Annotated in this window: 55 protein-coding genes and 1 pseudogene (1 of these 56 only partly in view); 28 read left to right on the forward strand and 28 right to left on the reverse strand. The window is 43.1% G+C overall.

Features of this window, described 5'->3' with window-relative positions; translation table 11 throughout:
* Window positions 1–3: 3 nt before the first annotated feature.
* On the forward strand, window positions 4–303 hold the full coding sequence (locus tag WJM94_RS07545; protein WP_444493634.1) for a YfcZ/YiiS family protein: 300 nt from the start codon (window positions 4–6) through the stop codon (window positions 301–303).
* 31 nt (window positions 304–334) lie between these two features.
* Here the strand turns inward: WJM94_RS07545 and WJM94_RS07550 are convergent, their stop codons facing one another.
* Window positions 335–604, reverse strand: a complete 270-nt coding sequence (locus tag WJM94_RS07550; RefSeq protein WP_444493635.1) for a YnjH family protein — start codon at window positions 602–604, stop codon at window positions 335–337.
* A 211-nt stretch (window positions 605–815) separates the two neighbouring features.
* Here WJM94_RS07550 and WJM94_RS07555 point away from each other — a divergent pair, with 211 nt between their 5' ends.
* Window positions 816–1,415 carry a hypothetical protein gene (locus WJM94_RS07555; RefSeq protein ID WP_444493909.1) on the forward strand — a complete coding sequence of 200 codons (600 nt, stop codon included), beginning with the start codon at window positions 816–818 and terminating at the stop codon, window positions 1,413–1,415.
* 91 nt (window positions 1,416–1,506) lie between these two features.
* Here WJM94_RS07555 and WJM94_RS07560 read toward each other — a convergent pair whose 3' ends face one another.
* Window positions 1,507–2,613, reverse strand: a complete 1,107-nt coding sequence (locus WJM94_RS07560; protein ID WP_444493636.1) for a 1-acyl-sn-glycerol-3-phosphate acyltransferase — start codon at window positions 2,611–2,613, stop codon at window positions 1,507–1,509.
* 192 nt (window positions 2,614–2,805) lie between these two features.
* On the opposite strand from WJM94_RS07560, the gene WJM94_RS07565 reads away from it, so the two are divergent.
* On the forward strand, window positions 2,806–3,414 hold the full coding sequence (locus tag WJM94_RS07565) for an AraC family transcriptional regulator (protein WP_444493637.1): 609 nt from the start codon (window positions 2,806–2,808) through the stop codon (window positions 3,412–3,414).
* A 52-nt stretch (window positions 3,415–3,466) separates the two neighbouring features.
* Here the strand turns inward: WJM94_RS07565 and WJM94_RS07570 are convergent, their stop codons facing one another.
* Together WJM94_RS07570 and WJM94_RS07575 are read right to left on the reverse strand one after the other, a co-directional pair.
* Complete coding sequence (locus WJM94_RS07570; RefSeq protein WP_444493638.1) at window positions 3,467–3,949, reverse strand: hypothetical protein; 483 nt, start codon at window positions 3,947–3,949, stop codon at window positions 3,467–3,469.
* A 14-nt stretch (window positions 3,950–3,963) separates the two neighbouring features.
* Window positions 3,964–4,497 (reverse strand): nicotinate-nicotinamide nucleotide adenylyltransferase, encoded by a 534-nt coding sequence (locus WJM94_RS07575; protein ID WP_444493639.1) that lies wholly within the window; start codon window positions 4,495–4,497, stop codon window positions 3,964–3,966.
* A 217-nt stretch (window positions 4,498–4,714) separates the two neighbouring features.
* Between WJM94_RS07575 and nadE the strand changes: the two genes are divergently transcribed.
* Window positions 4,715–5,545 (forward strand): ammonia-dependent NAD(+) synthetase, encoded by an 831-nt coding sequence (nadE, locus tag WJM94_RS07580; protein WP_444493640.1) that lies wholly within the window; start codon window positions 4,715–4,717, stop codon window positions 5,543–5,545.
* A gap of 108 nt (window positions 5,546–5,653) precedes the next feature.
* On the opposite strand, the gene WJM94_RS07585 is transcribed toward nadE, so the two are convergent.
* Window positions 5,654–7,471, reverse strand: a complete 1,818-nt coding sequence (locus tag WJM94_RS07585) for an MOSC N-terminal beta barrel domain-containing protein (protein WP_444493641.1) — start codon at window positions 7,469–7,471, stop codon at window positions 5,654–5,656.
* Window positions 7,472–7,670: 199 nt separating this feature from the next.
* Here WJM94_RS07585 and WJM94_RS07590 point away from each other — a divergent pair, with 199 nt between their 5' ends.
* Window positions 7,671–7,835: a YqaE/Pmp3 family membrane protein gene (locus WJM94_RS07590; RefSeq protein WP_444493642.1), complete on the forward strand. Its 165-nt coding sequence runs from the start codon at window positions 7,671–7,673 to the stop codon at window positions 7,833–7,835.
* Between the two features lie 157 nt (window positions 7,836–7,992).
* Window positions 7,993–9,021: a dihydroorotase gene (gene pyrC / locus WJM94_RS07595; protein ID WP_444493643.1), complete on the forward strand. Its 1,029-nt coding sequence runs from the start codon at window positions 7,993–7,995 to the stop codon at window positions 9,019–9,021.
* Between the two features lie 89 nt (window positions 9,022–9,110).
* Here the strand turns inward: pyrC and WJM94_RS07600 are convergent, their stop codons facing one another.
* Window positions 9,111–10,016, reverse strand: coding sequence for a DUF808 domain-containing protein (locus tag WJM94_RS07600; RefSeq protein ID WP_444493644.1), 906 nt, complete (start codon window positions 10,014–10,016; stop codon window positions 9,111–9,113).
* Window positions 10,017–10,201: 185 nt separating this feature from the next.
* On the opposite strand from WJM94_RS07600, the gene WJM94_RS07605 reads away from it, so the two are divergent.
* Window positions 10,202–11,128, forward strand: a complete 927-nt coding sequence (locus tag WJM94_RS07605; RefSeq protein ID WP_444493645.1) for a M14 family metallopeptidase — start codon at window positions 10,202–10,204, stop codon at window positions 11,126–11,128.
* Here WJM94_RS07605 and WJM94_RS07610 read toward each other — a convergent pair.
* Window positions 11,123–11,911 (reverse strand): AraC family transcriptional regulator, encoded by a 789-nt coding sequence (locus tag WJM94_RS07610; protein WP_444493646.1) that lies wholly within the window; start codon window positions 11,909–11,911, stop codon window positions 11,123–11,125. The genes WJM94_RS07605 and WJM94_RS07610 overlap by 6 nt on opposite strands.
* A 98-nt stretch (window positions 11,912–12,009) precedes the next feature.
* On the opposite strand from WJM94_RS07610, the gene WJM94_RS07615 reads away from it, so the two are divergent.
* The 5 genes from WJM94_RS07615 to WJM94_RS07635 all read left to right on the forward strand — a co-directional run bounded on the left by WJM94_RS07615 (window position 12,010) and on the right by WJM94_RS07635 (window position 16,442).
* A complete protein-coding gene (locus WJM94_RS07615) occupies window positions 12,010–12,915 on the forward strand; it encodes a DMT family transporter (RefSeq protein WP_444493647.1) in 906 nt (301 codons plus the stop codon).
* A gap of 361 nt (window positions 12,916–13,276) precedes the next feature.
* Window positions 13,277–14,185 carry a hypothetical protein gene (locus WJM94_RS07620; RefSeq protein ID WP_444493648.1) on the forward strand — a complete coding sequence of 303 codons (909 nt, stop codon included), beginning with the start codon at window positions 13,277–13,279 and terminating at the stop codon, window positions 14,183–14,185.
* A gap of 200 nt (window positions 14,186–14,385) precedes the next feature.
* A complete protein-coding gene (locus tag WJM94_RS07625) occupies window positions 14,386–14,988 on the forward strand; it encodes an HD domain-containing protein (protein ID WP_444493649.1) in 603 nt (200 codons plus the stop codon).
* A gap of 12 nt (window positions 14,989–15,000) precedes the next feature.
* Window positions 15,001–15,750: a class II aldolase/adducin family protein gene (locus tag WJM94_RS07630; RefSeq protein WP_444493650.1), complete on the forward strand. Its 750-nt coding sequence runs from the start codon at window positions 15,001–15,003 to the stop codon at window positions 15,748–15,750.
* 269 nt (window positions 15,751–16,019) lie between these two features.
* Window positions 16,020–16,442, forward strand: coding sequence for an Hsp20/alpha crystallin family protein (locus tag WJM94_RS07635; protein ID WP_444493651.1), 423 nt, complete (start codon window positions 16,020–16,022; stop codon window positions 16,440–16,442).
* Between the two features lie 80 nt (window positions 16,443–16,522).
* Here the strand turns inward: WJM94_RS07635 and WJM94_RS07640 are convergent, their stop codons facing one another.
* Window positions 16,523–17,326, reverse strand: coding sequence for an alpha/beta hydrolase (locus WJM94_RS07640; protein WP_444493652.1), 804 nt, complete (start codon window positions 17,324–17,326; stop codon window positions 16,523–16,525).
* Window positions 17,327–17,356: 30 nt separating this feature from the next.
* Window positions 17,357–18,859, reverse strand: a complete 1,503-nt coding sequence (locus tag WJM94_RS07645; protein ID WP_444493653.1) for a flavin-containing monooxygenase — start codon at window positions 18,857–18,859, stop codon at window positions 17,357–17,359.
* Window positions 18,860–18,932: 73 nt separating this feature from the next.
* Here WJM94_RS07645 and WJM94_RS07650 point away from each other — a divergent pair, with 73 nt between their 5' ends.
* Window positions 18,933–20,075: an AraC family transcriptional regulator gene (locus WJM94_RS07650; RefSeq protein WP_444493654.1), complete on the forward strand. Its 1,143-nt coding sequence runs from the start codon at window positions 18,933–18,935 to the stop codon at window positions 20,073–20,075.
* 72 nt (window positions 20,076–20,147) lie between these two features.
* On the opposite strand, the gene WJM94_RS07655 is transcribed toward WJM94_RS07650, so the two are convergent.
* From WJM94_RS07655 to WJM94_RS07675, 5 genes and pseudogenes are all read right to left on the reverse strand, one after another.
* Window positions 20,148–21,284, reverse strand: a complete 1,137-nt coding sequence (locus WJM94_RS07655; protein WP_444493655.1) for a hypothetical protein — start codon at window positions 21,282–21,284, stop codon at window positions 20,148–20,150.
* 542 nt (window positions 21,285–21,826) lie between these two features.
* Window positions 21,827–21,934: pseudogene (locus WJM94_RS07660) on the reverse strand (phytase); the annotation flags it as partial.
* Window positions 21,935–22,050: 116 nt separating this feature from the next.
* Window positions 22,051–23,244 carry an amino acid aminotransferase gene (locus WJM94_RS07665; RefSeq protein ID WP_444493656.1) on the reverse strand — a complete coding sequence of 398 codons (1,194 nt, stop codon included), beginning with the start codon at window positions 23,242–23,244 and terminating at the stop codon, window positions 22,051–22,053.
* Between the two features lie 14 nt (window positions 23,245–23,258).
* Window positions 23,259–23,876: a YitT family protein gene (locus WJM94_RS07670; RefSeq protein ID WP_444493657.1), complete on the reverse strand. Its 618-nt coding sequence runs from the start codon at window positions 23,874–23,876 to the stop codon at window positions 23,259–23,261.
* Between the two features lie 212 nt (window positions 23,877–24,088).
* Window positions 24,089–24,553: an Lrp/AsnC family transcriptional regulator gene (locus WJM94_RS07675; protein WP_444493658.1), complete on the reverse strand. Its 465-nt coding sequence runs from the start codon at window positions 24,551–24,553 to the stop codon at window positions 24,089–24,091.
* 191 nt (window positions 24,554–24,744) lie between these two features.
* Between WJM94_RS07675 and WJM94_RS07680 the strand changes: the two genes are divergently transcribed.
* Window positions 24,745–26,139 carry an amino acid permease gene (locus WJM94_RS07680; protein WP_444493659.1) on the forward strand — a complete coding sequence of 465 codons (1,395 nt, stop codon included), beginning with the start codon at window positions 24,745–24,747 and terminating at the stop codon, window positions 26,137–26,139.
* A gap of 174 nt (window positions 26,140–26,313) precedes the next feature.
* On the opposite strand, the gene WJM94_RS07685 is transcribed toward WJM94_RS07680, so the two are convergent.
* Both WJM94_RS07685 and WJM94_RS07690 read right to left on the reverse strand, forming a co-directional pair.
* On the reverse strand, window positions 26,314–26,532 hold the full coding sequence (locus WJM94_RS07685) for a hypothetical protein (protein WP_444493660.1): 219 nt from the start codon (window positions 26,530–26,532) through the stop codon (window positions 26,314–26,316).
* A gap of 534 nt (window positions 26,533–27,066) precedes the next feature.
* Window positions 27,067–27,810: a 5'-nucleotidase, lipoprotein e(P4) family gene (locus WJM94_RS07690; protein ID WP_444493661.1), complete on the reverse strand. Its 744-nt coding sequence runs from the start codon at window positions 27,808–27,810 to the stop codon at window positions 27,067–27,069.
* Between the two features lie 724 nt (window positions 27,811–28,534).
* Here WJM94_RS07690 and WJM94_RS07695 point away from each other — a divergent pair.
* Together WJM94_RS07695 and WJM94_RS07700 are read left to right on the forward strand one after the other, a co-directional pair.
* On the forward strand, window positions 28,535–29,020 hold the full coding sequence (locus tag WJM94_RS07695) for an acyl-CoA thioesterase (protein ID WP_444493662.1): 486 nt from the start codon (window positions 28,535–28,537) through the stop codon (window positions 29,018–29,020).
* 157 nt (window positions 29,021–29,177) lie between these two features.
* Window positions 29,178–29,423, forward strand: coding sequence for a hypothetical protein (locus tag WJM94_RS07700; RefSeq protein ID WP_444493663.1), 246 nt, complete (start codon window positions 29,178–29,180; stop codon window positions 29,421–29,423).
* 447 nt (window positions 29,424–29,870) lie between these two features.
* Here WJM94_RS07700 and malG read toward each other — a convergent pair whose 3' ends face one another.
* From malG to malE, 3 genes are all read right to left on the reverse strand, one after another.
* Window positions 29,871–30,761 carry a maltose ABC transporter permease MalG gene (gene malG / locus WJM94_RS07705; RefSeq protein ID WP_444493664.1) on the reverse strand — a complete coding sequence of 297 codons (891 nt, stop codon included), beginning with the start codon at window positions 30,759–30,761 and terminating at the stop codon, window positions 29,871–29,873.
* A 12-nt stretch (window positions 30,762–30,773) separates the two neighbouring features.
* Window positions 30,774–32,348 carry a maltose ABC transporter permease MalF gene (gene malF / locus WJM94_RS07710; protein ID WP_444493665.1) on the reverse strand — a complete coding sequence of 525 codons (1,575 nt, stop codon included), beginning with the start codon at window positions 32,346–32,348 and terminating at the stop codon, window positions 30,774–30,776.
* A gap of 78 nt (window positions 32,349–32,426) precedes the next feature.
* Window positions 32,427–33,605, reverse strand: a complete 1,179-nt coding sequence (malE, locus tag WJM94_RS07715; RefSeq protein WP_444493666.1) for a maltose/maltodextrin ABC transporter substrate-binding protein MalE — start codon at window positions 33,603–33,605, stop codon at window positions 32,427–32,429.
* 672 nt (window positions 33,606–34,277) lie between these two features.
* Here malE and malK point away from each other — a divergent pair.
* From malK to WJM94_RS07775, 12 genes are all read left to right on the forward strand, one after another.
* Window positions 34,278–35,396 carry a maltose/maltodextrin ABC transporter ATP-binding protein MalK gene (gene malK, locus WJM94_RS07720; protein WP_444493667.1) on the forward strand — a complete coding sequence of 373 codons (1,119 nt, stop codon included), beginning with the start codon at window positions 34,278–34,280 and terminating at the stop codon, window positions 35,394–35,396.
* Window positions 35,397–35,862: 466 nt separating this feature from the next.
* Complete coding sequence (locus tag WJM94_RS07725) at window positions 35,863–37,263, forward strand: undecaprenyl-phosphate glucose phosphotransferase (RefSeq protein ID WP_444493668.1); 1,401 nt, start codon at window positions 35,863–35,865, stop codon at window positions 37,261–37,263.
* A gap of 10 nt (window positions 37,264–37,273) precedes the next feature.
* Window positions 37,274–38,488 (forward strand): outer membrane beta-barrel protein, encoded by a 1,215-nt coding sequence (locus WJM94_RS07730; RefSeq protein WP_444493669.1) that lies wholly within the window; start codon window positions 37,274–37,276, stop codon window positions 38,486–38,488.
* 12 nt (window positions 38,489–38,500) lie between these two features.
* Window positions 38,501–39,034, forward strand: coding sequence for a polysaccharide biosynthesis/export family protein (locus WJM94_RS07735; RefSeq protein WP_444493670.1), 534 nt, complete (start codon window positions 38,501–38,503; stop codon window positions 39,032–39,034).
* A gap of 15 nt (window positions 39,035–39,049) precedes the next feature.
* Window positions 39,050–41,230, forward strand: coding sequence for a GumC family protein (locus WJM94_RS07740; protein WP_444493671.1), 2,181 nt, complete (start codon window positions 39,050–39,052; stop codon window positions 41,228–41,230).
* The gene (locus WJM94_RS07745; RefSeq protein WP_444493672.1) at window positions 41,208–42,014 is read left to right on the forward strand and encodes a putative capsular polysaccharide synthesis family protein; all 807 of its coding nucleotides are present in this window, start codon (window positions 41,208–41,210) and stop codon (window positions 42,012–42,014) included. The genes WJM94_RS07740 and WJM94_RS07745 overlap by 23 nt, the downstream gene beginning before the upstream one ends.
* Before the next feature lie 15 nt (window positions 42,015–42,029).
* Complete coding sequence (locus WJM94_RS07750; RefSeq protein ID WP_444493673.1) at window positions 42,030–43,076, forward strand: glycosyltransferase; 1,047 nt, start codon at window positions 42,030–42,032, stop codon at window positions 43,074–43,076.
* Window positions 43,054–44,265 (forward strand): O-antigen ligase family protein, encoded by a 1,212-nt coding sequence (locus tag WJM94_RS07755; RefSeq protein ID WP_444493910.1) that lies wholly within the window; start codon window positions 43,054–43,056, stop codon window positions 44,263–44,265. The genes WJM94_RS07750 and WJM94_RS07755 overlap by 23 nt, the downstream gene beginning before the upstream one ends.
* Window positions 44,266–44,297: 32 nt before the next feature.
* Entirely contained in the window at window positions 44,298–45,131 is an 834-nt protein-coding gene (locus tag WJM94_RS07760; protein ID WP_444493674.1) for a putative capsular polysaccharide synthesis family protein, read from the forward strand.
* The gene (locus WJM94_RS07765) at window positions 45,128–46,159 is read left to right on the forward strand and encodes a glycosyltransferase (RefSeq protein ID WP_444493675.1); all 1,032 of its coding nucleotides are present in this window, start codon (window positions 45,128–45,130) and stop codon (window positions 46,157–46,159) included. Before WJM94_RS07760 ends, WJM94_RS07765 begins: the two co-directional genes overlap by 4 nt.
* A 9-nt stretch (window positions 46,160–46,168) precedes the next feature.
* Window positions 46,169–47,476 (forward strand): oligosaccharide flippase family protein, encoded by a 1,308-nt coding sequence (locus tag WJM94_RS07770; RefSeq protein ID WP_444493676.1) that lies wholly within the window; start codon window positions 46,169–46,171, stop codon window positions 47,474–47,476.
* A 2-nt stretch (window positions 47,477–47,478) separates the two neighbouring features.
* Window positions 47,479–47,895, forward strand: coding sequence for a VanZ family protein (locus tag WJM94_RS07775; protein WP_444493677.1), 417 nt, complete (start codon window positions 47,479–47,481; stop codon window positions 47,893–47,895).
* A 178-nt stretch (window positions 47,896–48,073) separates the two neighbouring features.
* Here the strand turns inward: WJM94_RS07775 and WJM94_RS07780 are convergent, their stop codons facing one another.
* The 9 genes from WJM94_RS07780 to WJM94_RS07820 all read right to left on the reverse strand — a co-directional run.
* Window positions 48,074–48,760 (reverse strand): response regulator, encoded by a 687-nt coding sequence (locus WJM94_RS07780; RefSeq protein WP_444493678.1) that lies wholly within the window; start codon window positions 48,758–48,760, stop codon window positions 48,074–48,076.
* Complete coding sequence (locus WJM94_RS07785; RefSeq protein WP_444493679.1) at window positions 48,753–50,357, reverse strand: ATP-binding protein; 1,605 nt, start codon at window positions 50,355–50,357, stop codon at window positions 48,753–48,755. The genes WJM94_RS07780 and WJM94_RS07785 overlap by 8 nt, the downstream gene beginning before the upstream one ends.
* A gap of 89 nt (window positions 50,358–50,446) precedes the next feature.
* Window positions 50,447–51,673, reverse strand: a complete 1,227-nt coding sequence (nqrF, locus tag WJM94_RS07790) for an NADH:ubiquinone reductase (Na(+)-transporting) subunit F (RefSeq protein ID WP_444493680.1) — start codon at window positions 51,671–51,673, stop codon at window positions 50,447–50,449.
* 34 nt (window positions 51,674–51,707) lie between these two features.
* Entirely contained in the window at window positions 51,708–52,304 is a 597-nt protein-coding gene (nqrE, locus tag WJM94_RS07795) for an NADH:ubiquinone reductase (Na(+)-transporting) subunit E (protein WP_444493681.1), read from the reverse strand.
* Window positions 52,305–52,310: 6 nt separating this feature from the next.
* Complete coding sequence (locus WJM94_RS07800; protein ID WP_444493911.1) at window positions 52,311–52,925, reverse strand: NADH:ubiquinone reductase (Na(+)-transporting) subunit D; 615 nt, start codon at window positions 52,923–52,925, stop codon at window positions 52,311–52,313.
* A 20-nt stretch (window positions 52,926–52,945) separates the two neighbouring features.
* Entirely contained in the window at window positions 52,946–53,716 is a 771-nt protein-coding gene (locus WJM94_RS07805; protein WP_444493682.1) for a Na(+)-translocating NADH-quinone reductase subunit C, read from the reverse strand.
* Complete coding sequence (locus tag WJM94_RS07810; protein ID WP_444493683.1) at window positions 53,706–54,947, reverse strand: NADH:ubiquinone reductase (Na(+)-transporting) subunit B; 1,242 nt, start codon at window positions 54,945–54,947, stop codon at window positions 53,706–53,708. Before WJM94_RS07810 ends, WJM94_RS07805 begins: the two co-directional genes overlap by 11 nt.
* Before the next feature lie 3 nt (window positions 54,948–54,950).
* Entirely contained in the window at window positions 54,951–56,291 is a 1,341-nt protein-coding gene (locus WJM94_RS07815; RefSeq protein ID WP_444493684.1) for a Na(+)-translocating NADH-quinone reductase subunit A, read from the reverse strand.
* Between the two features lie 13 nt (window positions 56,292–56,304).
* Window positions 56,305–57,671 carry the 3' portion of a fumarate hydratase gene (locus WJM94_RS07820; protein ID WP_444493685.1) on the reverse strand. The gene runs 160 nt beyond the window's last position, so 1,367 of the gene's 1,527 nt are visible here — the last part of the coding sequence; its start codon lies beyond the right edge, outside the window; its stop codon occupies window positions 56,305–56,307.

The raw sequence follows: 57,671 nt of genomic DNA on the forward strand, positions 1-57,671 counted from the left end.
GTTATGAGTGTCGAATTAGAAGGAAACCAAGTCTGTGAAGCGTGTGGCTGTGCGGGCGAAATTGGCTTTGTCATCAGAGAAGGCGACGAAGTTGCTGACGTAACGATTTTCGCAGATTCTAAAGCTGCATTAGAATCTGAATTAGCGGCATACATTGAGTTGGCTAAATCAGTTTGCGCTAACGTTGAATATAATGTCACTGAAATCACCGAAGAGTCTAAAGAAGTTTCGGCTCGATTCCAGTTTGAAGTAAGTGCAGAAAAACTTATCTTTGAATTAAAAACTCGCACATTAGCGCGTTAATTCAATAAAAAGCGAGCATTCAGCTCGCTTTTTATTTTTTATTTAAAACCACCCACTTGAGTGAGCCGTTCATTTCAAAATCATTTTCAGCAGCGCATTCAATCAATACATCATCGACCTTAATGACCGCACCTACTGTATACGCCTTATCCTCGTAGTAGCAAAGTCGTTGCCCTAGTTTTCCATCCGCCACTACTAAAGCTTTGCTTTCTGCCGTGCTATATGACTTCGAGAAAACTTGTCCTGACAATAACGCCATAGTGGCACAAACAGTAATAGTAGAAACGCTTTTTAGCTTCATGAATATCTCCCCCCTATGCATTAGTGATACTAACAGGGACGCTTTTCAAATTCTTGGCAGAGTCTCATATTCTCGCTATGTCATTAAGTTACTGAAACACTTGCTGTAACCTGTTTTTTGAAGCGACTCATCGCCTAACGAGCTAAGGTCTAGCCCGCTTTGACTCTTTGAGATATGCTTTTCGCAGGTTCTCTTGGGTAAATTAATGGCTATGCGTATTATTTCTCTGCTTTTTTCGTTAGTAGTATTAAGCACACCTTCCATCGCATATGAACTGGATTACTATTCCAAACTCGGCCATATGGATAACTATGGCAACCTTGACCTTCGTAACAAGCCCTACTCCCAGTTACCATCTGGTTTAACAATTAAGGGAAACTTGAACATCTCCCAAACTCCAATCACTAAGTTGCCCAATGGGCTTGATGTCGGTGGTAGTTTAGAAGCGATGAACAGCGCACTAAAGGTTGTCGCACCCGGAACCAAGATAAAAGGCTACGCAAACCTACTAGGCAGCCAAATCGAAAGTTGGCCGAAAGGTGTAAAACTCGGTGGCTATTTAAACCTTACCGACACTCCGCTAAAAGCACTACCAGCCAAACTGCGCGTTAGTGGTGACTTAAGCGTTATCCGTACTCCATTAGTCGCACTTCCTGAAGGATTGGTAGTGGATGGAAATCTTTATGTTGGCGGGTCTGCGCTCAAGGAGTTTCCCGATACCATGACCGTAAAAGGAAATATCTTCTTAGGAGGAAATCAGATCACTAAATGGCCAAGCAATTTGACCTTAGGTGGGGCTGTCGCACCTTAAAAAGAGATAAAAACCTCGGGACAGAGCCCGAGGCGTTTTGAATCAGTGATACCTATCGATTAGCGAAATGGCTTAATAGCCAAAATACGTATTACTCTTGGTTGTTAACCGGGTTCGCATAACTCGCTACAAGGAATGGACGCGCACCTTCAGGCAGTTGCTCTAACTTATCAGCCAAGTGGCGTTTCACTTCGTCAGAAATACCTTCATCTTCACGACCTGCCGCCAATAAGTTTATCGGGTAGAGTCTATAGTTATTGTGAATTTGACGATCGATTTCCCCAGCCAGAGATTCTGGCGTTTCAAACTCTTCTTCAATCACATCACCGAAAGCAACGTGGATTCGTCCTTTGTAGCCAACGATACCTTGAATGATGCTTTCTATGTCTTCAAATTCACCTTTCTCATAACGACCGCTTTCCGCTTTCGCAAATAACTCTTTGGCTTTCGCAATATCGCAAGGATCGTTCTCGTAAGAGATAGAAACGGGCACAATCTTCAATGAACGAGTGTACTCGCCAAAGCTGATTTTTTGCTTACGGCCTTCTACATGAAACATTTTCAGAATCGCAGGATCGGTAAAGTCATTACCGTCTTTTGCTCGGCCTTCCTTCTGTGCAATCCAAATAGAGTTGCCGGTATCTAGCGAGTGTTTGATGTAGCTGGACAGTTGTCCCAGCGCTTTCATCATTTCACGCGGTGCTTTCGCTGAACGCTTAACGATAAAGCTCTTGTTTAAGCGCATAAGTTCTGTCGTACATGACTTCTTAAGCAAATTGTCACCAATGGCAATGCGCACGGTGCGGTGGTCACTTTCGTGCAAACCATAGTTAACCAATGCAGGGTCCATTGCGATATCGCGGTGATTAGATACGAACAAGTAAGAGGTGTTCTCATCCAGCTTATCCAAGCCAGAGAAAGTGACGCCATCCGTTGTCTTTTTCAGCATATCTTCAAGATATTTCTTCACTTCACCCTGAATCGCTTCTACAGAGTTAAGTTTGGTCCATTTCGCTTTCAGGTAGATGCGAACGATTGGGCTCATTAACGTTTTGAACCACCCGGCTTTGTTCGCAAAACGGTGGTCAAGAATCGCAGTGATAAATTCATCATCTTGGATAAGACGATCCAGCGCGGCTGGAATTTCTTCGTCATTATAAGGACGAATTTCAATATAAGGGTCTGTATTGGCAGTCATTGTTCATTACATATCTAAAAAAGCTGGCACATTTTACGCATAGTTTTGCTGCATCGCAGCATTTCAACCCATACTTTTAACATGGTCATACCAGTTAAGCTATATTTTGCTTAGCTAAAAATTTCTTTCAACCGGTTGGAATCCTATAGGTTTAGCGTTACGCTTAGCGCCCCAAAAATATTGGTAATAATAATGAACTACGCAATTGAATTTCACGACGCTAATTACCCTTTTCTTAATGTTGCTGCGCGCAAAAAAGCGCTGAAACACAGCCTACTATCTGTGGTTGAAGGGTTAGCGATCATTAAATTGGGTAAGCAGGAGTATGCCATTGAACCGGGTCAATATTTTTGGATTCCTCAGGGATGTTTGAGCTCCCTCACCTTTTTACCGAATACTCGCGTGCATCGTTGTGATTTTTCTGTTCGTTTGAGTGACAACTTTTCTCATCAAGCAGGATTTGTCAAACCCTCAGCTCTTCTGAATGCCTTGATGTACAAGTTGCCATCAGCAGAAACACGTTCGGATATTCAACTGGATTTACTAGCTGTCGTTAAGCACGAAGTACTAACAGTACGTCCTACACTCTCCAGCTCAGCATTAAGCAAGGCGATCAATCTGTGGAAGCCAGAATGCGAAGTAAGTATTTCAAGAGAGCTGTGTTTAGTGTTGACGCTTCGTGAAGCGAGAAAAATGAAGCTGTCTGGGAAAAAGGATACGGATATTGTCGAGGAGCTTTTCGCGGGAAATAGCGAAGAATATGAACAACTCTGTTTCTTAGTCTTTGGCGACGCTTTATAAAGATAAGTAGACGAAAAAAGCGTATATCATCAGAGGTGCGCTTTTTTTAATTTCAGAATGGCACTTCAATTTGCATCATCCAGTCGGCATCGTAATATTCATGCCAACGATAATCCAGACGCATCCTTGGTTGACCATCACCTTTGTCTCCAAAGCCAATACTAAACATCAATCCATGGTTACGTATCCACTCTTCAGTGGTCATCTCACTTTCTTCTTTTACGAGCTCGTCTGGCATCCAGATGCCCAATCCGAAGTAGTTCTTTTCTAGATTTTGAGTGAGGATCGGCGTGTCATGCGGCTTGAATGCCCACTCTTCCCAATAATTTTCCGTAGGTCCATCCAATACGACTTCGGAAATATGCCAATTCAAAGTATCGGTACTCAGCACACCAAAGCTGTCAAACATCTCTTCACAAACAGGCATGGTGTTATCAGCAAATACGACAGAACGATCAGAAAAATAGTTACATGCTTCACTGGCTTGCGATAACACAAGCAGCGCGCATGCACTAAATACAGCGACTCTGACCATGAAATGTTAACCTCTCAGTTACCAGATAAAGTTTCTCGATATAAGCCTTCGTTGAGCAATAATTCACTGACTGTCTTTGTTGTAAAAGCGCTGATGTCTTTCCCTTCCAACAACGCATTACGAATGTCTGTACTTCTAATTTTTATTTTTTCAGGACACGCCATAACGGCCCAGCGCTCGGTAATTTCTTGCGCTCTATAAAATTTAGCAAATTTGAAGAAATTGTCAGGACCAATGACAAAAGTTATATCGTCTGTCGGATGAATTTCTTGAATTTTGTCTAATAACGCATAAGTCGTCACATTTTGTCCTGGTTGGTATAAAGCTTGCTCAACGTCCGAGCGTTGAACATTAGAAAGCCCGATATCTTTGATAAATGCATCCACCAACTTGCACCGGGTTGGGTAATCCAACATTTCCTTGCCCCATGCATGTGCAATGCTGGGTTCAAGTAGCACAAGATCGAAGTGGCTCAGAGACTCGATAACACTTTTGTGACCTAAGCTGGGTGGATTAAATGCGCTACCAAAAATGGCGATTTTTTTCATATCCGGTGATTACCTGGTTGAAGAGAGTTTTCTAATCTGATGATTTAGGTATGATACTACTAATCTTTAAAGCTTTTTGACACTAAAGCGTTGTTTGTGAACCTCAACTGGATAGATTGTCACCGTTTGTGTGCGTTCTACTGACCTTTCGTTGAGATATGAGTTAATAACCAACTCTTTTTTGTGTCTGACATACTTGCAGGAAAAGGAACCCTAAATGGAACAATCCATCCGTGATGAAATGCGTGTACTACCTTCTATTGACCCGCATTTCGAAATTGAACGCCGTGTTGCTTTTATAAAGCGTAAGCTACAAGAAGCAGGTTGTAAGTCACTCGTGCTAGGCATCAGTGGTGGTGTTGACTCAACCACGTGTGGTCGCCTTGCCCAGCTTGCGGTGGAGCAACTAAATGACCAGCACGGTAGTAATGACTACCAATTCATTGCTGTTCGCCTGCCTTACGGTGAGCAAAAAGATGAGGATGAAGCACAACTTGCCCTCTCTTTTATTAAGCCGACGCATTCAGTGTCTGTGAACATTAAACAAGGTGTAGACGGAATGCACGCGGCTTCTAGCTTTGCACTGGAAGGCACTGGTCTTCTTCCGGCAGATGCAGCAAAACTAGATTTCATTAAAGGCAACGTAAAGGCGCGAGCTCGAATGGTCGCACAATACGAAATCGCAGGTTACGTGGGTGGCTTGGTGCTAGGTACGGATCACTCTGCAGAAAACATCACCGGTTTCTACACTAAGTTTGGTGATGGTGCATGTGACCTTGCGCCTCTGTTCGGCTTGAGCAAACGCCAAGTACGCGAAGTAGCGGCAACGTTGGGTGCACCAGAGTTGCTGGTGAAAAAGACACCAACAGCAGACTTGGAAGAGCTTGCTCCGCAAAAAGCCGACGAAGATGCGCTGAACTTGACTTACGAACAAATAGATGACTTCCTTGAAGGCAAATCTGTTTCACAACAAGTCAGTGACCGCCTGGTTGGTATCTACAAAGCAACCCAGCATAAGCGTCAGCCAATCCCTACGATTTACGACTAATTAACAAGGCCCTAGGATCTAGTATCCTAGGGCCTTGAAGTGACTCGCTTTCAATCCATAGATCCTTTTAGCGATAAACATCAGCAAAGGCAGCGGATTCCTATCTGGCTAGTCAGTCACTGTTACATCGGTTTCTGGGACTGCACAGCACGCTAATACTGTCCCCATGGCACGCTCTTCAGCACTTAATGTCGGCACGTCAGGATGGTGAACCTGCCCTGATTTCAATTGCACCTTACAAGCACCACACAAGCCAGCACGGCAACTATTGCTGATATCCTTTCCGGCATCTTCAAGTTGATCTAAAAGCGTCTTCTGATTATTACCCTTAATTTTTAAACCATTAAACTCGATTTCTACGCTTTTCTCTGGTTTTGCAGTGATAGGAGAGACGCCAAATGCTTCCTGATGGTAACTCTCCTCTGGAAGACCCTTTTTCAGTAATAAGTTCTTCGCTTTCTGCATAAAGCCATCAGGGCCGCAAACAAAAACCTGTCGCTGTTCTGCATCTTTAATCTGCTTGATGTGGGAAAGGCTTAGTCTGCCTTTCAATCCAAACCAATCTATCGCAGGCTGAGTCAGGCAGAATTTTACTTCAAGCCCTGGATGCTCTCGCTTCAGTTGTTCCAGTTCAGCTCGGCAAGGAATGTCTTTTTCTGTGCGGCACTGATGGTAGAACACAACATCATCTAATTGATTGTGATCGGCTAGATAACGCACCATCGACAGCATCGGTGTGACGCCACTTCCTGCTGAAAGTAATAACAGACGTTGTGTATGATGCGGTTTAAGATGAAACTCTCCATCTGGGTTTTCCGCTTCTAGTACGTCTCCAACCTGAAGATTATCCAGCAATGCGTTAGACACGCGTCCGCCAGAAATTCTTTTCACTGAAATCGCATAGCGTCCAAGGCGAGAAGGACTGGAAGAGAGCGTATAACGTCTGCCAATCTTTTTACCATCCACTTCAACGTCTATCGGCAAATGCTGACCCGGTAAATAATTAGGTAGCTGACCTTTGCTCGGCTCTAGCCAAAACGTCACGAAATCTTGCGCGATCTCTTCACGTTCAACACAAGTTAACGTCATTCGCGCTGGAGAGTTGTCCGGATAGAACTCAGGCTCTTTGTATTCAAGTACTTCGACTTTATCGCCTTGGCGAATAATGCCTTCATTACGCGCCACCAGATTCTGTCCGAAGAAGACACCGCCTCGCTCATTGGCACGGAACTGCTGTAACGTTTTCAGCGGCTCTTTACTCTCACGGAACGTACCTCTTTGCGTGTTAACGGTTGTAAGAATACAACGCTCACAAGGCTTAAGTGATTCAAATTCCACCTCACCGATACGAATGCGTTTCCAAGAGTCCTCTTCAAACGGCTTCGTGTCCGCCACAACCAGATTGGTACGAAACTGATCCATCGAGTGCTGCTCAGAGCTTCTCTTATTTAACTCATCAAGAGAAGCCTGACTTATTACCAGAACTGGATATCCATCAGCAAAACTCACATTGTGACCAAACTTATCCCGAACACGGTTCGATTGTTCACCACAGAAAAGCAGCTCCACTCTCAGCCCCAAAACACTCGTAAACCAGTCATCAGCTGCGTCTGTTGTGGTATACGCAGTGAACGTGTCATTCCAAACGGTTGCTGGCGTTTCCTGCATTTTGAAATCCTGATAACGGATCTTAAGCGGTTCCATACCCAAGGAGCTAAACACAACACCATCAGCGAGCAATGCTGATTTCACGGTAACCATTTGGGGAAATTTCCGTGCTGTAATCATAGAGCCATCAGCTTTGGCTATCATGAAACGGCGATCAAAGCTCAGGCCTTGCTTTTCTACCCAAGCAGACGACAGAGATACGCCTCCGACTGATTTAACCGGAAAGACATTTATTTGAGATAAGTTGGGTTGTGACATGACCTTCTTCCTGCGGTGCTTTTTATTTATTGCGCTATTGTAAGGAGAAGTCTTAACTAATGTAAGGCGTTGACTTAACTAAATCTAACCATTGCGTTTTTAACAACACGCTGACCAAACGCTGAGTGATTGAATGTGATACTAGACACATAATTTGCCATTCTTTTGACAGCAACGATAAATTGACTAGAGGCTTATCATGGATACAAGAAAACTCATTCTAATTTTACTGTGTATCTTTCTTCCACCTGTCGCGGTGTACATGGAAAGAGGTTTAAATAAAGACTTCTTCATCAACTTGATTCTGACCTTTTTCTTCTTCCTGCCGGGTACAATTCATGCTCTTTGGTTAACCATGAAATGATTCACTGAGCTTCCACAATCGTAGAAAAGTGAAAAATGGGATGAAATGTGGAGTCAATTCCTCTATCATCCTGTCGCCTAAGCGCAAGCGTTTGCTATCACGGTAAATGCAGTGCTTAGGCTCCAATCAGACAACTTTTTAATGGTGGGAGCAATTAATGACAACACTGACTATTACTCGTCCTGACGACTGGCACGTTCACTTACGCGATGGGGAAGTTCTGAAAGACACCGTTCGCGATATCAGCCGCTACAACGGCCGTGCGCTGATCATGCCAAACACCGTCCCACCTGTTACCAATACCGATATGGCTCTGGCCTACCGCGATAGAATCCTTAACGAACAACACGGTGAGCAATTTGAACCATTAATGTCGCTATACCTTACCGATAACACGACACCGGATGAAATTCGCACAGCAAAAGCGACAGGAAAAATCGTTGCAGCAAAACTTTACCCAGCAGGTGCAACAACTAACTCAGACTCTGGAGTAACCAATGCTAAGAACATCTACCACGTTCTTGAAGCAATGGAAGAAGTAGGTATGCTACTTTTGGTTCACGGTGAAGTAACGCATAACCATGTTGATATCTTTGACCGCGAAAAAGAGTTCTTGGATACTGTTCTGGCACCAATCGTCAATGATTTCCCAAATCTAAAAATCGTTCTGGAACACATCACCACCGCTGACGCTGCCAACTTTGTTAAAAATGCTTCTGATAACGTTGCCGCTACCATCACTGCTCATCACCTTCTTTTCAACCGTAACCACATGCTTGTCGGTGGCATTAAGCCACACTTCTACTGCTTGCCAATTCTTAAGCGCAATACCCATCAGCTAGCGCTGATTGAAGCAGCAACAAGTGGTAGTAAGAAATTCTTCCTGGGTACAGATTCAGCACCACACGCAAAAGGCGCTAAAGAGTCTGCTTGTGGTTGTGCAGGTTCATATACAGCACACGCAGCGCTTGAGCTATATGCTGAAGTATTCGACAAAGAAGGAAAACTGGAAAATCTGGAAGCATTTGCAAGCTTCAATGGTCCAGACTTTTACGGTATTGCTCGCAACGAAGATACAGTAACGCTAGAAAAAGCATCTTGGGATGTACCTGAATCAATGCCTTTTGGTAAAGACATCGTAGTACCTATCCGCGCTAACGAACAAATTGAGTGGAAAGTGAAATAAGCTCTTCGCTCAATCAATGTCTATAAACAAAAAAGCGTCATGACTTCGTTTATTCATAGAAAGTCATGACGCTTTTTTGTTGTTATTGATTATTTTCCGCGTACTTTTTCCACCAATGTCCAGGCACCAACAACAATCAGGCCTGCGACAAACCCGATAAGACCATTAAGCAAAATTGGCAGAACAGCGGTGGCGAATGAATGACCACCAAAATTCATGATAATCGGTTCTACGAAGTGATGAATAGCAGGGACATTGTGAACAATGATGCCACCACCAACTAAAAACATCGCTGCCGTACCCACTATCGTCAGCAATCTCATGAGCTTTGGAGCAAAGGTAACCAGTGCGCTACCCACTTTCGCCATGAAGCCTTCTCCCTTAGCACGAAGCTCAAGGTAAAGGCCCAAATCATCCAATTTAACAATACCTGCGACTAAACCATAAACGCCAATGGTCATCACAATCGCTATCAGGCTGACGACGATGACTTGTGTGACAAAACTGGCTTCCGACACCGTACCTAACGCAATCACAATAATCTCGGCGGATAGAATAAAATCAGTTCGAATCGCACCGTTCACCTTTCGCTTCTCAAACTCTTCAACCGACTCCCCTATATCCACCACTTCTTCTTTTTCTTCGTTTGAATGAGAGTGCGGGAAGAGCTTTTCTAACACTTTCTCCGTGCCTTCAAAACAGAGGAACAATCCCCCAAGTAAAAGCAATGGCATGATCAACCAAGGAATAATGGCACTTATGATCAGTGCAGAAGGCACTAAAATCAGCTTGTTTTTGAATGACCCCTTAGCCACAGCCCATACCACAGGGATTTCACGTTCAGAGGCAACGCCTTGCACCTGCTGGGCATTCAACGCTAAATCATCTCCCAGTACACCTGCCGTTTTTTTCGCTGCCACTTTTGACATCACCGCAATGTCATCCAATACCGTGGCAATATCATCCAACAGTGTAAGTAAACTTGCTCCAGCCATTCTTTATCTCTTTATATAAAATTAGTCGCCTAAATTCAGGTTAAAACAAATGTAGCACCATAAATCTGCTCAGCAAAGTGATGATCTGGCAAAGATTTTGGTAACGAACGATATTTTATATTGCCGTTGAGATAAGACACGTCTAGGCTTGTCTTACCTTTGAGTACACAAAAGAAAAAGTATAGATGAAAAGCGGATACACTTACCCGATTGGTACCCCGGGACAACCTTGGGGCGATGCAGAACGTAAAGCTTGGCTAGTACAGCGCGATGTAAAACGTAGCTACCAGAAAGAGGTCGTCAGCAAAATTGACGCGCTTCGAAACCGTTTCGATGTTGAGCAATACGGTGCACTCTCTTACGACGAAGAGCGTTTCCCACTATTTTGCATCAAAACCCGCAACTGGGATTCTGCAAAGCCAACGGTTCTGGTCACTGGTGGTGTGCACGGTTACGAAACCAGTGGTGTACATGGTGCACTAAAATTCGTGGACACAGAAGCTGAGCGCTACGCCGAGCACTTCAATATCGTCGTTGCACCCTGTGTTAGCCCATGGGGTTATGAAGTTATTAACCGCTGGAATCCAAATGCGATTGATCCGAACCGCTCTTTCTACGCAGACAGTCCAGCAGAAGAATCAGCCAACCTAATTAAACTGGTTGCTACGCTGGGTGAAGTGTTGATGCACATTGATCTTCACGAAACGACTGACTCAGATGAAACTGAATTCCGCCCAGCTCTTGCGGCTCGTGATGGTATTGAATACATCGAAGGTATGATCCCGGACGGCTTCTACACCGTCGGCGACACAGAGAACCCGCAACCAGAGTTCCAAAAAGCGGTGATTGAGTCAGTAGCGAAAGTGACGCACATTGCTCCTGCGGACGAGAAAGGCGAAATCATCGGTTCATCTGTTGTGCAATTTGGCGTGATCAACTATCCAATGGTGAAACTTGGACTATGTGGTGGCGTCACTAACTGCCAATATGGCACCACGACGGAAGTCTACCCAGACAGCCCGAAAGTCACTGACGAAGAGTGTAACGACGCTCAGGTCGCTGCGGTTGTCGGCGGTCTGGATTACGTTCTGTCGCGACTATCATCTCTATAACAAGCGATTCTTGTATTGCTCCGGTGTCATGCCGGAGTATTTTTTAAACATTGCAATAAAAGGACTGGCCTGATTGTAACCCAGTGTCAGTGCGACTTCTTTTACTGTTTGCCCTTTACGCAGTAGTTCCATAGAGTGCAGATACCGTACGCGCAAGCGCCATTCGGTAAAGCTCATCCCCAACTCACTCTGGCAATGACGCGCCAATGTTCTCTCTGTGGTATGCACTTTTGCGGCCCATTCAGCCAAACTGATCTCATCTGTCGGAGATTCCTCAACCGCTTTAAGAATTGGTTCCAAATATTTGTTGTCGGTCGTCGGTAAGAAATGATGCTCCACTTCTTGCTTTGCCAGTTGATCAAGCAGGACCTTCACCAATCTCTTGTCTTCATCGCTTTTCGCTACATTGATGTCACGCTGACGAAAGTCCTCAATAATGGCAGCAATAATCGGCGTAACCTTAATCAAGCTTGTTTTGGTTGGGAAGTGTTCCGTTAAGTCTGGGGAAATATTTAAAGAACAGTATTCGATCGGTTTGCGGTTATAACTGGTATGTCGAATACCTGCTGGCACCCAGATAGCCAAATGTGGTGGTGCTAAAAATCGGGTATCTTCTGCATCCATTTCCAAAATGCCGCCGCTGATCAATTGCACTTGTCCCCAGGGATGGCTATGAATTCGAGTTTCGGTATTTGACAGGAACGCTTCAAAATTCATAAACACATCTGATGGTGCCCTGTCGATTGATAATGATGGATGAAGGTTTCGAGAACTCTTTTTCAAAATTGTCTTCCTATCGCTCGCTATGTCTTTCTGGAGATACTTTTCATTATAAAGACCTGCCAGACTATCATCATCCGTTAGCGTGCGATAGGGTTCTCATGGTTTATTTACTTCCGTTTTTTACTGTCATGATTTGGGGCGGAAATGCTATCGTCAACAAAATGGCCTCTAGCACTATTGAACCAAGTGCCATGAGCTTCTATCGCTGGTTCGTAGCGATGCTGATCCTGACACCATTCTGTCTTCCTGCCGTGATTAAGCAACGACAATTAATTCGACCTTATCTGCCAAAACTGGCTTGTCTTGCTCTGCTTGGCATGGTTTTAAACCAATCTCTGGGTTACTACGCGGGGTTAACGACCTCTGTTTCCAATATGGCACTGATTACTTCGTTGGTACCTCTAATCAGCGTGTTTTTAAGCGTACCTTTGCTTGGTAAATCGATTTCTAAATTGAGTATTGTTGGCGGCTTGATTTCATTGTTCGGGTTGGCCTTTATGCTTGGTCAAGGAGATATCACCTACTTTTTTCATCAGGACATCACTCAAGGTGACAGCTTAATGCTACTCGCGGCATTAGTTTACGCTGCTTACTGTGTACTATTAAAACGATGGAAGATGCCATTCAACAGCCTCACACTGGTTTACATGCAAGGTTTCTTCTCTGTGGCGATGCTGGTGCCTTTATGGCTGACGAGTGAGCAACTTTTACCAAGCCAAGAAGCGCTACCATTAATTGCTTACGCCGGCATTGCTGCGTCGATTTTCGCGCCACTCATGTGGGTAAAAGCAATAGATCTCATCGGTGCCGATTCCAGCGCAATGTTTATGAACCTGTTGCCAGTCATTTCTGTATTATTGGCATCAACACTGCTGGGCGAACAGATCCACCTCTACCACATTATTGGTGGCATGTTTGTCGTGTCCGGCGTTATTCTTTCTCAAATAAGAGTACGTAAAAAGGGCCACAATCTACCCCAAAAGCTACCCTCAGCTACCGCTTAATGAAAAAACTTGATGACACTCCGGTTAAGTCACTGTGTTATCGATAATTTTTCAAAGATTTTAACGACTAAAACAAGTGATATGCATCACAATTAATAAAATAACCAAGACAAATATAACTGATTGTTATAAAAAGACTTTCACTCATAAAGCACGTATTTTAAACGTGAAAGTGCTAATGACTAGCAAGAAAGTCCTACATGCCGTTTTGTAGTCGTTAAACGTGATCTCTATTCTAAATTTTGGCGAATATGTACTTCGGTCAACAAGTTAAGTGGAACCGGTATTAGCAACACAGTGCCAAGGACGAAGAACAGTAACGGACACTCTTCGTATCAACTTATTTAGAATGGATTTAATCATGACTAAATTAAAAAAAATAATATTAATTAATATGTTACTTGGGATGACGTCGGTAGCCAATGCAGCAAATGACAAGCTACCCAACGGAAAACCGTTTGTAATTTTGAATAATCAAGTCATTGAAGTTGAGAATTCGATTCAAGCGTTAGAAGAAAAATATGATGAGATCATTGCAGACATATACAGTTCCATCAGTGAGTTAGATGGTAAGGTTGCTGCAATTAACCTAAAAATCAATGAATTGGAAGAGACTGATACTCAGCTGAAAGAGAAAATCGCGCAAATTGTTTCTGATTTAGAAAGCCAAGGCACTGATATAAGCACTCTTATTGAACAGTACCAAACACTGAATGCGCAACTTGAGGCTCTCAAAGCATCTGCCGTAACAAAATCAGAGCTAGATGCACTTGTGGCTGAAATTGAAACGGTCAGAGGTAGTATCGCAGGTGTGGACGAACAAGTCGCAAGTTTACTTTCTGATATAACAGATAATGCAGCTTTGATTGAGTTGCTCCAAAGAGAGATGGAAAACCTGAAAGTGGTTATGGAAAACGCCATTCCGCAAGGTGAGTGTCCACAAGGACAGTTCCTCAGGGCCATTAATGACGATGGAAGTATAGTATGCGTAAGCAGCAATGCTGGTACTAGTCCACAAATTACGACAAAAATTAGTTCCGAGTTTACTATAGACAAAAACGCCTTACGTTTTGAAACCTTAGAGTGTGAATCTGGCCAAGAGCCAATAAGTGGTGGATTTAGAATTGTAGCATCTGCAGCTTCATCCTATGACGATGTACATGCTGTCGAGTCTTTTCCTTGGGGTGAAAGTTGGCAAGTAACGGTAAAAGCCAATAATAGCTGGAAAGGTGGTTCGTTCTTCATCCATGTAACGTGCTTGGAGAATTAAACCCAATAAAAGTTAGTTAATCCTCTGCCCCCGAGATATCCCAATTAGACTGTCAGATTGAGCTCTCGGGGTCACTGTTTAATACTCTTCCCCCCCCCTCCCCTCAAATCGCAAATAGTTAACCAAATGTAATTCTATTAACATTTAAACAACAATGAGTGTGTTTTTATTATTCCTGAATCCACAAGTAGGACAAAAGAATGAAGAAACATGACGCAACGTTAGCGAGTTTCACTCATATGGAAGATGGAACCGCACAAGACTGGCAGATCATTGCTGAAAACTTTATTGGTTATGCAGCGGAGTTACCGGATCGAATTATCAAGCACCTAGAGCTGCTTGATGGAGATTTTGGTGGTTTCCCAATCGATCGACTCACGCACAGCTTACAATGTGCAACGCTAGCGCATCGAGATGGCAAAGACGACGAATATGTGGTTTGCGCTCTTTTGCATGATATTGGCGATACGCTAGGTTCTTACAACCATCCGGACATTGCAGCAACGATTCTTGAGCCATTTGTGAGCGATGAAAATCACTGGATGATCAAACATCACGGCATTTTCCAGGGGTATTATTTCTTCCATCATCTGAATATGGATCGAGATATGCACAAAACTTACATCGATCATCCCTGCTACGAGCGTACTGTCGAGTTTGTCAGCCAATATGATGCGCCAGCGTTCGATCCTCAATTAGATACTCTACCGTTAGAGTTCTTTGAGCCAATGATCCGCAAAGTGTTCACACAACCCGTTCGTTCTATCTACAAGCAAGCACAAGACAAACTCACCACTGAATAACAGAGAAGTATTATGAACTCATCCATTAGAAATCAAGTTTCAGAACAAGAGTGGCAATTGCGAGTTGAGTTGGCAGCCTGCTATAGATTAGTTGCTGAATTTGGCTGGGACGACTTAATTTTTACCCATATCAGTGTGAGAATTCCGGGAGCTGAAAATCACTTTCTTATCAACCCTTACGGAATGATGTTTGATGAAATCACCGCTTCTGATCTCATCAAAATCGACCAAAACGGTAACATACTGCAAGACACCCCGCATTCAGTCAATCACGCTGGATTTATCATTCACAGCTGCATACATGAGGTTCGTCACGACGTTGGCTGTATCATCCACACTCATACTCGAGCGGGTGTCGCAGTCAGTGCACAGAAAGAAGGTATTCTACCCATAAGTCAGCAATCGACCTATGTTCTCTCTTCTTTGGCTTATCATGATTATGAAGGTGTAGCCGTTAGAGAAGATGAACAACCGCGTTTACAACGAGATTTAGGAGATGCCAATTTCCTGATATTACGTAATCACGGCTTGTTAACTGTAGGCAAAACCGTGGCCGATGCCTTTTTGTCCATGTATGCCCTGGAAACCACCTGCCAAATTCAGTTAGCGGCGCAATCCGGAGGAAGTAAGCTCATTCATATAGAACCTAAGATTGTCAGCTCAATAACAGAGGCGGTAAAAACACAAGGCGTCGATGGTTCAATCGTATGGCCCGCGCTGCTGCGTAAACTCGACCGCATCGACCCGCGTTATAAAGACTAGGTTCGCAGATCAACGAAAGCGCCCAATCACAACCTTAGTGGGCGCTTAAATCTGTGTAAGCAGCGACTTTGTTGACGCACGAAAAGGAACACGCGAAATCAAACCACGACTTAGTCTGATATAAAGTCGTAGAGCCTATTTTTTAGTACCTAATAATCCCCCTACGGATATTTGATTTTTATCAAACAGACTCGTAATTTTTCCTGAAATTTTTCACACCCGAATTACACTTATAGTGATGTTAGGAAAGAGTGAATTAGGAGGTACTTATGAGCTTGGTTCCTCGTGATAGCTGGGCAGATTTCTCCCGGTTCTTTGACAATTCATTTCCTGCATTGCGGACACGATTCGAGGAAGGTACTTTTTCTCCACGAGTAGATATCGTCGAAAAAGACCAAGCCTTTGAAGTCACTGCCGATTTGCCGGGAGTGAAAAAAGAAGATATCAAACTTAGTTGTCAGCAAGGTGTGTTATCCATCGAAGCAAGTATCGAAACTAAAAAAGAGACAGAAAAAGAAGGTAAGGTAGTCCACAGTGAACGTTACAGTGGCAAAATGTCTCGAAGTTTTACGCTCGGTAACAACATCAATGTCGAAGAAATTAGCGCTGATTTTTCCGACGGTGTTTTGACTGTCGTGGTACCTAAATTAGCTGGCCGCAGCGAAGAAGAACATCACATTCCAATTCGCTAGCTAAGATGAAATAAAATGCCCTCCGCATTTGGGAGGGCATTTTTTATAAGTACGATTCAAAGTCAAAGGTACTATCGACGTCACGCTGCCATGTTTATTTGATCATCAAGCCAGTTGAAAATGGCAGAAGTCACTTGAGATAAATTGCTTCCTCCGATCGTCCAGTGACATACGTCTGATAATTCAACCAGATTGGCCTGTTTCCCATACTTTTTCGCGATAGCACGTTGCACTTTAATAGGCGTAATACGATCTGCCGTGCCTCCAATCACGAGTATTGGACAGCTAACCCGTTTGGCATCAACTCGTGAAAAACCACTCTTGAGCATACCTCCAACTCCAATCTGAAAAGTTACCATACCCGATTCGTAAGACAGCTTCTCCAGAATCTGTTTCTGAACAGAGGCACTTTGTGAGTTGGCAATACCATATCGAACATTGTTCTCTCCAACTTTAGTGACTTTTCGCCACAGAGGAAATATCAGCAAGTTATGCCCAAACGTGCGAATTACCGACCAACTCCAGCCATTAATTCCACCGGGAGCAGCTGATGAGAGCAGAACTAACTTACAGACTGGTACTCTTGAGGCAACGATTTGCGCCAACAAACCGCCCATTGAATGTCCAACTACAATAGGAGCAACATCATACGCCTTTACTTTGGCAACGATGAACTCTACATAGTCTTGCAGGGAAGTCTTTGCAAGCCGATTCTTATCCGCTTGCTGGAAATCGGCCATATTCTTGTGATTCGGCAGGCAAAGCGCATCCACCTCATAACCTTGTGCTTCAAAAGCCTGCTGTAGTTCTGATAGGGTTTTTCCCGTACTCCACATGCCGGGGATGAGCACCACTGGTGGCCTAGTATTATCAGGTCGTTCCATCTTTATATCCTTCGCTTCTGACAAGCAGAGTTACGCTGTCGCTTCACAATCGTGAATCAGTGATTTCTCTTGATTCATTCTAGAAGAGAACTGCAAAACACCATCTTCTATTGGCTCTTCAGTCAGGGCTTTTTTATCTTTTCCATAATGCATGGTCACAACCCAAGGTCCCTCTTTCCCCTGTCTCGGCATTCTCTCTTTTGCTCGCTCCATGTAACCCGGAGCAAAGCCATCAAGCATACTGATACCAGTGCTAGAACCATCATTGTCCACTGCTCGAACAACCGTAAACCCATTCTGATCCATATGCGTGAATAAGTTACATAAATAACGACCACCGATATCTGCTTTTAGCGTCCATGGCGCGTTCGTATAGCCAAAAATCCAACCGTAATTTGGCACCCCCTCAATCATGATCCCTTTATAAATCATTCTATCCGGAACATTGATTGGCTCACCATTAAACAGGAACTCCATTCCTCCCATTAACTGTACGTCTAATCCCGTAGCAGTAACAATCACATCAGCATCCAGGTGCTGCCCTGATTTCAGCATGATGCCTTTTTCCGTAAAGTGATCGATATGATCAGTCACAATATCGGCTTTACCTGAACGTAACGTTTTGAAAAAGTCACCATCCGGAGCTGCACACAAGCGTTGCTCCCACGGATTGTAATTTGGAGTTAAATGGGTCATATCAAAATCAGGGCCGAGTTGCTTGCGCACATGAGACAACAAGACCTTGCGCATCCTGCTTGGCCATTTCCTGCATGCCAGATACATTCCTCGCTGCATCAAAATATTGCGTTTTCTAATTAGGTTAAACACCCATTTTTTTGGAAGGAATCGATTGAGAAGTATCGAAATTTTATCCGTGTTTGGAACCGACATGATGTAGCTTGGCGAGCGTTGAAGCATAGTCACTCCAGCGGCTTTTACCGCCATGCTAGGAAGGAGAGTAATCGCTGTCGCGCCGCTGCCAATCACCACGACTTTCTTACCTGAATAATCAAATTCCTCTGGCCAAAACTGAGGATGAACAATATCACCTTTAAACGATTCTTCCCCTTCAAAGTGAGGTCGATATCCTTTATCAAAATTGTAGTAGCCAGCACAATTGACTAAAAAGGCACAAGTAAATGTTTTCTCTTCACCAGTCGACTCTTCGGTCGCAATCACTGTCCAACGCTGCTTGGCATCAGACCAGTCTGCGCAGGTGATAACCATTCCATATTGCACTTTATCTTCAAAGCCAAACTCTTGAGCAGTTTCGACAACGTATTCCCTGATACTTTTGCCTTCAGCCAAAACTTTATCGGAATACCAAGGTTTAAAATCGAATCCAAAACTCGCCATATCAGAATCAGAACGGATACCGGGATAACGAAACAAGTCCCAGGTACCGCCCATGCGTGCTCTACGTTCAAGTATGGCAAGCGTTTTATCAGGATGTTCTGACGTTAGGTGGCAAGCAGTTCCTATCCCTGAAAGTCCGGCTCCGATGATAATAGTGTCGTAGTGTGCAGCGATCATAACGTTTTCCTTTTTATCGTTATTTTTGACTAAACATTGTTCAATATTTCAGAAAGGGTTGATGACAATATTGATGAATGACGACTATTTTTTGATAAAACGCGACAATGTTATTAAAATGTTAATTCTGTATGTTTCGCTGATAGGTTACGGCGATAAAATAGACGAAATAAGCAAGGGAGACATCGTGCATATTTTAATTAGAGCAACGAACCTTCGCGGGTACGACAAACTGACGCAATCTTTGGGCGGAAATCCACACGACCAACTCTCGAAGTATCACATACCCTCTGAAGATAAGCGCAATGATGATTCGTTTCTTATCTTTCGGAACATGATTGCTCTACTTGAAGATACCGTCGCAGCACTTGATTGTGCAGACTTTGGACTTAGACTCGCGGAGTTTCAAGGCATGGGTATTCTCGGCCCCATTTCGGTCATTGCTCGCAGCTCTGCCACTGTCGGAGATGCGCTTGAAAATATTTCCGACTATCTGCACTGGCATTGTTCCGCTTTAACAACAAAACACATCATTCAAACAGATGGCTCCGAGAGAACGATTAGGTTGGAGTACAGCGTTCAAGGCCGTGGTATCGATTACTCGGTACAGTGCTACGAGCTGGGCTTGGCGAATGCGATGCAGGTGATTAAATTATTATGTGGTCACGACTTTAAGCCCATTTCTGCGCACTTTATGCACACTAGGTTGGGGGCGGAAGACTCATATAAAAAGGTGTTCGGCTGTCCGATTAAGTTCAATCAGGACTGGTGTGGATTTGTCCTTCCTGAATCAGCCTTCTCCAAACCGCTTTCTAGTGAAGATGAACAAACCTGTAAACTGGCGAGGCACTATTTAGATTCGCAGCCAAGTCCTTCTTCACACTCGGTTTCTGATGATGTCAAAAGGCTGATTCGTGGCCTTCTTCCTACTGGCCATTGCAGCAACGAAGCCATCGCCTCACACCTTTCTATGCACAAAAGAACCCTGCAACGAAAACTCGCACAAGAGAGTACAACTTACGAGCAAATCTTAATGAACGAAAGACAAGTTATTGTTCGGAAGTATCTGAAAGATCCGAACCTGAAACTAAGCCAAATTAGCGGGCTATTAGGATATTCTGAACAAGCCACCTTTAATAGAGCCTGCCGGACTTGGTTCGGTGTTACGCCACGGGCTTACCGTGCACAGCTAATAGAAGAAATTGATTTTAATTAAATCGTTGAACACAAGAAGTAAAGTCACCCAACACATTTGTTGAATGACTTGGTATTTATTTTAGCTAAATATCTAATTAGTCTCAGCCTCAGCACTTGCATTCGCGCTAGCCGAAGCTTGAGAACAGTCTAAACCCAGGCTACCACTTCCCACTATCTCCAGTAGGTCCTCAGTTCCAGGTAAATTCTCATAATGAACCATCATACTCATCGTAACGGAAGAACCACCTAAGGCGCTTGCGGAAGAGGTAGCGGCAGCTTGCGCATATGAAGCGATGGATTGAGCGGCATTGGCTATTTGTTGCGCGGCATTAGCCGCAGAGTCAAAATCTGTCACAATAGGTAACGAACCTGACCCTAAAATAGGTAAATCCCATTCAAACGTTAGCTGACCCGCTGCTTGAGCTTCAGCGGATGCTTCTGCCATAGCATAGGCTAACGATGTAGCCATAGCGTCAGCGTATACTTGAGCAAGAGCAGAGGTTTGAACATTAAATACGGTCCCGCTTGCAGCACTCATTTGTGTTGTGAACTCCTCTATATTCGCACCTTGTACGTAAAATGAAGAGCCACTCGAAGAGATACCTCCCCCTACTGCACTTGCAGAAGCAGAACTATCACTATCTGCATTAGCATCAGACTCTGCGCTCGCCGAACTCTCCGTCGAGCCTTCTACCCCGGCAACGGCTGAAGCAATCGCTTCGGTACCAATCTTAACGTCGATCTCTGTTACTACGAGGTCAATATGCTCATCAATGCCTTGGAATACACTCATATAGGCTTGTGCTATCATCTCAGCAGCAGCTTGCGCTTCAGCACTAACATAGGACCAAGCATCCGAATTCCCCTCTGCATTAGATGAAGCCACTTGAGCAAAAAGTGTACCACTTCCCATACTCGCGTTTAGCTCGACCTGATGAACAGCACCATTATTCCCGTGCCTTGTTAGGTCAAGAGACACACCACCGGAATAACTCATGTCTATATAAGACAACGCTTCAGACATCGCGTAAGCTAAAGCATTAGCTGAAACATCGCTATCAGAATCGTTTGCGGTGGCGGATGCTGGAGTCAAACACGTATCCGCACCAAGAATACTATCTGATACCGAAATCGTTGTACTACCATGTGTATTTTCTCCTGGTGGACCAGCCCATGCGCCAGCGCTCAACAGAGAACTTACTAAAACAAAAAGCATTGTCTTATTCATTGTGGCTCTTCCTTGTTTTTTCGTGGTGACTAAAATGGCTCGACATTGAGCCAATTAGATTATCAATTGTTTGTAACAGTATAGTGACCGGTGAACATATGCATCAGATCAAATAGTAATAACAATATGCAACTCGTAGCTTTACAGGCAATTAATCGTGTTGATATGACATTCGAGATAGGAGGTTCGCGTCAAAACTGACAAGGCAAGAACACTAAGAGGAAATTGTCAGAAGTATCAAGTCAAAGTAGTCTTTGGAACGGACGAGGACGACACCTTGTTCAGATTCACCTTTATCTGCAAAAGGTTAATGACACATTAATCAATAAAAAGCTGAGTAGACAACGATAAAGTCGGACCTCAGGAGAGCGGGTGTTCAACTGATTGAGAAAGGTTTTGGGCTCTAAATTTTTAGACTTTTTAATCTAATAGTAATTATTCTTTTTGGCTATATAGTAGTGGCATATTGCTGTTTGAATGGTATGCGAGAACGGCAAGAGAAACTCATTCTCTCCCGTTCATTTTATTCGATCATCAGGCAACTATTCTTCCAACGTGTTAGCGATATCATCCCAGTCGGCAATCTTGAAGTTCTGATTATCATACTCATAACCCGCATCTACATTAAAGCCATCCTGAGCAATGAAATAACCGTTAGGAAATACGTCGCTTCTCTAAGCTGATACCGCGTGGATCCCGTTGCACGTACAAAAAAAAACTAGTGCTCACACTAGGGTTTTATAATGATGCTTAATTTAACTCTTCATTAAACAGCAGCGAATGCTTTCGCTACTCGTTCAACATTCTGCTCGTTTAGTCCCGCAAGACACATACGGCCACTGTTGATTAGATAGATACCGTGTTCCTCACGAAGCTTCTCAACAGTTTCTTGAGAGAAACCGGTGTAGCTGAACATGCCTTTTTGCTTAACTAAGAAGCTAAAGTCTTTTTCAGGACACAGATTGATTAGCTGTTCATGTAGGGTTTCACGCATAGTCAGAATTCGACTACGCATGCCTTCAACTTCGCCAATCCACTGAGCCTTAAGCTCTTGCGTATTCAGAACGTTCGAAACGACGACTGCACCGTGTTTAGCCGGGCTTGAGTAGTTACGACGAACCGTTGCTTTTAGCTGACCAAGAACGCGAGACGCTTCTTCATCGTTGCCACATACTACAGACAGGCCACCAACACGCTCACCATAAAGTGAGAAAGTTTTAGAGAATGAGTTACTTACGAAGCTCACTACTTCTTTTTCTAGCGCAATTTTGCGAATAACGTACGCATCAGGGGCAATACCTTCACCATAACCTTGATAAGCCATGTCAAAGAATGGGATCAGTTTTTGTGCTTTCACAACATCGATCACTGTGTCCCATTGCTCGTCGGTGAGATCTACACCGGTTGGGTTATGACAACAAGGGTGAAGCAAAACGATGCTTTGTTCTTGCAGAGCTTTTAACGCTGATACCATGCCATCAAAATCTAGCATCTTCGTTTCAGGATTAAAGTAAGGGTAAGCACCTACTTCAAACCCAGCGCCAGCAAAAATGGCATTGTGGTTTTCCCAAGTCGGGTTACTTACCCATACTTTCGAATTCGGGAAATAGTTGTGTAGGAAATCTGCGCCGATCATCAACGCGCCAGATCCGCCTAATGACTGAATCGTTGCTACTCGCTTTTCTTCTAATGCCGGGTGATTTTCACCAAACACTAAATCTTGAACCGCTGCACGGTATGGTGCCAGACCTTCCATTGGCAGGTAAATACAAGGCTGACTTTCTTCTTCCGCTAACTGCTTCTGAGATGCCGCAACAGATGGAAGCGTTGGAATTTTGCCATTTTCATCGTAGTACAGGCCGATACTTAGATTCACTTTTTCAGAACGTTCATCTGCCATAAATTTTTCCATTAGAGACAGAATAGGGTCTCCAGCATAGGCTGTTACATGATTAAGCACTGAAATTCTCCTTGTTACTTATTAACTTGATAACGGTCTGCACGGTGATTTAAACCAATAATAAAGTTCAATATAACACCACATAGTATTGATAGAGCCAGTTCGACGTAACCGACAACGGATAGAGACACTAACATAATTGTTATGTCTACGCCCATCAAGAACCAACCCGCTCGTAAACCAATTTTATCTTGCAGGTATAAAGCCAAGATATTGAAGCCACCAAGACTGGCTTTGTGACGGAATAAAATGATAAACCCGGTTCCAAATAGAAAGCCGCCAAAAATAGCACCATAAAGCGGATGTACATCGCTGATTTGTACAAATTGGGATTGAGTATTGGTAATGAACGAGACCAAACCTACCGCTGTAAAAGTCTTAAGACAGAACAGCCAACCCATCCGACGGATAGCCAGATAATAAAATGGCAGGTTGACCAGAAAGAATATGGTGCCAAACTCCAGGTGGAAGTTGTAACTGAGGAAGAGTGATAAACCAGCTGTTCCGCCTGTTACCATACCCACTTGCTTTAAAAACAACACCCCAAATGAAACCAAGCTTGTTCCCATTAAAAGTGCGAACACGTCTTCAAACCATTTATGATCTGTGTTCGTTAACGTCGCATCTGACATTTTCTTAATCCCTTAACTAATACTTCTTTCCAGCAATCGACCTATTGCTGGCACACTCACTTCGCAAACAGATATGCGACATTCGTGCATCATTAATAACACAACGAACACATTGTGCAATTAAAAACTTAAAAATGATTTTTTTGTGCATAAAAAGGCATTTCATTGCACCAAACGTGTAACCTGAGTAACCATTTTGGTGCAATAATTTATTAAGAATGGAGTGTCGTTCCGTACTCTTTGACGCGCTCAAGCACTATAGAAGTTTTGATATGGGAAATGAGTTTGGTGGTAAAAATGCGGTTGATTAAGTCGTTGAGTGTATTCAAATCAGAGACTAAACATTTTATTAAATAATCTGCCTCACCTGTGGTTTTAAATACCTCAACGATAGACACTTCATTATCTATAAAATTCAGAAACTTATTTGTCTTCTCTTCTTCATGATTAAGCAGTTTAACTTCTATCATTGCAATCACTTCTTGCTGTAAAGCATGCGGTGACAAACGGGCATGGTACCCAAGTATCAAATTATTGTTTTCCAGCGTAATTCGCCGACGGGAGCATTGCGAAGCCGAAAGCCCTACAAGTTGACTAAGCTCTTGATTTGTAAGGCGTCCATTCTCTTGCAGTAACCGCAGTATTTTTACGTCGTAATCGTCCAATTCACTAGCCATGTATCGCTTATCTCCTTTTTAGCTGGTCGTGAGTGTAACAACTCCTCGAAATCTCGACTACTTTTCGATTCTAAATTGTCAATATTTCTGTTTGGCATAGGAATTGCCTTTCGGGGTTAAGTTACGTGTTTACTGTCTATTCAGTAGGACTACTTACCGTCAAAGTCGTTATGAATAACGTGGGAAATTTTATGAAAGGACACTCAAATCCCGACAATCTACATCGCGGGTTAAAAAATCGTCACATCCAGCTAATTGCGCTTGGTGGCGCAATTGGAACGGGGTTGTTTCTGGGGATCGCTCAGACGATTCAAAGTGCGGGGCCTTCAGTTCTGTTAGGCTATGCATTAGCAGGATTTATCGCTTTTCTTATCATGCGACAGCTAGGTGAAATGGTGGTAGATGAACCAGTCGCAGGCACATTTAGCCATTTTGCGAACCGATACTGGGGAGATTTTGCCGGTTTCATGTCTGGCTGGAACTACTGGGTTCTGTACATTCTGGTCGGTATGGCAGAGCTAACGGCGGTTGGTATTTATGTTCAATATTGGTGGCCTGAAATTCCGAGCTGGGTATCGGCACTGGTGTTCTTTATCCTGATTAATGCCATCAACTTAACCAATGTGAAAATGTTTGGCGAGGTAGAGTTCTGGTTCTCTTTAATCAAGGTCGCCGCCATTATCTGTATGATCGGATTTGGCATTTATTTGTTAACCACCGACAGTGGAAACCCTGAGTCATCCATCACTAACCTATGGGATCAGGGCGGCTTTATGCCAAACGGAATTTCTGGCCTGACGATGGCAATGGCGGCGATTATGTTCTCGTTTGGTGGTTTAGAGCTTATCGGCATCACAGCTGCTGAAGCAGAAAACCCAGAGAAAAGTATTCCAAAAGCTACGAATCAGGTTATCTACCGTATTTTGATCTTTTACATCGGCTCTTTGGTTGTATTGTTGTCTCTTTATCCTTGGCAGAAAGTAGCTGAAGGAGGGAGCCCGTTTGTCATGATTTTCCATGCTCTTAACAGCGAGTGGGTAGCAAACATTCTGAATATCATCATCTTAACTGCTGCTTTGTCTGTATATAACAGCTGTGTGTACTCAAATAGCCGTATGCTATTTGGTCTGGCAAAACAAAAGAATGCGCCACAAGCATTACTGAACGTGAACAAGCGTGGCGTGCCATTTATTGCGTTGGCAGTTTCTGCTATTTCAACCGGGATGAGTGTCGTGGTTAACTACTTCATGCCTCACGAAGCCTTTGGGTTCCTGATGGCATTGGTAGTTTCTGCGCTGGTTCTGAACTGGGTCATTATCTCTATTACTCATATGAAATTCAGACTGAGCAAAATTAAGCAACGTGAGAAAACCTTATTCCCGTCTTGGGGATATCCGATCACAAACTGGATTTGTCTGGTATTTCTATGTGGGATCCTGGTGGTGATGTATATGACACCGGGCATGCGTTTGTCAGTTTATCTGCTACCTGTCTGGCTAGTAGTAATGGCGGTAGCCTATCAATTCAAGAAACGTTATGTAGCGAAGGTAGAAGAACCTTTGGTCACCGCAGAAACCTCAGTGTAATGTAATTTATACATAACAAAACAAAGCCGCTGGTGCTTAATGGGAGGCAAACAGCGGCTTTCCTTATCTATGCTGAAACGTTATGCTACGACGAAAATGGGTAGTCTAGGTAACCCACCTCATTCCCGCCATACAACTTTTCTCCATGCAATTTGTTAAGCTTAATTTCGTTCGCTAAACGATACGGCAAATCAGGCTTTGCAATATACGAACGGCAAAAGCGACTAAGTCAACATATACTTCTGGTTGCCCTAAACTCTTTATCAGTTGCGTAATTTTTTCTTGCACTTGTTGGCGCTCGACTGACACATCTAACGTGATGATAAACACACCATTTGGCTTCATTTGACTAGAGATTTCACTTAATCCGGTAATCATGCTTTGTGACTGCATCTAGAGAAATTGAACCTCACTGCTAGAAAGTTCCAATTACATCTCAAGGGAAAGGATGGTCATTACACCATCGTTGATTATAACTTTGAAGAATAAACTGTGTTTGTCAGACGAGATAGGGATGCGGTTGCAAGCCAGATACCTTATGTTTCAAGCTAAGAGCATAAAACCGCTGTTCGTGCCTATAGTGGTATTGGAAATACTGGGCTTCATTGTTGATACGTTCTATGTAGAATTCTTTGTTAATAAAGGCGAGATTGCAGTTTATGATCTTATATTTGAAGCTTAGGATACCAATGAGCTTACAGCGGTATCCGCTGGAGACAACAGCGTACTCCGTAACCTAAAACTCACTCCACTTAAGTTTGACCTGGTTAAACGCTACAACGCTGATGTTTTTACTAAATTAGCTTCTAACTTGACAGGGACAACGGGATTGATAACGCTCTTTTAACGAGGTATATGCCCCTCTAAATAAAAGCCAGAAAAAGACTTAGACCACTTCTAAATCTAAGTCTTTGATAAATATGAACCCTACTTTTCGTTCCAACTGTTTAATGCGGACTTCGTCCACGCACCGTAACTCGCGTTTGGCAAAACGAACCAATCGACTCCAAGATGCTGAGCGTTTTTCTCAACAAGCTCGCGGTTATAAGCCGTGTCTTTCTTATTTTTAAATTCACTAGCCAAATCTGGAAGGCTATCTCCAAGTAACATAACGATTTGGTGTTCTTTTGCTATCGTTTGGCGACGAGCTTCCTTCGGCGTTCCATAAAGTAGCACGTGACTTTCTTCGACCTGAGGGAGCCCTAGTGATTTTAACGTCTTGATAGTAGATGGTTTGTTTTCATTATACCGATCAGATACATAGTAAATGTTAAAGCCAGCTTTGTTCGCTTCGTCGATAAAAGCCTTCGAGCCTGGAATCAGTGTTGGATGACCTTTAATTTCCCAATTCGACCATGTATCCCACGTTGTGTAGTCTTCACAATTTTCCATGTCTCTTACCAACAGAGCGGAATTGTCGACTACGGTTTCATCCAGATCTAAAACAATGGCTAAGTCTTGTGGCCTATCTTTTCCTTGTTTAGCGAGTGTATGAAGCCTGTCCGTCGCGAATCGATACGTCTGCAACTGAATTGCCTTAATTTCAGCAGATTGTTGTTGATAACGCAGTGCCATTTCATACCCTTTGGCTCTACAAATATCATCGTTCGCAACAGCCATTGCCGGGCCAGTAGTTAAGACTAACATAGACATGAGTTGATTGATTTTCATAGCACATTTCCTTTGTTAACTATTTGAATGAATTGATACGGTGTAGATAATAGGAACAGCCTTAGATAACTTTCAGAGTCAGTCATCGTTCCTTTCACATACCACGAACGAACATACTGCGAGCTAACAAATAAGTGTTGCTCGACAACGAACAAAAGAGGTGGTTGTGCGACAGATTTAACGCCTAAATAAACAATTTATAGAAACCAAGTTACTCATCGGTGCAAACAAGAGAGTTACGCTAATCACTATTATTTATTTGTTAACCTTAACTCAGGATAAAAATAGAGTGGTGTAAACTTAATCAGTTAGTTATCGAAGGATAGTTATATAGTGGATGTAAAGATAACGACTAATATCCTTAAATTAATTTTCCTGAAAAATGAAATCTAGCGACACAATAAGAAACTTCGTAATAGGATAACCTCTGGTATCGTAAAGTTGCATTCACTCGATTTTATTGAGTGAATGTACTAAGAAACAATGAGGCATTTTTGAGTTGGTGAAGCGGATCCACGGTGTGTGAGCAGCATAACAAATAAGAATAGCAGTCGGTTGCGCACAGCTATTGTTATTTATTAGTGACTTTCGCTACATTAGCAAAGTGTGGATTAGGTGGCTATTCATGAAGAAGTGATACCAATTTTATGGTTGTATAGAATATAAATTTATGGTTTTAATTATCACTTTATGGTTGCATCAACAACTCACAAAAGGATGACAGATGAGCAGTGGTCAAAGAAATATTACTCTTCGTTTTTTAGCAGAGCCTGGCGACGTTAATTTTGGTGGTAAAGTCCACGGCGGTGCCGTGATGAAATGGATCGACTTAGCGGCTTATGCCTGTTCTGCAGCATGGAGTGGTAAGTACTGCATTACCGCGTATGCGGGTGGAATTCGTTTTGTTGCTCCTATTCATGTCGGCAACTTGGTCGAAGTGAGCGCAAAAGTCATTTATACCGGACGCACTTCTATGCACATCGCAATTGATGTACAAGCCAGCGATCCAAAAGAGATGAAAAACCGTTTAACCACTCACTGCATTGTGATCATGGTAGCCGTGGATGAAGAAGGTAAACCAACAGATATTCCGAAATGGATTCCTGAATCGGATGAAGATAAAGCGTTAGAACGCTCTGCTATTACACTTATGAACATGAGGAAAGAAATCGGCGAAGAAATGGAAGCGCACGTGAAATACCTCAAATAACTTTTATCTCTTATCAAAAGGATAACCATCTCTGTTGATGTGTGAAGCAATGTCAAGATTCCGCTATTTGTTTCGCACTCAACTTTAATTGTCATAAATCCTTCACCTTGTTTTGTTTAAATTCCCGCACTAATTTGGCAATAAATGAGTTTGGATCTTGGGACCAGTAAAAACCACCTTAAGTGAAGAGACACTGACCAATTTAAAGGCGGTCGAGTATCAATGGGTTAGAACAATGTATGTCGAGGGTTATAGCGAGACTGAAATTAACCATTATATTCAGAAGTGCTTTGGTGGTGATGTTACATTCGCAAATCTATTTCGTCGTGTCGCACTTAAGCAGGAGAGCTTATACACGCTACTCCAATACCTTGGATGTGCCCCTTCCAGTCGTGAGTTTTAAGTCTGCTTTTCTCTTCTTAGTCGTTTAGAAAATCACCCCTAGCTATTTATGTGAAGTGCTACGCACAGCATTTCTACGCAACTATGTAATCCATTACAAAATCGCTAAGCTTGGCCTGCTCACCAATAAGTAGGCTAAATCTATCGCTTCAACTCAATGTCGTGTGCATAACACTCCTCGGTCTGGCGAAAGCTCCTATGAAAGCTTGATCGACTAGGTACAGATATAAAAAAACCTGAGCTTAAGCTCAGGTTATGGTTACAAGAAACTGTTAGTTATTGAATCGTAAGGAACTAAGCTAACAGCCAGCTATGCGTAACGCCAATATAAGCACGATATTACTGATCGGCGGCCAAACCAAAAGTGTAATATCAATGCCAAGTGTAAGGGCGACCATGTGGTCGCCCTTTTCTAGTTATTCTTTTCAATCTCAAAGACCAATTGAGATTATCCTTTCACACCACCAGCGGTTAGACCACCAACCAACCAGCGCTGCGCTAGTAAGAATACTGCAGTGATTGGAACTGCCGAAAGTACAGCAGCAGCCGCAAAGTCACCCCACAAGTAGTTTTGTGGGTATAGGTATTGCTGCATGCCTACTGCAAGAGTGTAAGAGTTTACATCAGAAAGCAGGAGTGATGCTACAGGAACTTCACCGATCACCATGATGAACGACAGGATAAATACTACCGCCAAGATTGGCACAGACAATGGTAGCAGTACCAAACGGAACGCTTGCCAAGGTGTAGCACCGTCCAGTGCCGCCGCTTCTTCCAGAGACGAATCGATACTTTCAAAGTAACCTTTGATTGTCCATACGTGCAGTGCGATACCACCCAAGTAAGCGAAGATCAAACCACCGTGAGTGTTCAAACCCAGGAACGGAATGTACTGACCAAGCTTATCGAACAGAGCGTAAAGGGCAACCAGTGCCAACACTGCTGGGAACATTTGGAAGATCATCATCGCTTTAAGGATGGTGTTCTTACCCTTGAACTTCATACGAGCAAACGCGTAAGCAGAGGTCGTCGATAGCGCTACAATCAGGATTGCAGAGATACCACCCACTTTGACAGAGTTCCATAACCATGTCATCACCGGGAATGGAGGCGGTGTTACGCTGCCGTCTGCGTTCGTAATTGAGAAACCTAGAGCCAGCTTCCAGTGATCCAATGTTGGGTTATCTGGAATCAGGCTACCTGTTGCAAAGTTACCTTCACGGAATGAAATCGCGATGATCATCAGCAAAGGGAAAATAATTAGTGCTAAGAATGCCCACATTGCGATATGAGTAGCCCAAACACGATACTTTAATGACTGACCTTGTACCATTGCCATTGTAATGTCTCCTTAGTCTTGAGCTACTTTAGTTACACGTAGGTTTAGTAGTGCCAACGCGCCAACCAATAGGAAGATAAGTGTTGCTACAGCACTTGCCAGACCAAAGTCTTGACCACCAGCACCTTCAAACGCGATTCGGTAGGTGTAGCTTACCAATAGGTCGGTGTAACCTGCAGGTTCAGATGTACCAATCATGTTTGGACCACCGCCTGTCAACAACTGGATTAGAACGAAGTTGTTGAAGTTAAACGCAAAGCTTGCAATCAATAGCGGAGTCAACGGCTTAAGCATCATTGGCATGGTAATGCGCGTAAAGTTAGAGACGAAGTTTGCACCGTCAATAGCAGACGCCTCGTAAAGGTCATCCGGAATCGCTTTAAGCAGACCCATACATAGAATCATCATGTAAGGAAAACCTAGCCATGTGTTTACAATCAAGATCATGGTTTTCGCCAAGAATGGGTCAGAGAACCAAGCAGGGCTGATACCAAACAGACCTTGAAGCAACATGTTAATCTCACCAAAGCTTTGGTTAAACAAACCTTTAAAGATCAGGATAGAGATAAACGCTGGTACCGCATAAGGCAGGATCAGAAGTAGACGGTAAACAGAGCGGCCTTTTAACTCTTCCCACTGAACCACACTCGCAAGAACTAATCCGATGATTAGCGTGAACAATACTGTGAGTGCTGAGAAAACAATTGTCCAGATGAAGATGCTGATAAACGGTTCTTTGATACCATCGTCTTTCCAAACACGTTCAAAGTTGTGCGAGCCAATACCCACCACGAAACCCGGAGACACTGTGCTACCAACAAACTGACCATTGTCATCTACTGGCTGGTAGTAACCTGTTTCCATATTAGGGCGAAGTGTTTCTTCGGTGCGGTTGTCAAATAGCGTCTCACCATCTTCTTGAAGCGTGTACAGAGGAACGACTGCTGCAAACTTACGCAAACCGCTCATGCGGATGTCATCACCATTTGGCAGGTGAAGATCGACACTGCTTAGCGCATCGCGATTACCAACAATTGTTTTGATTTGTTCTTTTTCACCAGTCGCTTCCTGGATTGGTGTAAGATCTAAATCCGTTGCAGAAAAACCTTGCAGCTGGAAAGTTGGAGTAGCAAGTAACTCACCATCTTTCTCAACTACAATTTGATGCCCCTCATCAGTCTTGTATAGAGTGAACGGGTAGCTATCACCGCTTTGATACGTTCTGTCCAAAAGTACAGTTTGAGCACGCTCAAAGGAGAGCTGGTTTTTCGCACTGTAGTTAGTAAATGCCAAGCCTACCGTATACGCCAACGGGAATAGAATGAATAAGATCATCCCTGCGATACCAGGATAAATATAACGGTGAGCGTAAGTCTTTTTACTACCAAAAATGTACAGAGCTAAAGCGGTAAGAATGATCGTAAGTAGTGCAAACGCAATCTCTCCGCGCGAATACATAAGAATTGTTGCGTAACCATTAATAATGCCGACTGTGCCTAAAAGCGCCCATTTGATAAACACTTTTTTGCTGCTCGGAAGATTGGCTGCTGGTGCTGTCATAGCTTTTGTACCTTGAACTGACTGCATAGGGAACCTGCTAGCGAATATAGAATAAATATAGAAAAGTAAGGAGGAGTTGCCCCCTCCTTAAAAAGTACTACTGAATTATTTAGTCATTTGTTTTTCTGCATCTGCAAGCGCTGCATCTACAGTTTGACGGCCATCAACAACGTTTATGATTGCGTTCTTAGCCGCACCCCAGAATGCGTTCATTTGTGGGATGTTTGGCATGATTTCGCCGTTCATTGCGTTATCCATTGTCGCTGCGATTCGTGCATCTGAATCTAGCTCACGTTGGAATGAGTTAAGCGCTACTGCACCTAGTGGCTTGTCGTCGTTAACTTTGCGTAGACCGTCGTTTGTTAGTAGGTAGTTCTCTAGGAATTCTACCGCTAAGTCTTTGTTAGGAGACGCAGTGCTGATACCAGCAGTTAGAACACCAACGAATGGCTTAGAAGACTGTCCTTGGAACTTAGGTAGCGTTGTTACACCGTAGTTGATACCTGACTTCTCGATGTTACCCCAAGACCATGGGCCATTGATTGTCATCGCTGTCTCACCTTGGTTGAACGCTGACTCAGATACTGAGTAGTCCATATCTGGAGAGATGATACCTTTATCAACAAGACCTTTGACAAAGTTCATTGAATCTTTAACACCTTGCTTCGCGATGCCAGCGTCTTTAATGTCATAACCTGCAGAAGTGTATTTGAATGCGTAGCCGCCATCAGCCGCCATTAGTGGCCATGTGAAGTACGGTTCTTTTAGGTTCCACATGATTGCAGACTTGCCATCTTTCTTCAGCTTCGCGTCAAGTTCTGCAACTTCTTCCCAGTTTTTAGGTGGGTTTGGAACAAGATCTTTGTTGTAAATTAGAGATAGAGACTCAACCGCTACAGGGTAGCCGATTAGTTTGCCGTCGTAACGCACTGCATCCCACGCGAAATCAACGATACCTTCCTGGATTTCTTTAGAAGGTTTGATTTCAGCCAGAAGGCCTGCTTCTGCGTAACCACCGAAACGGTCGTGAGCCCAGAATACGATATCAGGACCATCGCCTGTAGCAGCTGTTTGAGGGAATCGGTCTTGAAGACCGTCTGGGTGAGCCACTGTTACTTTAATACCAGTGTCTTCTTCAAACTTCTTACCAACTTCTGCAAGGCCGTTATAACCTTTATCACCGTTGATCCAGATAGTTAGTTGTCCTTCTTCGATGGCAGCATGAGCACCAAAAGACCCCAAAGCAACAAGAGTACCTAGTGCTACAGCGCTTAACTTTTTCATGTTCGTATCCTTTGTTATATTTTTGATGTAGGGCTAGTCCATTGAGGTTCAGCCGTATTTCGACATATATCATCTGAAATAATCCAATATGTCTCATCCTCCTAATCCCTACGCCCTAACAATTATGGCGTATTTTCGTGATCTTCATCGCCATGCATTAGAGACTTAAATCACAAAAAAGGTATTTGTCGTGATCCACTTCAAGTTTGAGCCGTGCAATTATGTGATTTCCGCCCAACTCCTTCATTACTACTCCTTTTTTACTCCTCCCCATCTACTCCCCCTGCAATTATTTCGATTAGGAGGATGTGACAACTACAACAATCTTAGAAACTGCACCCATCCAAGAGTGGATGGTAAGAACCCTTTCCCAGCAATACCTAAAGTTAGGTTTAAAGAGTTGCTGGTTTTGCATCGCCATACGAGTGGAATGTCATTAATAGTTGTTGTTTGTGGTTATTATTTTCACGGGGGAGACAACACTATTAATGTGGGGGAAAGAAACTCGTACTTGGCTATGATGGGTAGCACTTCTTTTAGGACGATTTATTGAAGTGCTACCCTACTTTTCTTATCAACCACCATTACTTACCAATTCCTACAGTTACTGCTCGCTAGATAATTCATATAATTGAGTGGTGAATAATAAAAATTTGATCGAGGACGAGCTACATGGCGAGTGTCACGTTAAAAAATGTTTGTAAAGCGTATGGCGACGTACTGATTTCTAAAAACGTAGACCTGGAAATCAACGAAGGCGAATTTGTTGTTTTCGTAGGTCCATCAGGTTGTGGTAAATCTACCCTTTTACGTTGTATTGCTGGTCTTGAAGACATCACTTCAGGTGATCTATACATCGGTGACCAACGCATGAATGATGTTGAACCATCCAAACGTGGTGTTGGTATGGTCTTCCAGTCTTACGCTCTATACCCACACTTGAACCTCTACGACAACATGTCTTTTGGTCTAAAACTGGCAAAAGCAGACAAATCTGAAATCGATAAACGTGTTGAGCACGCAGCAGAAATCCTACAGTTGGGTCACCTTCTTGAACGTCAACCAAAAGCTCTTTCTGGTGGTCAGCGTCAACGAGTTGCGATTGGTCGTACGCTGGTATCACAGCCTGACGTATTCCTATTAGATGAACCTTTGTCAAACCTTGATGCAGCACTGCGTGTAAACATGCGTTCTCAAATCACCAAGCTACAGCGCCAGTTGGGTTGCACCATGATTTACGTAACGCACGATCAGGTAGAAGCGATGACAATGGCTGATAAGATCGTCGTTCTGGACGGAGGCTATGTCTCTCAGGTTGGTAAGCCTCTGGAGCTGTATCACTACCCTCAAAACCGTTTCGTTGCAGGTTTCATTGGCTCGCCGAAAATGAACTTCATGAGTGTTTTCATTGAAGAAGTCGAAGCAGAACGCGTAAAAGTTCAGCTTTCTAACGGCGTGTCATTCTGGATTCCTGTTGATGGCACGACTGTTAACCGCGGCGATCGTATGTCTTTAGGCATTCGTCCGGAGCATCTACTGTCAGCGACCGAAGCGGACGCAAGCATTCACGGTGAAGTGATGATTGTTGAAAAGTTAGGTAACGAAACTCAGGTATACCTAAACCTTGAAGGTGCAGATGCCGACGTTATCTTCCGCCAACCAGATACGCTAGCTGTCGAACTGGGTGATAAATTAGAAATTGGTATCCCGGCACACCGTTGTCACCTATTCCACAGTGATGGTCGAGCATGTCGTCGCCTATTTAAAGAAAATGGCGTAGACGTCGATTAATTTATTCATCTTTATTACTTATCAATCCCTCTCAATCGAGAGGGATTTTTATATCTAGCCCAATAACGGGGCAGGAGTAATTACAAGTTTCCCACTGAGACATTCCTGGTCAAATATAATCCCCCCACAACTAATCCATTATCTGCTCGCTCAAAATTTAGTTCATTAGGTAACTACCAGACTAAACCTTAGTCTAAATATTCAGCCCTAACCCATAATACTTTTACTCATCCCTTTATTCTAAGTACCAGCTTTTTCCTAAACAAGAAACTTAGACCTGGGTCCAAATTTCATTCTTAATTCCACTTACCTCGCGAACATGAATTTTTAAACTTAATTCGGAATTTATGTGTTAGAGCAGCACAAAAAATTCATTGGGGAATCTGCTCACTAATTAAAACGTTTACAAAACAGCTATTGGGCAATAATCCCAATGGCGGTAGCGTGTCAGAAGGGAATTTAGGTAATGAAACACAAAGGGCTTATTCGTTCTCATGAAGCGGAGTTCGCTTTTTTATACCGAATCGCTGATCTTGCAGTCATTGTCTCCTTTATGTTGTTCTTGGTATTCAAAAATATGAGTACCTTCATCGGTAAGGACTACCTCCTATTGTCTTTTGTCGGAGGTATCTCATTCGTGATTATGGCTGAAAGCGGGAGTCTTTATCGTTCTTGGCGAACCAGTTCATTCCGAGAGCAAGTGCTTATCGCATGTTTGTCCTGGTTAATCACAGTCGCATTGCTGTTTGTCGTTCTTTATTTCTCTGAAGTCTACCCACTGTTTGATCGCAGTACTTTGGCTTTATGGGTAACCATTACTCCGATTTTACTTTTGGCATGGAGAATTACGTTCCGTACGGGTTTAGCTTACTTAAGAAAAATGGGCTTTAACACGCGTACAGCAATCATTATTGGTCAAACGGCTCACGGCATTACCCTAGCCAACGAGATACAAAACCATGCCGAGCATGGTGTCCTGTTTGATGGTTTTTATGACGAGCGTACTACAGGTCGAGAGCCAAACTCTGAATACCCTATCAAGGGGGGAGTGAGTCAGGCATTAGAACGAGCCAAACGAGGAGAAGTGGATTACGTTTATATTGCGATGCCAATGCACGCAAAAGAGCGTATCGCGTCGCTTCTTAATCAGTTCTCTGATACGACAGCGAATACATATTTAATCCCGGATTTCTTTACCTACAACTTACTGCATTCGCGCTGGGATCAGATTGGTCACGTACAAACACTGAGTGTTTTCGATACGCCATTTGCCGGGATTTCTTCTTGGATTAAACGAATGGAAGATATCATTTTCTCTAGCATCATCTTGGTGTTGATCTCCCCTATCCTGATCGCTATCGCCGTTGGCATTAAGCTGACGTCAAAAGGACCAGTGATCTTTAAGCAGCACCGCTATGGCTTAGATGGACGCAAGATTGACGTATGGAAATTTCGCTCCATGACCACAATGGATCAAGGTTCTCACATCAAACAGGCGACAAAAAACGATCCCAGAATTACACCATTTGGTGGCTTTCTACGTCGTACATCATTAGACGAATTACCGCAGTTTTTTAACGTCTTACAAGGCACCATGTCCATCGTCGGACCTCGACCTCACGCCGTTGCACACAACGAAGAATACCGCCAAATAGTCGATCGCTATATGTTGCGACACAAAGTCAAGCCAGGCATCACCGGTTGGGCTCAGATCAATGGCTATCGTGGTGAGACTGACACCTTAGATAAGATGGAAAAGCGCGTCGAGTTTGACTTGGAATACATACATCAATGGTCGGTTTGGATGGATATAAAAATTATCTTCCTTACCGTGTTTAAAGGCTTCACAGGTTCTAATGCTTACTAAGGTCAAGACAATGAAGAAGGCAACTCCAATCATTGCACTCGCGTTTTGGTCTTCGTTCTCTATAGCTGAACCAATGGCAGTTACAACCGAGTCAGGTATTGAATTTATTCCGCAAATTAAAGCCTTTTACGAAGGCGATGACAACGTGAATAAAGATGAAGAAAATGCCAAATCCATCAATATCTGGGGGTTTGAGCCAAGCCTGCTTGCGCGTATCGGACGAAACCAATACCGAGCAAATCTTTTTTACAAATTGAAGGCAGGCTTCTCTTCAGATGACCAAAACGATTTCGATGATCATACGTTTCAATTTACCAATTTCTTCGAGTTTAACCGTCGCAATCATCTGGTTGTAGATTATCAATTCCGAGCCCAACACGAAGTGAGGGGTGAAAATATTACAGAAGGTAATGGTGATGCAATCGATTCACCGATTAGATTCCACCGTAATGATTTAAAAACTAATTACATTTTTGGTTCCGAAGGGGCAAAAGGTCGGCTTGAGTTCGGTATCGACTACAGTGACAAAACCTATCAAAACTATCGTGAAGGTTTACCACAAACCGTTAACGCTAAAACCAAGTACAACGACTTCTGTTCCCCTAGTGCTCATTTTGAGTTTTATTTAAGAGCCACCCCAAGGACTTACTGGTTAATTGGTAGCCAACAAATAAAAACGGATTATCAACACATCAATCCGGCCGCGTCTTCCAGGGACAATACGACTGGTTTTTATTACACCGGGGCTCAGTGGGAAGTCACCGGAAAAACTCATGGTATTGCTCGACTTGGCTACCAAGTTAAAGACTTTGACAGCAATCAAAGAGAGACCTTTAAGGGTTTCAGTTGGGATATTGGCTTCGAATGGTTACCCCAAGAACAGACTCTTATCAAGGTGCAAACCACGCAATCTGCGGTCAATCCGGATCAAGATGGCGATTACAACCTACAAACACGCTATCGCCTCGATGTTAAGCATGATTGGAACAGTTACCTCGCGACCCAGTTAGGAGCGTTATACCAGGAAGATGATTATACCGGAGTATTAACAGGGAATACCTCAAGAGACAGTGAACGTTACTCTCTGTCTGCGGGTATCGATTATCAAATTAAGCGTTGGATATTGTTACAGGCCAACTGGCAATACCAAGACAAAACTTCGGACCGACCAGGTTATAGCTTCAACCAAAATATTTGGACATTGAGCGCTCAATTTTCGTTATAACAAGGATTTTTAATGAACCCATTAATTAAGTTTATTAGCTTGGTGTTTTTGCTATTTAGCACGCTTGCTACTGCCAGTTCTAATGAACAAGACTATTTACTCGACACCGGAGATACCATTTCGGTACAAGTTTATGGAGAAGACGACCTCTCGATCAAAAACATCCTGATCACTTCAGATGGTTACTTTGATTACCCTTACCTAGGCCGAATTAAAGCCATCCAGAAAACACCTAAGCAGATCAAAGATGAGATAGAAACTGGACTGAAAGGTGATTACCTCATCAATCCCAAGGTGATGGTAACGATCAATACCTTTCGTCTTTTTTTCGTCAATGGCGAAGTACGCAAACCTGGTGGTTTCGAATATCGTCCCGGCTTGACGATTGAAAAAGCCATCGCATTGGCGGGTGGGCTTACGGACAGAGCATCACGCAAGGGAGTTAATCTCACCAAACATAAAACCGGCAAAACAGTGGAGAGCGTCAGCATGGACCTTAATGTTGAGCCTGGTGACATTGTATTTATTGATCAAAGTTTCTTCTAAGTGATAGGTGCTCAAATGAACGGAACTCATCCAAACAACTTCCAGATGAACAAAGTAGAATTGATTCGTTTTGGCCATCACTATAATACGCTCAAAAAGAACTGGTTAAGCATTGCTGCATTTACTTTGATCTTCTCTTTTGCATTCACTTGGTACATATATTCGAAAACGTCTATATACCAAGCGTCGGCGACGCTTTTGATTCAAGAAGAACAAAAAAGCGCCCTCTCTATAGAAGAAGTCTATGGCGTAGATACCACCAAAAAAGAGTACTTCCAAACTCAAGTGGCGATATTACAGTCCAATCATATTGCCGATAAAGTCATTCAGAACCTGAATCTGACTCAGTACCCTGAGTTCTCAAGTACTGGGGGGCTAAAGCAAAAGATTGATGAGTTAAAATCAGTCCCGCTGGTACAGGACTTACTTAACGTCGCGCCACACCCAAAAGAAACCGCACAGTACTCACAGTCTTACTATCGGGCGTTACAAGTATTTAGAGAACAGCTCGAGATTGAGCCAGTGCGTAATACTCAGATGGTAAAAATCAGCTTCCGCTCTGCTGACCCGATACTTGCAACCAAAATCGCCAATGCAGTAGGACAAGCCTATATCGACGCTAATTTTGAAGCGAAATTGGTGGTAACACAAAATGCAGCAACTTGGCTTACAAACAACTCTCAAAAGCTTGAAGAGCTTTTAAGAACTTCAGAGCAAGTTCTACAAGAGTTTCTGTTACAAGAAGGTCTGATTGATATCAACGGTATCGATGACATCTATGCGACTGAACTGGAAGAACTCAATCGTAAGCTCAATACCGCAGTTAATAACCGCATTGAAGCTCAAAGCTTGATTGAGCTGCTTAAACGCAAATCATCGCAAAGCTTAGATAGCCTTCTCTCTATTGAAGAGTTCGCCAATCAAGCACAGATTCGTGATCTAAAACTCTCAGAAGCTCAGGCGCAAAAGAACTTATCTGAGCTGGCTCAGCGTTACGGTCCTAAACACGATCGTATGGTCCAGGCGAAAGCGCAATTAAATTCTATCCAAACAAGAACCCAGCAATTGATTCGTGAAATCTCGTTTAGTAAACAACAAGACTTACTTGCGGCGAAATCTCAAGAAGACATGCTACGAGCAGAATTAGAGCGCAAAAAAGTTGAGTTTCAATCCTTGGGTTCCAAAAAGGCACGCTATGATCAACTCAAACGTGAAGTTGAGTCAAACAGAGATCTTTACGAAGCGTTCTTAAGCCGCGAGAAAGAAACCAGTGCAACCAGTGACTACAAAAATGTCACCGCTCGTTTTACAGACAAAGCTATTATCCCTCTGTTTCCAATTGCTCCGCAAAGAATGAAGCTCGTTCTTATCGCTACAATCTTCGGCTTTGCTATTGGATGCGCACTGGTAATCATTTTAGAAACACTAAACGAAGTAATCAGAAGCGATTCTGATGTTCAGGAAAAACTTGGCGTTACCTGTTTAGGCATGATTCCTACTGTAAAAAAACGCAGTTTAAGAAGAGATGGGCTTAGCCACACCGCGTATTTAGATAAAGATGAAAAAATGTTTAGCGAAGCCTGTCGCTCCGTTAGGACGTCTTTGCTACTAAGATTAACCAACTCTAAACAAAAGGTTTTACCTTTTACTTCAGCGATTCCTAAAGAGGGAAAAACCTCCACCAGCATTAATATTGCGGTGTCATTCTCTACCATGGAGAAAGTACTGATTATCGACTGCGATCTTCGTCGGCCATCGCTGGCAAAGCGATTCAATATTCCAGAATCTAATCCAGGGCTAACCAACATACTCAGTATGGATACTGCGATTAAAGACTGTGTGGTACGAATAGAAGAGGCAAACCTCGATGTACTGCCAGCAGGAATAATACCGCCGAATCCCCAAGAGTTATTGGCTTCTGATCGCTTCAACAAACTCCTCGATTATCTCACGAGTAAATACGATCGAATCATTATTGATACTCCACCCCTGCTGTCGGTTAGCGATGCACTAATCCTCGGGAAGTATGCGAACGGTTTGATTACCGTAATCCGCTCTGAGTCAACTAAAGCCTCGCTGGTTAACTTAGCGTTATCCAAGCAAATTCAACATTCGATACCTTCACTTGGCGTCCTGCTTACTCAGACGAAATCCAAGACAGGAGAGACAGCTTATGTCCAAAAATACGCTTACTGATCAAAAAACGTCGTGGTACAAAACCATACAGCGCACTAAGTGCCCAGTATTGATTTATCAAATGGGTAAAGTGGGTTCGAGTGCGCTTGAGAAATCGATTCCCAACTCGATCCACCTGCATGATCTAATGTCAATTCAAGCTCATAAGCAGATATCTCCGGTGAGGGCAAATCTACATAAGCCCAAAACCAACTACATAAAACGCATGCTCAAACGCTCGATTATGTCCAGAATGCTCAAGCGTAAAGAGCACGTACGTATTATCTCACTGGTAAGGGAACCCATTGGTAGAAACATCTCAATGTTATTTCAATCCCTACCTTTTTGGGTAGCAGATAAGTATCTGAAAGACGACAGTGCTGTGCGCTCAGAACGTCCTCAGTTACTTCATGAGACATTTGAAAATCATGTTAATCATCACTATCCACTTGAGTGGTTTGACAATGAGATCAAAGCGTTGACAGGAATTGATGTATTTATTCAGCCGTTTGACCATGAGCGCGGTTATCAAACTTACCAAAAAGATAATTTTTCTCTGATGGTGATCAGAACCGATAAGTTGGATCCATCACAGCAAGCCATCAGTGAATTTTTGGATCAAGAAATCCAAGTGGTTCATGGTAACCAATCTGAAAACAAATGGTATTCACCACTTGCCAATGAGTTCAAACGTTCATATCGACTGAAACCAGATTTTATTGAGGAAATGCTCTCGGCAAAGCTGACTAAGCATTTTTTTACTGCTTCTGAAATTAACAACATTAAGAACAAGTATTCAAACTAATAACTTGGTATAGAAATGAAAATACTCCATATAATTAATGACTTGTCTAATAATGGGGGAGCTCAACGCTTTCTGGTTGATCTCGTCGTTAAGCACAAACCATATTACAAAATAAAAATACTGGTTCTAAATCAAGATAATGATTTCGAGGCACTGTTAAAAGAGAACGGAGTTAACTTCTTTTACTGGCCATCACTTTCACTAAAAGAAAAGTGGCATATATTACGCTGGCCAGACTTAATTCACAGTCACTTATTCCCTTCGATATATATCGCTTTACTAGCAATTGGAAAAAAGCGGGTACAAACAGAACACAACACGACTAATAGGCGCAGAGATTACCCTGCCTTGAAGTTTATGGAGTACCTTATGTACCAAAGGCACGAAAAAACAATCTGTATAACCAATAAAGTTAAAGAAGAATTAATCAGATTTCTGCCTAGATATAAAGAACGATATGACGTTATCTATAACGGTGTAGACTTAAATCGCTTTTCTAGAAAAGCAAAACTATATAAGAGTTCCAGACTGGGTAGCCCTATTAATATCGGTATGGCAGGTAGACTTCATGGTTATAAAGATCACCCAACTCTCCTACGAGCTATAGCGAGACTACCAGAACATTACCACCTTCATTTGGCAGGTGATGGTGATAAGAAACAAGAGCTTCAAACTTTGGCTGCGCAATTAAATTGTGACCATCGAGTTCATTGGCATGGTGTCATCTCTGACGTGCCAACTTTCTTATCTAATCTTGATGTGTATGTTCAATCTTCAATAATTGAAGGCTTTGGACTTGCAGCCGTTGAAGCGATGGCAGAAGGACTACCCGTATTGGGCTCAGATGTTCCAGGGTTAGATGAAGTTATCGGTAATGACTCATATTTATTTGAACTAGGCAACACTCAGGAATTAGCCGATAAAATTGAGTTAATCTGCAACAACCAATCCCACTATGAAATGGCCACCCGCTATTTTGTAGAGCGTTGCAAATCTTTTACTCTGGAACAATTCAGAGATAGCTACTACAAAACTTATGATGAACTCTATGCCAGTAAGTAATCGCATCTCTTCGCTGGCAGCAATTGCCTTAGCATTATTCTTTGTGCCGGTAAAAATTCAAGCCGGAGGCATAGCATTAGCACCTAGCGACATCGTGAGTCTTCTCTCGCTTGGATTGAGCATTCTTGTCGTTTTAGAGAGTAAAGCCCGCAAGTTGCTCCATCCGTGCATTGGATTCGTGTTGTTGTTTACTGGCTATGTGTTTATCAGCGGCGTGTTCAATCGTGTGCCACTTATGCCTTTAGTGACCGAAACCGTTCAATGGGCTGCGATTCTTAGTTTACTCGGTATTTTGTATGCATACGGTGCTTTTGATGATGACCGAATCATGGTGTATTTATCTTACGCTCTGTTTGTCATCTGTTCTCTGGTAGCTGTATGGCACTTCTCTCAGGGGTACCAAAACGGCTTTAAGCTTCTTGGCGTGAGTAAATATGCTTTCGGAGTGCTCTGTTCGATACTTTATCTTTATCGAGACAAGATCCGCGCTTATCCAGTATTAATGCTCATCGCGTTGGTTTTACTGGTGTTATCACAAGAACGAAAAGCACTACTTGGCTTCTGCTTACTGTTCTTATTAGACCAGCTCTACGTCAAACATTTGATAAAGCAAACGCTCAATGAAACCTACACGTGGGTTATTGTGTTCGTGCTCTCTTTGGTGATTTTAGCCGCGGTTTCCACCACACTCTATGTCGGTTTTGATACGTTAGCTGACCAGTTAGAAATTACCCAAGCTGACATTTTGTTCGCTAATCAAAGTGAAGCAAGATGGGTATCGAATCTGCACCGAAAACTGCTACTCTCCAATGGCATCGATATCCTGCTGCAGCACCCTATTCTAGGCGTCGGAGCCAAAATGTTACCCAACTTCATGCTCAGTTATTTTAACTATGATGAATTGGCTATTTATACCCATAACTTCGTTCTTGATACTGCAATCGAATATGGGTTACTTGGAATTACGCTGTTGTTCGGCGGGTACTTTTTCTTCATTAAGTTTTGTTTCCGCAGCCTAAACGAAAACAGAAAAAGCCTATTACTCGCGGTTTACGCGCTTATCATGGTGTTTTTCGTCGCCGTCAACACCACCATTATTTTAATACTATTACTGCCAGTAATGATCAGCATAAAACGAACTCATATTACCAGAAACATTATTTCGCAAAAACAATATCAACAGCAGTAGTTACACAACATTAATAATCAAGGATTTGATAAATGAAATATTCCATCGCTCGACAATTTGAAAAAAACCGAGAACTTAGGGATGATAATTTTGTCTTGGTGTACCAAATGGGCAAAGTAGGCTCTTCTTCCATTGAACACACCTTAGGGGAACGTAATATACCGAGTTACCACATTCATACCTTTGATGATCATGAAGAGTTTCACATGTATCACAATAAAAAAGATGTGAGTAAATTCTTTGACTTTAAAAATCGTGCTATTTACCGTCTGGTTCTCAACCAGAGAAAACGTATTTTACAAAAACGTAAACAGATAAAAATAATAACGTTGGTTCGCGATCCTATCGCAACGGTCTTCTCACGTTTTTTCCAGGATCTTCACTTACAGTTCATTGAAGGTAAAAAAAATGAAGCCATTCATAACGATTTAGGAGCCACTTACCAACATCTTGAGCACTGCTTCGATAACTATATCAACCTTAATTACTTTGCAGACTGGTTCGATAACGAACTAAAACGTAACTTTAATATTGATGTCATGCGTCAAGAGCTTGATAACACTCTACCCTTCTTTACGTTTAGTAATGATCAGGCAGAGGTCATTTTAATTAAATGCGAGCAGCTTAGCTCTCTAGATAAAGAAATTGGTGAGTTTCTCAACTTAGACGATTTTGTTCTCAAGAACAGCAATGAGGCAAAAAACAAATGGTACTCTCACATTTATCAATACTTTAAGCAGCAGTACAACTTTTCCAAATTATTTTATATGTATGATTTACCTCTTTACCGCCATGTATATTCGGATCAGGAGCGAGAAGCATTTAAATCAAAATGGCAGCAAACACCGGGAACCAGGTCATTATGAAAAAAGTGCTTCATATAACAGAGTCCTTTGGTGGTGGCGTTCAAACTGCGCTGTATAGCTACGTTCACTCCTCTCGTAATGAACCATACAGCCATTTTTTAGTAGCCAGAGCACGCCAAAATGATTTAACCAATGACAGTAATCACAATGTTTTTGTTGAGACGCGTTGGGTGGAAGGTGGTTTACTGCAATTTATGCGAGACGCAAATCAGGCCATTGCGAAAATCAAACCAGATATTGTGCACTTACACTCGAGCAAAGCAGGCTTCTTAGGACGCTTCTTGAAACTCAATAACGCGCTATTAGTCTATACACCTCACTGCTATGCATTTGAAAGAGAGGATATTTCAGGCTTAGCTCAACAACTCTACAAAACGTTAGAAAAAGTGAAGTTAAATAAGATCGATGTGGTCGCCGGCTGCAGTCAGCGTGAGTGTGATTTAGCGATAAGCATCGGGGCAAAGCGTGCAGAGCTTCTCAACAACTATGTCTCGTACCAAACGGAAGAGCGCGAAGCTATTAATCAATACGTGGCATTGAAGGTAGTGGTACTAGGCCGCGTTGCGCCTCAGAAAGATCCTCAGTTCCTGATTAGCACCCTTTCACATCTCGACTTGGTTGGGCTCAATCGTCAGTTGGAAATCAAATGGATAGGCGGCGGTGACAGAGACCTCGAGCTGCGTTTAAAAGATGCAGGGGTGCAAGTCACAGGCATGCTACCGCGTGATGAAGTTGTGAAACAATTAAAAGCATCGGATATCTATCTGCATACCGCAGCCTGGGAAGGCATGCCTTTAACGATCCTCGAAGCGGCTAAATTGCATCTTCCCATGGTCATCCGTTCGATAGGTGCTACCAAAGACCTGAATTATCCATTTTTGGCACAAACACCCGAAGATATGGCCAAACATATGACGCACTGTATCAATCATTATAGTGATATTGATTTTTACCAATACACAACTGAATTGAATGAAACGTTTAGTGAAGAAAAGCAGCGTCTCGCTCTAAACAGCATCTACAGCTAGAGAAAATACATGTTTCAAACCATTCAACAAAAATTGCAGTCAAAACCTCGTGGGCAAAACAGCTTGCTTTCTCTTGGCTTAAAAGCCGCAATAACCAGAGTATTTGGTGCGCTGTTTGCTTTTCTGCTCACACTGTCCGTTTCTCGCATTACAGACGCATCTACAGCAGGGCAGTTTTTCTTCCTTTTTAATCTGGTCTCTCTCACCGCCATTATTTCACAAATGGGTTTCGACGTGGCACTGGTGCGATACAATGCGATTGCGTTTAATAACGGCGAAGCTCAGCAACAAAGTGATAATTACCGAACAGCCCTCTCACGAAGCCTAACATTTTGTTGCGTAGCGGCAGTGGTACTATTTGCCGGGTTTTATCTCTTCCCAGACCAAGTTAATCAGACCAATGCTCCTATCGTGGCAGTAACGCTCGCCCTATTCTGTGTACCTTTTCTTGTTCTCGGACAGACAAATAGTCGAGTCCTGCAAGCGAGTAAAAAAGTCGTATCGTCTCTGTTTGCACTCCAATTAGGTGTAAGTTTGCTGATGGTGATTTTTATTTTTGCAATCGGTACCTCTGGCAAGCAAAGCATCACTTATTTAATGACCGCCTTATTGCTGGCGACAATTATTGTTGCAACATCATCAACTTTCAACTGGCGTAGTTCAGGTCAATACAAGAAACCTTCCTCTACACCTAACCTAAATCTGGTCGCTTCTGCTAAGCAAGTCTGGATAGGTAGTATATTCAACAACATCCTTCAGTGGGGAAGTTTGGTTATTGCTGGTTTTTTCATTTCAGCGGCAGAGATGGGATTACTAGCCGCTGCTCAGCGAACGTCACTGCTGATTGGGTTTGTTCTCATTACGATTAATTTTATCATTGCTCCAACGTTTGCGTCGCTCTACAAAGAAGGTGAGATGACTAAACTACGTAAGCTAAGCAGGTTGGCTTGTCGTCTGAATATCGCTGCAGCCTTAATTCCAGTATTAATCTGCACGCTATTCCCTACATTTGTGATGGCGCTTTTTGGCGAAGAGTTTGTTTCCGCTGCGCCGCTTTTGGTTGCACTCTCTCTCGGCCAATTGATAAATGTGGCAACGGGTTCTGTCGGCTTCTTGTTACTAATGAGTGGCCATGAACGAACCATGAAATACATCACTATCTGTTCTGGGACGATTTCCATTTTTCTGCTGATAATTCTGTGTCAAAGCCACGGCGTCTTAGGTGCTGCTTGTGCGATGGCGACCGGTATGGCGATTCAAAATCTTGCCGCGCTTTACTTTGTTAAACGTTATTTAGGGTTCTTCCCTGTAGGCTAGCTATGTCATCTAAGATTGCACGCATTAGTTTTGTTTTCATTTCGCTTCTGACTGCCAGTCTCTCTATATGGAAGAGTTCTGAAATAAACCATTCCACCTATATATCGATGGAGAATTATGTCGGCGGCTCAACGACACTTCACTTTACCTTCAGTTTAATGATTGGCTTTTTTTCAGTTTTCACGTTTCCTAAAAGTGCACACCCAACTGAAACCGACGTTTTGGGTATTCGATTACTGCTCTGCTTATTGCTGATAATTTCTGCTGAGGAATTTAGTCAGTTGTTTATTGCTCATCGCACATTTAGCTTCGATGACTTAAATACCAATTGGATTGGTATGTTGCTTGGCTACTTTGCAGCCAAAATACTTAAGGTTGTTCGTCAACATTCGTTTTTTGGTAGGGGAAATACAAATTAACAGCATGTGTAGGAGTTTATATTCAACATAACTTTTTAAACTACACCCACAATCCGGCCGAGATGGAATACTTGCTTATATGTTCCAAAAGAAAGGAGCAACGATCTGCTGCTCCCGTTTCACACTGCGTGGCGGTAACACATTTACCTATTTTAGATTCATTCCATTATTTGATTATTCACACCTTCTTTATAAAGCGATAATTGCGCCTTGGCCTGCCTCCGGTGTTGTAGTTTAAAACCAGTTCGACTAGGCCTTCAGATTCCATAAATTCCAGATAGCGTCTTGCAGTTACTCGGCTTACGTTCATACGTTTACCTATTTCCTCAGCAGAAAACTCGCCAGTATCATCCGACTGAAGGATATTTTTAAGCGAGGTAAGCGTAGAAGAGTCGATACCTTTCGGCGTTTGACGCATCATCTTTGTCGGCGTCTTTTTAAGAATGTTATCAATATCCATCTGATCAACTATCGATGACTGAGACAAATGCTCTTTATAAAGTTTATAGTCGTTAAGAGCCTGAATAACCCGCGACATACGAATCGGTTTAACGAGATAATCCATTACCCCTAATTGAATCGCTTTTTCGACTGTTGCCGTTTCTCTTTCAGCTGTGGTCATTATAAAGTCGCAAGTCGCGTGTTTTTCATGCAATTTACGGATAATATCTATACCGTTTCCATCCGGAAGTGTTATGTCTACAAACACTAACATTGGCTTATAGGCTTCAAATTGCACTAAGGCATCGGCATATCCTTCACTCGTGGCAATAACTTCAAAGTTGGGATGCTGGTTTATGGTTAGCTCAAGCGTATAACTGGCTCTTATATCGTCTTCAATTAACATCACTGTGGTCTTACTCATGCCCTAATACCTCTTTTTTATTTAGATACACGCTAAACACTGTAGTGTTATTTTCTGAGCGTTCCCAGTCGATACTTCCTTGGAAATAATCAATAATCTGTTTAACCAAGTATAATCCAATTCCACTTTGTTCATCACCAGACTTTGAGCTGACTCCCAGATCAAAAATATATTCATTCAATTTATCAGGCACACCACTACCACTATCCTCAACTTCAATAATGATGTGATTACTTCTGTCACTTAAATATATCTGTACCTCAGGCTTGACAACTGATTTGTTTTGCCATGCTGCAAGAAGAGCGTTATCAATTAGGTTTCCTATGATGGTAATCAGTTTGTTAGATATATCTTTTTCATAGCAGGATAACGTAGTATCAGCATCAACTGTGAATTTTACACCCATATCACTCGCTTTATTAAACTTAGCGAGAATAAGACCAGCAATAGCACTATCATTTATCGTCATAACTATATTTCGAACAATAGATTGATAATTATCCGTCTCAAGCTGAATAAAATTAATAGCTTCTTTATAATTCCCAATTTGCAGCATACCTGAAAGTACATTAAGTTTATTGGAATATTCATGTGTCTTGCTTCGGAGCAGCTGAGAATAATTTTTCAAATATGTGAGTTCTTTTTCCAACTCATTGTGTTCGAGATTGGCAAAAAATACGATTACATGACCATTTAACCCTCTTCCGGTCTTTATAGGATAAATATTTGCTTTATAGCTGAACTTACCTATATCAAATTCACCCTGACTATACTTCCCCAAATGAGAGAGTATCAGATGACTCAGAGGCTTTGAATAACATGAAATAGGATGGTTCATATAGTCATATCGCCCCAGAACTCCCATAGATAATTTGTCTATGGCACTTTCGTTGATAAACGTAATGTTCATATCGTTATCGACAGCAATAATTGAGTCGCGGATACTGTCTAACATAAGTTCATTCTCTTTGAACTTATTAACAATGAATTCAGGTTCGAGTTCAAGAAAAGTCCGCTTTATTTTATACACTACTGTAACTGTCGTACCTATCCCTAAAAGATATACCAGACCGATTAATAACCCTATCTGATTCTCCCTTTTTATAATTAGGTCAAACGCGGTCTCATAGAGATAACCGATACAAACGGCACCAATTACTTCACCATTTAGAAAAATCGGCGCAAAGTTCCGTATTGCTTTTCCTAGAGAGCCAATAGCAACGCTGCTGTATTCATCTCCTGTACTCAGAACGGTTTCGACATCTTCTCCTATAAATTTTTGCCCAACTTTCTCCTGAGTTGGATGACTGAGACGAAGCGCATTTTTGTCCAAAATAACAATGTAGGATGTATCTGTCCGCGTTCTCAAATCTTCAATATATTCCTGTAAATCTCCCTGGCTGTTTCGGTTATGTTTCTCAACGGCAGAAATAACTGTAGGATCATGCGCAATCACTCTTGCCAACTCTCTCCCTCTTTCTTCTATACCCTCCTGGTAAGTGCCTTTTAACAAAAAGAGAATGGCGATAGTAACAGTCACTACGATAGAAGAAGTCGTTAGGATGGTCGATAAAGCAAGGTAATTCTTTAATTTCATCGTGATAGAAACATTTAAGTTAGTTTATGTAAATAATAAATGGCTGACCTTGAAAAGGACAGCCACTGCCAAATTTTTTAGGCTAATCATTAGCCGCCAAAATCATCTAATAAAATATTTTCGTCTTCCACCCCAAGGCCTTTCAGCATATCAATAACAGCGGCGTTCATCATTGGAGGACCACACATGTAGTACTCACAATCTTCCGGTGCTTCATGATCCTTCAGGTAGTTTTCATAAATCACGTTATGAATAAAGCCAGTGTAACCATCCCAGTTATCTTCAGGCAGAGGATCCGAAAGCGCGACGTGCCATTCAAAATTATCATTATCCTCTGACAACTTGTCGAAATCTTCTACATAGAACATTTCTCTTTTGGAACGGGCGCCATACCAATAAGTCATCTTACGCTTAGATTTCAGGCGTAGCAGTTGGTCAAAAATATGCGAGCGCATCGGAGCCATACCGGCCCCCCCACCGATAAATACCATTTCGTTATCGGTTTCTTTGGCAAAGAACTCACCAAACGGGCCTGAAATAATGCATTTATCACCCGGCTTTAGAGACCAGATATAAGAGGACATAATGCCCGGTGGCACATCTGGATTTTGAGGTGGTGGAGTTGCAATGCGGACGTTCAGCTTGATCAAGCCTTTTTCCTCCGGATATGAAGCCATGGAATAGGCGCGGATAGTATGCTCCTTTACGACAGACTCATAACGGAACAGATTAAATTTATCCCAGTCCCCACGGTATTCTTCCGGTATATCGAAGTCAGAGTATTTAATATGGTGAGGTGCTGCTTCAATTTGAATATAACCACCAGCACGGAATGGTACTTCTTCCCCATCAGGAATCTTAAGAACCAGCTCTTTGATAAAGGTGGCTTCGTTGTTATTCGAAATAACTTCGCATTCCCACTTCTTCACACCAAAGATCTCTTCCGGCAGCTGTATGTCCATATCGCTCTTTACAGCAACCTGACAGGCGAGTCGCTCACCTTCGCGCGCTTCACCTTTGGTGATGTGATCCAGTTCAGTCGGCAGGATATCGCCTCCGCCTGATTTTACTTTTACCCGGCACTGGCCACAGGAACCACCACCACCACAGGCAGAAGATACAAAAATGCCATTTCCAGCCAGGGCTCCAAGGAGCTTATCGCCCGGAGAAGTTACGAAACTTTTTTCCGGGTCCCCATTAACCGTGATTGTAACGTCACCTGATGGTACAAGCTTCGATTTAGCCATAAGTATGATTAAAACGAGAGCAAGCACGATCACGGTAAACATCACTACACCAAGAATAATGCTTTGCATATTCTATTCCTTATATATTGTGTCGTTTACCCACTTACAATTGAACACCAGAGAAAGACATAAAGCCCAACGCCATTAAACCAGCAGTGATAAAGGTAATACCCAGACCACGTAACCCCGGAGGAACATCGGAATATTTCATTTTCTCGCGTATCCCTGCCAATGCAACAATAGCCAGCATCCAGCCTAAACCAGAACCAAAACCATAGAACACAGACTCTACGAAGTTGTAGTCACGCTGTACCATAAACGACACTCCACCGAATATTGCACAGTTCACCGTGATAAGCGGAAGAAAAATACCCAGTGCGTGATATAGAGGCGGGAAGAAACGATCGAGAATCATCTCCAAAATCTGTACCAGAGCCGCAATAACGCCGATGAAGGTGATGAAGTTCAGGAAGCTTAAATCCACACCGTCAACCAGGACACTTTCTTTCAGCACCAGGTTATAAAGCAGATTGTTTACCGGAACCGCAATAGTTAGAACAACGGTAACGGCGATACCCAGACCAAGTGAGGTTTTAACTTTCTTAGATACCGCAAGGAATGTGCACATACCTAAGAAGAACGAAAGTGCTAAATTCTCGATAAACACCGAACGAACCAGCAAACTAATATAATGTTCCACTCTCGCTTACTCCTTAGCTTCAATTTGTTCTGGTTTAAACACCCGGATAGCCCAGATCATAAAACCAATCAAGAAGAACGCTGATGGAGCCAACAGCATCAGACCGTTTGGCTTATACCACCCACCATCTGATATGAGAGGAAACACCTCCATACCGAACAATTTGCCGGAACCAAACAACTCACGGAAAAAACCAACCGTGATAAGAACAAAACCATAGCCTAGTCCATTACCAACACCATCAATAAAAGACGCTATTGGTTCAGATTTCATGGCGTAAGCTTCAGCACGTCCCATTACGATACAGTTGGTAATAATCAGACCGACAAAAACCGAAAGTTGTTTTGAAATATCGTAAAGAAAAGCTTTCAGAACCTGGTCAACGACGATTACTAACGAAGCGATGATCGCCATCTGCACGATAATACGGACACTATTAGGAATGTGGTGACGAATTAATGAAACAAAAAAGTTCGAAAACGCAGTTACAAACATCACCGCCAGAGTCATTACAAATGCCGTTTCCAGCTTGGTTGTCACAGCCAGAGCAGAACAGACACCCAGTACTTGCAGCGCGATTGGGTTGTTATCCAATACAGGAACAAGAAGATGGTTTTTCATCTCTTTCACATCAACAGCCATCAATTGAGCCCTCCATCAGAGACTTTAGCCAGGAAAGGACCGAATCCCATCTCGCCCAACCAGAAATCAAACGTGCGTTGTACGCCATTTGAAGTAAGAGTCGCGCCAGAAAGACCATCTACGCCATGCTCGCTTCCTTGGGGAGCTCCGCCTTTAACAATCTTAATCGCAGGTTTGTGGTTTTCATCGAAAAGCTTCTTACCGACAAACTGTGCACGCCAGCCTGGGTTTTCGACCTCCCCGCCCAGCCCCGGAGTCTCTCCTTGTTCATAGTAGGTAATACCAGAAACCGTATTTCCATCCGTCTCAACTGCAATAAATGCGTACATCATCGACCATAAACCGTTGCCATGAATAGGCAGAATCACTCTCGATATTTTGTTGTCATCCCTAACCAGATAAACCAGACCAATGTTGGCTCGACGTAGGATTTTTGCTTCATCCTGCTCTCCTGAAAGTTTGATGGACTCCTTAGGATCTTTAGCCGCTTTGCGCTGGTTATACACAGCCGCATCACCTTCAACAAAGTCACCAGATTTAAAATCCACCAAACGGGGCTCAATATACTGAGCAAACAGTTCAGGCGTTGAACCATCTTTAGCTCCCAGCCCGGCAACGGCTAAAATGTTTTTCTGTTTATCAAGAACTGCATTCGTTTGTTGTCTGTCACGTAGCAATACAGCAGCAGCCGAAACAACGACTGAGCACACTAAACATATTGAGATAACAACCAACAGAGTCTTCTTAATACTATCGTTATTACTTGCCATAACGTGCTTGCCTCCGTTTAACATTTTTCTCAACGACAAAATAATCGAACAAAGGTGCAAACAAGTTTGCGAATAGAATTGCCAGCATCATACCTTCCGGATATGCCGGATTCACTACACGAACAAGTACACACATCAGGCCAATTAAAATTCCGTATGCCCATTTACCTTTCTCGGTAAAAGAGGCAGATACCGGGTCCGTAGCCATAAAGAACATACCGAACGCAAATCCACCTAAAACAAGGTGCCAGTACCACGGCATTGAGAACATAGGGTTAGTATCAGAACCGATGATATTGAACAGCAAAGAGGTAACTATCATTCCCGTCAACACACCGGCAATAATTCTCCAGGACGCGATGCCGGTATAGACAATAATGGCTGCGCCAACCATCAGTGCCAGTGTTGACACTTCACCAATTGAGCCGGGGATATTGCCAAGGAAGGCGTTGAGCCAGGTTATTTGTTCTCCAGTCACATTGTGAATCAGGGCCCCTTTACCACCCTGAGCCCACTGACTCAGTGCAGTTGCACCGGAAAAACCGTCAGCAGCAGTCCAGACCATATCACCTGAAATCTCCCCTGGATAAGCAAAAAACAAGAACGCGCGCCCAGCCAGTGCAGGGTTAAGAAAGTTGCGACCAGTACCACCGAATATCTCTTTTGCAACGACTACCCCAAAAGTAATACCCAGCGCAGCCTGCCAAAGCGGCAGTGTCGGCGGAACGATAAGTGCAAACAGAATGGAGCTGACGAAGAAGCCTTCGTTAACTTCATGTTTACGTACTACACAGAACAATACTTCCCAGAAAGCACCAACGGCAAAAACGACTGCATATATAGGCAAAAAATAGCTAGCACCAAGTAACATCTGGGAGCCCCAGCCTGCATCGCTAGTTAAACTGCCCCCAATGGCTACCGTTAGCCAGTAATGCCAGTTTGCGGAAATAACTTCTGCAAGCTGAGCCCCTTCATACATATAGTTAAGTGCAGCAATAGCCTGATGACCTGCGTTGTACATCCCCCAGAACATGGCAGGAAGTACCGCAAACCACACCACGATCATAATACGCTTAAGGTCAACGCAATCACGGACGTGGGCACTTTTTTGGGTTACTGTTCCCGGGGTATAAAACAGGGTTGCCGTAGCTTCATAAACCGGAAACCACTTTTCCAATTTACCGCCTGCTTCAAAATGGGGCTCTATATCCTCTAAGATCTTTTTAAGCATGGATTAGCCCTCCTTCTCTATCGTGTTCAGGCATTCACGCAGCATATCGCCATACTCATATTTACTTGGGCATACGTAGGTACACAATGCCAGGTCTTCTTCATCAAGCTCAAGGCAACCCAAACGTAGAGCACTGTCTGAATCTCCTGAGCAGAGATCGCGAAGCAGCAGTGTTGGCTCCATATCTAATGGCATCACTTTTTCGTAACTACCAATAGGCACCATTGCACGTACACCTCCATTAAGAGCGGTAGTCATATTAAATATCTGGCCTTTGAACAGGTGACTAAGAAAGGATTTGGTTACCGAGAATTTGTTTTTACCCGGCATAGCCCAGCCAAACAGTTCCTTCTCGCGACCTTCACGCAGTACTGAAATTTGCTGATGGTATCGACCAAGGTATGCATTTACACCGTTTGCCTGCACACCGGAAAGAACGGAACCCGAAATAACCCGGACTTCACCCGGCATGACTTCATTATCAATAATCTCATTGATCGATGCGCCAAGTTGAGTACGAATAAGACGAGGAGAGACCACCACAGGGCCAGCCAGAGACACTACCCGGTCTGTATAGATTTCACCGGTAAGGAATAACATACCGAATGCAATCACGTCCTGATAGTTAATACTCCACGCTACATGCTCTATGTTGACCGGGTAGAGATAATGCATATGTGTACCTGCCAGACCCGCAGGATGCGGGCCATGGAAAACATGCTCTTCAACGTTAGGTTGCTCACTACGTGGAAGACTCGTACCTTTCTTGCAGACATAAACTTTACCGTCAGTAAGATTGGCCAGCAGATCTAAGCCTGCAATGAAGGCTTGAGGTTGTTCTCTGATGATGACATCTGGATTCGCAGCCAGCGGATTAGTATCCGTTGCGGTAACGAAAATAGCCTCAGTCGTTGAGTCCACCGCCGGAACCTTGCTGAATGGTCGTGTACGAAAAGCGGTCCACATACCAGATTCAATTAACTGCTTCCTGACCAGAGCCCGGTCAAGACAAGCCAGTTCTTCGGGATCAAACTTATCGAATGTAACCTGATCCTCTCCTGCCACTTCAACCACAACGGATTGCAAGACACGTTTGGCACCACGGTTCACTTCTATGACGGTACCACTGGCAGGAGAAGTGAATACCACGCCCGGATTCTTTTTATCTGCAAAAAGAACCTGACCTTTCTTCACTTTATCTCCAACGCGAACATACATCGTAGGTCGCATCCCAACGTACTCTTCGCCCAGCAAGGCGACTTTTGTAATGGCTTTACCACCATTAATTATCTGGGAAGGAACTCCCGAAATTGGAAGGTCCAACCCTTTGTTGATTGTTATCATAACTCATCACTACCTAACAATTGGCTGTCAGACTTTCCTGCATTTCACCGATTTTTATTTTCCAGACATCCGGTCCGGTCTGATGGACATTGACACCTTGAGAGTCAACAGCCACGGTAACTGGCATATCTTCCACTTCAAATTCGTAAATCGCTTCCATACCAAGATCCTCAAAAGCGACAACCCGCGCTTTTTTAATTGCTTTTGCAACTAAATAAGCGGCACCACCAACGGCAGCCAAATAAACGGATTGATGAGCTTTAATAGCGTCGATGGCAGCTGGGCCTCGTTCAGCTTTTCCTATCATTCCCATAAGACCAGCTTCACTCAGCATCATGTCCGTAAACTTATCCATTCTTGTAGACGTCGTTGGGCCAGCAGGTCCAACGACTTCACCTTCGATAGCGTCAACCGGGCCTACGTAATAAATAAATCGGTTAGTAAAATCTACCGGAAACGATTCACCCTTATTTAACATATCCTGAAGACGCTTATGTGCAGCATCCCGGCCTGTAAGAATCTTCCCGGATAACAATAGGGTTTCTCCGGATTGCCACTCCTGAATGTCGTTTTTTGTCAGCTCATCAACATTCACTCTGCGAACGCTTTCTCCAACCTCCCATGTAACGTCTGGCCACTCTTCCAGCCGGGGTGGAGTCAGTTCTGCAGGGCCGGTACCATCGAGAGTAAAGTGAATATGGCGAGTCGCAGCACAGTTAGGAATGAGACAAACTGGTTTGGATGCTGCGTGAGTCGGTGCTTCTTTGATTTTTACATCCAAAACCGTTGTTAACCCGCCTAGCCCCTGAGCTCCGACACCGAGATTGTTTACACGGTTAAAAATATCCAGACGCAACGCATCAATATCATTTTGTGGCCCGCTTTCCTGCAGGTCATGAATATCGACCGGATCCATCAAGGACTCTTTCGCTAAAACAGCGGCTTTCTCAGCCGTACCACCGATACCAATGCCAAGCATGCCCGGAGGACACCAGCCTGCTCCCATCTGACATACCGCTTTTTCTACCCATTCGGCTATATCGTCTGAAGGATTTAGCATCACCATCTTAGTTTTGTTTTCTGAGCCGCCACCTTTAGCTGCAATCATGAACTCCAGCTTATCTCCCGCTACCATTTCGACATGCACCACTGCCGGAGAGTTATCGCGGGTGTTGAGCCGGTTGCCAGAAGGGTTTTCAACCACAGAAGCCCGGAGTGGATTAGCAGGGTTGTTATAGGCAAGACGAACGCCCTGATTAACCATCTCCTGTAACGTGGAATTACCTTCCCAACGCACATTCATCCCTACTTTTACGATACAGGTCACTATCCCCGTATCCTGACAAATAGGTCTTCTCCCTTCAGCTGCCATACGTGAAT

It is taken from the genome of Vibrio sp. YIC-376 (assembly GCF_052353105.1).
Taxonomy (GTDB): domain Bacteria; phylum Pseudomonadota; class Gammaproteobacteria; order Enterobacterales; family Vibrionaceae; genus Vibrio.

Bases quoted from the DNA above. Each gene is read 5' to 3' on its own strand.
- WJM94_RS07805 (WP_444493682.1), bottom strand. From the start codon at position 53,716: ATGGCAAGTAATAACGATAGTATTAAGAAGACTCTGTTGGTTGTTATC.
- WJM94_RS07675 (WP_444493658.1), bottom strand. From the start codon at position 24,553: ATGGCTAGTGAATTGGACGATTACGACGTAAAAATACTGCGGTTACTG.
- malK (WP_444493667.1), top strand. From the start codon at position 34,278: ATGGCGAGTGTCACGTTAAAAAATGTTTGTAAAGCGTATGGCGACGTA.
- malE (WP_444493666.1), bottom strand. From the start codon at position 33,605: ATGAAAAAGTTAAGCGCTGTAGCACTAGGTACTCTTGTTGCTTTGGGG.
- WJM94_RS07810 (WP_444493683.1), bottom strand. From the start codon at position 54,947: ATGCTTAAAAAGATCTTAGAGGATATAGAGCCCCATTTTGAAGCAGGC.
- WJM94_RS07620 (WP_444493648.1), top strand. From the start codon at position 13,277: ATGACTAAATTAAAAAAAATAATATTAATTAATATGTTACTTGGGATG.
- WJM94_RS07765 (WP_444493675.1), top strand. From the start codon at position 45,128: ATGAAAAAAGTGCTTCATATAACAGAGTCCTTTGGTGGTGGCGTTCAA.
- WJM94_RS07630 (WP_444493650.1), top strand. From the start codon at position 15,001: ATGAACTCATCCATTAGAAATCAAGTTTCAGAACAAGAGTGGCAATTG.
- WJM94_RS07585 (WP_444493641.1), bottom strand. From the start codon at position 7,471: ATGTCACAACCCAACTTATCTCAAATAAATGTCTTTCCGGTTAAATCA.
- WJM94_RS07550 (WP_444493635.1), bottom strand. From the start codon at position 604: ATGAAGCTAAAAAGCGTTTCTACTATTACTGTTTGTGCCACTATGGCG.
- WJM94_RS07680 (WP_444493659.1), top strand. From the start codon at position 24,745: ATGAAAGGACACTCAAATCCCGACAATCTACATCGCGGGTTAAAAAAT.
- WJM94_RS07625 (WP_444493649.1), top strand. From the start codon at position 14,386: ATGAAGAAACATGACGCAACGTTAGCGAGTTTCACTCATATGGAAGAT.
- WJM94_RS07545 (WP_444493634.1), top strand. From the start codon at position 4: ATGAGTGTCGAATTAGAAGGAAACCAAGTCTGTGAAGCGTGTGGCTGT.
- WJM94_RS07690 (WP_444493661.1), bottom strand. From the start codon at position 27,810: ATGAAAATCAATCAACTCATGTCTATGTTAGTCTTAACTACTGGCCCG.
- WJM94_RS07800 (WP_444493911.1), bottom strand. From the start codon at position 52,925: ATGAAAAACCATCTTCTTGTTCCTGTATTGGATAACAACCCAATCGCG.
- WJM94_RS07725 (WP_444493668.1), top strand. From the start codon at position 35,863: ATGAAACACAAAGGGCTTATTCGTTCTCATGAAGCGGAGTTCGCTTTT.
- malF (WP_444493665.1), bottom strand. From the start codon at position 32,348: ATGCAGTCAGTTCAAGGTACAAAAGCTATGACAGCACCAGCAGCCAAT.
- WJM94_RS07615 (WP_444493647.1), top strand. From the start codon at position 12,010: ATGGTTTATTTACTTCCGTTTTTTACTGTCATGATTTGGGGCGGAAAT.
- WJM94_RS07760 (WP_444493674.1), top strand. From the start codon at position 44,298: ATGAAATATTCCATCGCTCGACAATTTGAAAAAAACCGAGAACTTAGG.
- malG (WP_444493664.1), bottom strand. From the start codon at position 30,761: ATGGCAATGGTACAAGGTCAGTCATTAAAGTATCGTGTTTGGGCTACT.
- WJM94_RS07590 (WP_444493642.1), top strand. From the start codon at position 7,671: ATGGATACAAGAAAACTCATTCTAATTTTACTGTGTATCTTTCTTCCA.
- WJM94_RS07735 (WP_444493670.1), top strand. From the start codon at position 38,501: ATGAACCCATTAATTAAGTTTATTAGCTTGGTGTTTTTGCTATTTAGC.
- WJM94_RS07605 (WP_444493645.1), top strand. From the start codon at position 10,202: ATGAAAAGCGGATACACTTACCCGATTGGTACCCCGGGACAACCTTGG.
- WJM94_RS07730 (WP_444493669.1), top strand. From the start codon at position 37,274: ATGAAGAAGGCAACTCCAATCATTGCACTCGCGTTTTGGTCTTCGTTC.
- WJM94_RS07785 (WP_444493679.1), bottom strand. From the start codon at position 50,357: ATGAAATTAAAGAATTACCTTGCTTTATCGACCATCCTAACGACTTCT.
- WJM94_RS07570 (WP_444493638.1), bottom strand. From the start codon at position 3,949: ATGGTCAGAGTCGCTGTATTTAGTGCATGCGCGCTGCTTGTGTTATCG.
- WJM94_RS07750 (WP_444493673.1), top strand. From the start codon at position 42,030: ATGAAAATACTCCATATAATTAATGACTTGTCTAATAATGGGGGAGCT.
- WJM94_RS07600 (WP_444493644.1), bottom strand. From the start codon at position 10,016: ATGGCTGGAGCAAGTTTACTTACACTGTTGGATGATATTGCCACGGTA.
- WJM94_RS07695 (WP_444493662.1), top strand. From the start codon at position 28,535: ATGAGCAGTGGTCAAAGAAATATTACTCTTCGTTTTTTAGCAGAGCCT.
- WJM94_RS07670 (WP_444493657.1), bottom strand. From the start codon at position 23,876: ATGTCAGATGCGACGTTAACGAACACAGATCATAAATGGTTTGAAGAC.
- WJM94_RS07770 (WP_444493676.1), top strand. From the start codon at position 46,169: ATGTTTCAAACCATTCAACAAAAATTGCAGTCAAAACCTCGTGGGCAA.
- WJM94_RS07740 (WP_444493671.1), top strand. From the start codon at position 39,050: ATGAACGGAACTCATCCAAACAACTTCCAGATGAACAAAGTAGAATTG.
- WJM94_RS07655 (WP_444493655.1), bottom strand. From the start codon at position 21,284: ATGAATAAGACAATGCTTTTTGTTTTAGTAAGTTCTCTGTTGAGCGCT.
- WJM94_RS07645 (WP_444493653.1), bottom strand. From the start codon at position 18,859: ATGATCGCTGCACACTACGACACTATTATCATCGGAGCCGGACTTTCA.
- WJM94_RS07565 (WP_444493637.1), top strand. From the start codon at position 2,806: ATGAACTACGCAATTGAATTTCACGACGCTAATTACCCTTTTCTTAAT.
- WJM94_RS07745 (WP_444493672.1), top strand. From the start codon at position 41,208: ATGTCCAAAAATACGCTTACTGATCAAAAAACGTCGTGGTACAAAACC.
- nadE (WP_444493640.1), top strand. From the start codon at position 4,715: ATGGAACAATCCATCCGTGATGAAATGCGTGTACTACCTTCTATTGAC.
- WJM94_RS07635 (WP_444493651.1), top strand. From the start codon at position 16,020: ATGAGCTTGGTTCCTCGTGATAGCTGGGCAGATTTCTCCCGGTTCTTT.
- WJM94_RS07555 (WP_444493909.1), top strand. From the start codon at position 816: ATGCGTATTATTTCTCTGCTTTTTTCGTTAGTAGTATTAAGCACACCT.
- WJM94_RS07755 (WP_444493910.1), top strand. From the start codon at position 43,054: ATGAACTCTATGCCAGTAAGTAATCGCATCTCTTCGCTGGCAGCAATT.
- WJM94_RS07575 (WP_444493639.1), bottom strand. From the start codon at position 4,497: ATGAAAAAAATCGCCATTTTTGGTAGCGCATTTAATCCACCCAGCTTA.
- nqrF (WP_444493680.1), bottom strand. From the start codon at position 51,673: ATGCAAAGCATTATTCTTGGTGTAGTGATGTTTACCGTGATCGTGCTT.
- WJM94_RS07780 (WP_444493678.1), bottom strand. From the start codon at position 48,760: ATGAGTAAGACCACAGTGATGTTAATTGAAGACGATATAAGAGCCAGT.
- WJM94_RS07650 (WP_444493654.1), top strand. From the start codon at position 18,933: ATGAATGACGACTATTTTTTGATAAAACGCGACAATGTTATTAAAATG.
- WJM94_RS07685 (WP_444493660.1), bottom strand. From the start codon at position 26,532: ATGCAGTCACAAAGCATGATTACCGGATTAAGTGAAATCTCTAGTCAA.
- pyrC (WP_444493643.1), top strand. From the start codon at position 7,993: ATGACAACACTGACTATTACTCGTCCTGACGACTGGCACGTTCACTTA.
- WJM94_RS07815 (WP_444493684.1), bottom strand. From the start codon at position 56,291: ATGATAACAATCAACAAAGGGTTGGACCTTCCAATTTCGGGAGTTCCT.
- WJM94_RS07560 (WP_444493636.1), bottom strand. From the start codon at position 2,613: ATGACTGCCAATACAGACCCTTATATTGAAATTCGTCCTTATAATGAC.
- WJM94_RS07775 (WP_444493677.1), top strand. From the start codon at position 47,479: ATGTCATCTAAGATTGCACGCATTAGTTTTGTTTTCATTTCGCTTCTG.
- WJM94_RS07640 (WP_444493652.1), bottom strand. From the start codon at position 17,326: ATGGAACGACCTGATAATACTAGGCCACCAGTGGTGCTCATCCCCGGC.